Annotated in this window: 57 protein-coding genes, 2 tRNA genes and 1 pseudogene (2 of these 60 running past the window's edge); 35 read left to right on the forward strand and 25 right to left on the reverse strand. The window is 44.6% G+C overall.

Going from position 1 to position 56,637, the window contains the following annotated elements:
- From F8R13_RS01625 to F8R13_RS11790, 4 genes and pseudogenes are all read left to right on the forward strand, one after another.
- Positions 1-590, forward strand: partial view of an NAD+ synthase gene (locus F8R13_RS01625; protein ID WP_152831592.1) — the end only. Its footprint begins 1,042 nt before the window's first position; only the last 590 of its 1,632 coding nucleotides appear in the window; its start codon lies beyond the left edge, outside the window; it ends in the stop codon at positions 588-590.
- Between the two features lie 9 nt (positions 591-599).
- A complete protein-coding gene (locus tag F8R13_RS01630; RefSeq protein WP_152831593.1) occupies positions 600-938 on the forward strand; it encodes a hypothetical protein in 339 nt (112 codons plus the stop codon).
- Positions 939-946: 8 nt separating this feature from the next.
- Positions 947-1,111, forward strand: a pseudogene (locus F8R13_RS11785) (GAF domain-containing protein); the annotation flags it as partial.
- 84 nt (positions 1,112-1,195) lie between these two features.
- Positions 1,196-2,479: a putative bifunctional diguanylate cyclase/phosphodiesterase gene (locus tag F8R13_RS11790; RefSeq protein WP_371414897.1), complete on the forward strand. Its 1,284-nt coding sequence runs from the start codon at positions 1,196-1,198 to the stop codon at positions 2,477-2,479.
- Positions 2,480-2,488: 9 nt separating this feature from the next.
- Here the strand turns inward: F8R13_RS11790 and F8R13_RS01640 are convergent, their stop codons facing one another.
- Complete coding sequence (locus tag F8R13_RS01640; RefSeq protein WP_253806292.1) at positions 2,489-3,295, reverse strand: outer membrane protein assembly factor BamD; 807 nt, start codon at positions 3,293-3,295, stop codon at positions 2,489-2,491.
- A gap of 147 nt (positions 3,296-3,442) precedes the next feature.
- Between F8R13_RS01640 and rluD the strand changes: the two genes are divergently transcribed.
- Together rluD and pgeF are read left to right on the forward strand one after the other, a co-directional pair.
- On the forward strand, positions 3,443-4,492 hold the full coding sequence (rluD, locus tag F8R13_RS01645; protein WP_152831595.1) for a 23S rRNA pseudouridine(1911/1915/1917) synthase RluD: 1,050 nt from the start codon (positions 3,443-3,445) through the stop codon (positions 4,490-4,492).
- Positions 4,458-5,237: a peptidoglycan editing factor PgeF gene (gene pgeF, locus F8R13_RS01650; protein ID WP_216642575.1), complete on the forward strand. Its 780-nt coding sequence runs from the start codon at positions 4,458-4,460 to the stop codon at positions 5,235-5,237. The genes rluD and pgeF overlap by 35 nt, the downstream gene beginning before the upstream one ends.
- An 18-nt stretch (positions 5,238-5,255) precedes the next feature.
- On the opposite strand, the gene F8R13_RS01655 is transcribed toward pgeF, so the two are convergent.
- Positions 5,256-7,247, reverse strand: coding sequence for a monovalent cation:proton antiporter-2 (CPA2) family protein (locus F8R13_RS01655; protein ID WP_152831596.1), 1,992 nt, complete (start codon positions 7,245-7,247; stop codon positions 5,256-5,258).
- Positions 7,248-7,414: 167 nt separating this feature from the next.
- Positions 7,415-8,257, reverse strand: a complete 843-nt coding sequence (gene nadC / locus F8R13_RS01660) for a carboxylating nicotinate-nucleotide diphosphorylase (protein ID WP_152831597.1) — start codon at positions 8,255-8,257, stop codon at positions 7,415-7,417.
- Between the two features lie 229 nt (positions 8,258-8,486).
- On the opposite strand from nadC, the gene ampD reads away from it, so the two are divergent.
- The 12 genes from ampD (at position 8,487) to F8R13_RS01725 (ending at position 18,080) form a co-directional block, all read left to right on the forward strand.
- On the forward strand, positions 8,487-9,047 hold the full coding sequence (gene ampD / locus F8R13_RS01665; protein WP_172967666.1) for a 1,6-anhydro-N-acetylmuramyl-L-alanine amidase AmpD: 561 nt from the start codon (positions 8,487-8,489) through the stop codon (positions 9,045-9,047).
- Positions 9,048-9,473: 426 nt separating this feature from the next.
- A complete protein-coding gene (locus tag F8R13_RS01675; RefSeq protein ID WP_152831599.1) occupies positions 9,474-9,989 on the forward strand; it encodes a flavodoxin in 516 nt (171 codons plus the stop codon).
- Between the two features lie 265 nt (positions 9,990-10,254).
- Complete coding sequence (gene rpsF / locus F8R13_RS01680) at positions 10,255-10,608, forward strand: 30S ribosomal protein S6 (protein WP_152831600.1); 354 nt, start codon at positions 10,255-10,257, stop codon at positions 10,606-10,608.
- Positions 10,601-10,828: a 30S ribosomal protein S18 gene (rpsR, locus tag F8R13_RS01685; protein ID WP_152831601.1), complete on the forward strand. Its 228-nt coding sequence runs from the start codon at positions 10,601-10,603 to the stop codon at positions 10,826-10,828. Before rpsF ends, rpsR begins: the two co-directional genes overlap by 8 nt.
- Before the next feature lie 31 nt (positions 10,829-10,859).
- Entirely contained in the window at positions 10,860-11,747 is an 888-nt protein-coding gene (locus tag F8R13_RS01690; protein ID WP_152831602.1) for a DUF2232 domain-containing protein, read from the forward strand.
- Between the two features lie 21 nt (positions 11,748-11,768).
- A complete protein-coding gene (gene rplI, locus F8R13_RS01695) occupies positions 11,769-12,221 on the forward strand; it encodes a 50S ribosomal protein L9 (RefSeq protein ID WP_152831603.1) in 453 nt (150 codons plus the stop codon).
- 220 nt (positions 12,222-12,441) lie between these two features.
- Positions 12,442-13,866 (forward strand): replicative DNA helicase, encoded by a 1,425-nt coding sequence (gene dnaB, locus F8R13_RS01700; RefSeq protein WP_152831604.1) that lies wholly within the window; start codon positions 12,442-12,444, stop codon positions 13,864-13,866.
- Positions 13,867-14,076: 210 nt separating this feature from the next.
- On the forward strand, positions 14,077-15,162 hold the full coding sequence (gene alr, locus F8R13_RS01705) for an alanine racemase (protein ID WP_152831605.1): 1,086 nt from the start codon (positions 14,077-14,079) through the stop codon (positions 15,160-15,162).
- A gap of 37 nt (positions 15,163-15,199) precedes the next feature.
- Complete coding sequence (locus F8R13_RS01710; protein ID WP_152831606.1) at positions 15,200-15,814, forward strand: NUDIX domain-containing protein; 615 nt, start codon at positions 15,200-15,202, stop codon at positions 15,812-15,814.
- 24 nt (positions 15,815-15,838) lie between these two features.
- Positions 15,839-16,243, forward strand: coding sequence for a hypothetical protein (locus F8R13_RS01715; RefSeq protein WP_152831607.1), 405 nt, complete (start codon positions 15,839-15,841; stop codon positions 16,241-16,243).
- 17 nt (positions 16,244-16,260) lie between these two features.
- Positions 16,261-17,658, forward strand: coding sequence for an MATE family efflux transporter (locus tag F8R13_RS01720; protein WP_152831608.1), 1,398 nt, complete (start codon positions 16,261-16,263; stop codon positions 17,656-17,658).
- Positions 17,655-18,080, forward strand: coding sequence for a YchJ family protein (locus tag F8R13_RS01725; RefSeq protein ID WP_152831609.1), 426 nt, complete (start codon positions 17,655-17,657; stop codon positions 18,078-18,080). Before F8R13_RS01720 ends, F8R13_RS01725 begins: the two co-directional genes overlap by 4 nt.
- A gap of 32 nt (positions 18,081-18,112) precedes the next feature.
- Here F8R13_RS01725 and F8R13_RS11430 read toward each other — a convergent pair whose 3' ends face one another.
- Entirely contained in the window at positions 18,113-18,280 is a 168-nt protein-coding gene (locus tag F8R13_RS11430) for a hypothetical protein (RefSeq protein WP_172967652.1), read from the reverse strand.
- A gap of 174 nt (positions 18,281-18,454) precedes the next feature.
- Here F8R13_RS11430 and F8R13_RS01730 point away from each other — a divergent pair, with 174 nt between their 5' ends.
- From F8R13_RS01730 to F8R13_RS01740, 3 genes are all read left to right on the forward strand, one after another.
- Entirely contained in the window at positions 18,455-19,621 is a 1,167-nt protein-coding gene (locus F8R13_RS01730; protein ID WP_152831610.1) for an SPOR domain-containing protein, read from the forward strand.
- An 83-nt stretch (positions 19,622-19,704) separates the two neighbouring features.
- A tRNA-Leu gene (locus F8R13_RS01735) sits at positions 19,705-19,791 on the forward strand.
- A gap of 17 nt (positions 19,792-19,808) precedes the next feature.
- Positions 19,809-19,885, forward strand: a tRNA-Val gene (locus F8R13_RS01740).
- Between the two features lie 377 nt (positions 19,886-20,262).
- Here the strand turns inward: F8R13_RS01740 and F8R13_RS01745 are convergent.
- Positions 20,263-20,754, reverse strand: a complete 492-nt coding sequence (locus F8R13_RS01745; RefSeq protein WP_152831611.1) for a DUF4411 family protein — start codon at positions 20,752-20,754, stop codon at positions 20,263-20,265.
- Entirely contained in the window at positions 20,751-21,893 is a 1,143-nt protein-coding gene (locus F8R13_RS01750; protein WP_152831612.1) for an XRE family transcriptional regulator, read from the reverse strand. The genes F8R13_RS01745 and F8R13_RS01750 overlap by 4 nt, the downstream gene beginning before the upstream one ends.
- Positions 21,894-22,084: 191 nt before the next feature.
- Between F8R13_RS01750 and F8R13_RS01755 the strand changes: the two genes are divergently transcribed.
- From F8R13_RS01755 to F8R13_RS01765, 3 genes are all read left to right on the forward strand, one after another.
- Positions 22,085-23,155, forward strand: a complete 1,071-nt coding sequence (locus F8R13_RS01755; protein ID WP_152831613.1) for a hypothetical protein — start codon at positions 22,085-22,087, stop codon at positions 23,153-23,155.
- 27 nt (positions 23,156-23,182) lie between these two features.
- Positions 23,183-23,680 (forward strand): nucleoside deaminase, encoded by a 498-nt coding sequence (locus F8R13_RS01760; protein ID WP_216642576.1) that lies wholly within the window; start codon positions 23,183-23,185, stop codon positions 23,678-23,680.
- A 139-nt stretch (positions 23,681-23,819) separates the two neighbouring features.
- The gene (locus F8R13_RS01765) at positions 23,820-24,464 is read left to right on the forward strand and encodes a DedA family protein (protein WP_152831614.1); all 645 of its coding nucleotides are present in this window, start codon (positions 23,820-23,822) and stop codon (positions 24,462-24,464) included.
- A 6-nt stretch (positions 24,465-24,470) separates the two neighbouring features.
- On the opposite strand, the gene F8R13_RS01770 is transcribed toward F8R13_RS01765, so the two are convergent.
- The 3 genes from F8R13_RS01770 to F8R13_RS01780 form a co-directional block, all read right to left on the reverse strand.
- Positions 24,471-25,673: a GNAT family N-acetyltransferase gene (locus F8R13_RS01770; RefSeq protein ID WP_152831615.1), complete on the reverse strand. Its 1,203-nt coding sequence runs from the start codon at positions 25,671-25,673 to the stop codon at positions 24,471-24,473.
- Positions 25,654-26,943 carry a DUF3419 family protein gene (locus F8R13_RS01775; RefSeq protein ID WP_253806293.1) on the reverse strand — a complete coding sequence of 430 codons (1,290 nt, stop codon included), beginning with the start codon at positions 26,941-26,943 and terminating at the stop codon, positions 25,654-25,656. Before F8R13_RS01775 ends, F8R13_RS01770 begins: the two co-directional genes overlap by 20 nt.
- Positions 26,944-27,095: 152 nt before the next feature.
- The gene (locus F8R13_RS01780) at positions 27,096-28,124 is read right to left on the reverse strand and encodes a glycosyltransferase family 1 protein (protein ID WP_152831617.1); all 1,029 of its coding nucleotides are present in this window, start codon (positions 28,122-28,124) and stop codon (positions 27,096-27,098) included.
- A gap of 185 nt (positions 28,125-28,309) precedes the next feature.
- On the opposite strand from F8R13_RS01780, the gene F8R13_RS01785 reads away from it, so the two are divergent.
- Positions 28,310-29,230 (forward strand): UDP-2,3-diacylglucosamine diphosphatase, encoded by a 921-nt coding sequence (locus tag F8R13_RS01785; RefSeq protein WP_152831618.1) that lies wholly within the window; start codon positions 28,310-28,312, stop codon positions 29,228-29,230.
- A gap of 99 nt (positions 29,231-29,329) precedes the next feature.
- Positions 29,330-29,716: a hypothetical protein gene (locus F8R13_RS01790; protein WP_152831619.1), complete on the forward strand. Its 387-nt coding sequence runs from the start codon at positions 29,330-29,332 to the stop codon at positions 29,714-29,716.
- Between the two features lies 1 nt (position 29,717).
- Here F8R13_RS01790 and F8R13_RS01795 read toward each other — a convergent pair whose 3' ends face one another.
- Positions 29,718-30,467 carry a UDP-2,3-diacylglucosamine diphosphatase gene (locus tag F8R13_RS01795; protein WP_152831620.1) on the reverse strand — a complete coding sequence of 250 codons (750 nt, stop codon included), beginning with the start codon at positions 30,465-30,467 and terminating at the stop codon, positions 29,718-29,720.
- A gap of 267 nt (positions 30,468-30,734) precedes the next feature.
- Here F8R13_RS01795 and F8R13_RS01800 point away from each other — a divergent pair, with 267 nt between their 5' ends.
- The gene (locus F8R13_RS01800) at positions 30,735-31,076 is read left to right on the forward strand and encodes a hypothetical protein (protein WP_152831621.1); all 342 of its coding nucleotides are present in this window, start codon (positions 30,735-30,737) and stop codon (positions 31,074-31,076) included.
- A gap of 106 nt (positions 31,077-31,182) precedes the next feature.
- On the opposite strand, the gene F8R13_RS01805 is transcribed toward F8R13_RS01800, so the two are convergent.
- From F8R13_RS01805 to F8R13_RS01815, 3 genes are all read right to left on the reverse strand, one after another.
- Positions 31,183-31,581, reverse strand: a complete 399-nt coding sequence (locus F8R13_RS01805; protein ID WP_152831622.1) for a hypothetical protein — start codon at positions 31,579-31,581, stop codon at positions 31,183-31,185.
- Between the two features lie 292 nt (positions 31,582-31,873).
- Positions 31,874-32,380: a peptidylprolyl isomerase gene (locus tag F8R13_RS01810; protein WP_152831623.1), complete on the reverse strand. Its 507-nt coding sequence runs from the start codon at positions 32,378-32,380 to the stop codon at positions 31,874-31,876.
- A 108-nt stretch (positions 32,381-32,488) separates the two neighbouring features.
- The gene (locus tag F8R13_RS01815) at positions 32,489-33,145 is read right to left on the reverse strand and encodes a peptidylprolyl isomerase (RefSeq protein ID WP_371414874.1); all 657 of its coding nucleotides are present in this window, start codon (positions 33,143-33,145) and stop codon (positions 32,489-32,491) included.
- A gap of 413 nt (positions 33,146-33,558) precedes the next feature.
- Between F8R13_RS01815 and F8R13_RS01820 the strand changes: the two genes are divergently transcribed.
- Together F8R13_RS01820 and cysS are read left to right on the forward strand one after the other, a co-directional pair.
- Positions 33,559-35,232 (forward strand): glutamine--tRNA ligase/YqeY domain fusion protein, encoded by a 1,674-nt coding sequence (locus F8R13_RS01820; protein ID WP_152831624.1) that lies wholly within the window; start codon positions 33,559-33,561, stop codon positions 35,230-35,232.
- Between the two features lie 67 nt (positions 35,233-35,299).
- A complete protein-coding gene (gene cysS / locus F8R13_RS01825) occupies positions 35,300-36,676 on the forward strand; it encodes a cysteine--tRNA ligase (protein WP_152831625.1) in 1,377 nt (458 codons plus the stop codon).
- A 304-nt stretch (positions 36,677-36,980) separates the two neighbouring features.
- Here the strand turns inward: cysS and F8R13_RS01830 are convergent, their stop codons facing one another.
- From F8R13_RS01830 to gloB, 3 genes are all read right to left on the reverse strand, one after another.
- On the reverse strand, positions 36,981-39,014 hold the full coding sequence (locus F8R13_RS01830; RefSeq protein WP_371414875.1) for a transglycosylase SLT domain-containing protein: 2,034 nt from the start codon (positions 39,012-39,014) through the stop codon (positions 36,981-36,983).
- A 1-nt stretch (position 39,015) separates the two neighbouring features.
- A complete protein-coding gene (locus F8R13_RS01835; RefSeq protein ID WP_253806294.1) occupies positions 39,016-40,632 on the reverse strand; it encodes a LysM peptidoglycan-binding domain-containing protein in 1,617 nt (538 codons plus the stop codon).
- A 68-nt stretch (positions 40,633-40,700) separates the two neighbouring features.
- Positions 40,701-41,516, reverse strand: coding sequence for a hydroxyacylglutathione hydrolase (gene gloB, locus F8R13_RS01840; protein WP_152831626.1), 816 nt, complete (start codon positions 41,514-41,516; stop codon positions 40,701-40,703).
- 59 nt (positions 41,517-41,575) lie between these two features.
- Between gloB and F8R13_RS01845 the strand changes: the two genes are divergently transcribed.
- From F8R13_RS01845 to F8R13_RS01855, 3 genes are read left to right on the forward strand one after another with little or no spacing between them, the layout of a single operon-like run.
- Complete coding sequence (locus tag F8R13_RS01845; RefSeq protein WP_152831627.1) at positions 41,576-42,379, forward strand: class I SAM-dependent methyltransferase; 804 nt, start codon at positions 41,576-41,578, stop codon at positions 42,377-42,379.
- Positions 42,380-42,399: 20 nt separating this feature from the next.
- Positions 42,400-42,840: a ribonuclease HI gene (gene rnhA / locus F8R13_RS01850; protein ID WP_152831628.1), complete on the forward strand. Its 441-nt coding sequence runs from the start codon at positions 42,400-42,402 to the stop codon at positions 42,838-42,840.
- A gap of 19 nt (positions 42,841-42,859) precedes the next feature.
- Positions 42,860-43,747, forward strand: a complete 888-nt coding sequence (locus F8R13_RS01855) for a M23 family metallopeptidase (protein ID WP_172967667.1) — start codon at positions 42,860-42,862, stop codon at positions 43,745-43,747.
- A 76-nt stretch (positions 43,748-43,823) separates the two neighbouring features.
- On the opposite strand, the gene dnaQ is transcribed toward F8R13_RS01855, so the two are convergent.
- Positions 43,824-44,519: a DNA polymerase III subunit epsilon gene (gene dnaQ, locus F8R13_RS01860; RefSeq protein ID WP_152831630.1), complete on the reverse strand. Its 696-nt coding sequence runs from the start codon at positions 44,517-44,519 to the stop codon at positions 43,824-43,826.
- A gap of 133 nt (positions 44,520-44,652) precedes the next feature.
- Here dnaQ and F8R13_RS01865 point away from each other — a divergent pair, with 133 nt between their 5' ends.
- Positions 44,653-45,078 carry a peptidylprolyl isomerase gene (locus tag F8R13_RS01865; protein WP_152831631.1) on the forward strand — a complete coding sequence of 142 codons (426 nt, stop codon included), beginning with the start codon at positions 44,653-44,655 and terminating at the stop codon, positions 45,076-45,078.
- A gap of 109 nt (positions 45,079-45,187) precedes the next feature.
- On the opposite strand, the gene F8R13_RS01870 is transcribed toward F8R13_RS01865, so the two are convergent.
- Both F8R13_RS01870 and F8R13_RS01875 read right to left on the reverse strand, forming a co-directional pair.
- The gene (locus F8R13_RS01870) at positions 45,188-45,877 is read right to left on the reverse strand and encodes an MBL fold metallo-hydrolase (RefSeq protein WP_152831632.1); all 690 of its coding nucleotides are present in this window, start codon (positions 45,875-45,877) and stop codon (positions 45,188-45,190) included.
- A gap of 220 nt (positions 45,878-46,097) precedes the next feature.
- Positions 46,098-46,397: a peptidylprolyl isomerase gene (locus tag F8R13_RS01875; protein ID WP_152831633.1), complete on the reverse strand. Its 300-nt coding sequence runs from the start codon at positions 46,395-46,397 to the stop codon at positions 46,098-46,100.
- 220 nt (positions 46,398-46,617) lie between these two features.
- Here F8R13_RS01875 and hrpA point away from each other — a divergent pair, with 220 nt between their 5' ends.
- On the forward strand, positions 46,618-50,637 hold the full coding sequence (hrpA, locus tag F8R13_RS01880; RefSeq protein ID WP_253806295.1) for an ATP-dependent RNA helicase HrpA: 4,020 nt from the start codon (positions 46,618-46,620) through the stop codon (positions 50,635-50,637).
- A 116-nt stretch (positions 50,638-50,753) separates the two neighbouring features.
- On the opposite strand, the gene F8R13_RS01885 is transcribed toward hrpA, so the two are convergent.
- The 4 genes from F8R13_RS01885 to F8R13_RS01900 form a co-directional block, all read right to left on the reverse strand.
- On the reverse strand, positions 50,754-50,963 hold the full coding sequence (locus F8R13_RS01885) for a cold-shock protein (protein WP_152831634.1): 210 nt from the start codon (positions 50,961-50,963) through the stop codon (positions 50,754-50,756).
- 267 nt (positions 50,964-51,230) lie between these two features.
- Entirely contained in the window at positions 51,231-51,503 is a 273-nt protein-coding gene (locus F8R13_RS01890; protein WP_152831635.1) for a FeoC-like transcriptional regulator, read from the reverse strand.
- Between the two features lie 37 nt (positions 51,504-51,540).
- Positions 51,541-53,865, reverse strand: coding sequence for a Fe(2+) transporter permease subunit FeoB (gene feoB / locus F8R13_RS01895; protein WP_152831636.1), 2,325 nt, complete (start codon positions 53,863-53,865; stop codon positions 51,541-51,543).
- A complete protein-coding gene (locus F8R13_RS01900; RefSeq protein ID WP_029908588.1) occupies positions 53,862-54,101 on the reverse strand; it encodes a FeoA family protein in 240 nt (79 codons plus the stop codon). The genes feoB and F8R13_RS01900 overlap by 4 nt, the downstream gene beginning before the upstream one ends.
- Positions 54,102-54,475: 374 nt before the next feature.
- Between F8R13_RS01900 and F8R13_RS01905 the strand changes: the two genes are divergently transcribed.
- Positions 54,476-55,009 carry a c-type cytochrome gene (locus F8R13_RS01905; protein WP_253806296.1) on the forward strand — a complete coding sequence of 178 codons (534 nt, stop codon included), beginning with the start codon at positions 54,476-54,478 and terminating at the stop codon, positions 55,007-55,009.
- Positions 55,010-55,056: 47 nt separating this feature from the next.
- Here the strand turns inward: F8R13_RS01905 and F8R13_RS01910 are convergent, their stop codons facing one another.
- Both F8R13_RS01910 and F8R13_RS01915 read right to left on the reverse strand, forming a co-directional pair.
- Positions 55,057-55,902: an HDOD domain-containing protein gene (locus tag F8R13_RS01910; RefSeq protein WP_152831637.1), complete on the reverse strand. Its 846-nt coding sequence runs from the start codon at positions 55,900-55,902 to the stop codon at positions 55,057-55,059.
- A 149-nt stretch (positions 55,903-56,051) separates the two neighbouring features.
- A protein-coding gene (locus F8R13_RS01915; RefSeq protein WP_152831638.1) for a 1-aminocyclopropane-1-carboxylate deaminase/D-cysteine desulfhydrase crosses the window boundary here: on the reverse strand, positions 56,052-56,637 show its 3' portion. Its footprint extends 347 nt past the window's final position; the window shows 586 of its 933 coding nt (coding positions 348-933); the start codon falls outside the window, past its right edge — the gene reads right to left on this strand; it ends in the stop codon at positions 56,052-56,054.

Below are 56,637 nucleotides of genomic sequence, written 5' to 3' on the forward strand. Positions count from 1 at the left end.
TCGAAGACATGTACAACGCGTTTGAGTCGGCATTGGCGCCTCGCTTTGAAGGGTATGATGCGGATTTGACCGAAGAGAATCTTCAAGCGCGAATTCGTGGAACCGTGTTGATGTCGATTTCTAATAAAGTCGGTAAGTTGGTGCTGGCAACCAGCAACAAGTCTGAAGTAGCGGTGGGCTACTCTACTCTGTATGGCGATATGGTTGGCGGCTTCTCACCACTGAAAGATGTTCCAAAGACTCTGGTTTATCGTTTAGCGAAATATCGAAACACTTTATCTCAAGTGATCCCGGAAAGGGTCATTACTCGTCCACCTTCCGCAGAGCTTCGCCCAGACCAAAAAGATCAAGACTCGCTTCCAGACTATGATATTCTTGATTCAATCATTGAGAACTATGTAAAATACGATAAATCACCTACAAAAATTGTAGAAGAGTTTGGCTTTGATGCCAAACAAGTGGAGTCAGTCGTTAGAATGATTAATCGTAGCGAATATAAAAGGCGGCAAGCGGCGCCTGGCGTGAAGATTACCAAAAGAGCTTTTGGCAGAGACAGGCGTTATCCCATCACAAATCAATACCGGGAGTAAGATTTTGTTATGATCGACCAGATGGTTTCTAAGAGAACAATTCAGTATCTTAATGATCCACAGTGTCCGATCAATCCATCGGATTCGGTATCTCTAGAGCAAACAGAGCTGTTGTTACAGTTGCAACGTGATGTGCTCGAAGATATTGTCATAACCAGAAATGCTTACGAAGTAGTCGATAAAATCTGCAGGCTTGCAGAAGAAATCCTACCGAATTCGGTTGCTTCCGTAATGTTGTTAAAGCATGGCGAACTGTTTGTTTATTGTGCGCCTAGTGTTCCCCCAGAAGGTATTCGACGTCTGAATGGCTTGAAACCAGGACCAAATCGGGGTCTTGCGGAAACGTAGTCTATAGAGAAAAACCCGCCTTTGTAACCGATACCTTTACCGATGATCGCTGGAAAGATCTAATGCCTATTGCTCAAGATTTCGGCTTAAGAGCTTGCTGGTCAGTTCCTTTGAGAATTGAAAAAGATGAGTTGGTGGGAACCTTTGCACTAACCAGTTTCGAAACCCGTTCACCTTCGCTGTTTCATCGTCGCCTGCTCGATACCTGTAGTTTTTTAGTTAGTATTATTTTAAAACGCGAAAAGCTTGAAAAGCGCTTGGTTGATGCCGCCTATTTTGATTCTTTAACCAAATTATCCAACCGTGAAAAGTTGCAGGTGGATTTAAATACCTTCATGACACAAGGAAAAGAATTTGTTCTGGTTTTTGTTGGTTTGGATCGCTTCAAGTCGGTGAATGATACTTATGGTCATGAGACAGGGGACTATGTTTTATCACAAGTGGCCAAGCGTCTGTCCTCAAGTTGTAATATCGCGCTAGGTGTTTACCGCATTACAGGGGATGAGTTTGCCATTGCAATTGAAAGCCCTAGAAGCCTTCAGGCTTGTGAAGCCTTGGCTCAACAAATTGAAATCGTACTAAATCCTTCATTCAGTTTTAACGATGCAGAGTTTTTTATACGGGCATGTGCTGGGTTTGCTTATCCATTGGGCCCTGAAGATACGGTTTCCGAGTTGATGAGACGTGCCGATACGGCAATGTATGCAGCCAAAGAATGCAAAGATAAAAATTTTGCGGTATTTACGCCTGAAATGGCGGATAAGGTACAAGAGCAAGTTCAGCTTGAAAGGGATTTGCATAGAGCCATTAGAGATGATGAGTTTGAAGTGTTTTATCAACCTGTCATGGGCGGAGATGGTCAGTCTATCCATTCTATGGAAGCGTTGATTCGTTGGCACCATCCTCAGAAAGGATTGATTGCGCCAAACGTATTTATTCCCTTGGCAGAAGAAGCAGGTTTAATCCCTCAAATTTCTTGTTTAGTGGTTGAGCATGCGTTGAAGTTCATGAGCAACCTTAAGGCTAAAAACCTACCTTTACACCGTGTTTCAATTAACCTGTCAGGTCGAGAGTTTAATCATAAGCATATCAATGAATTGATGAGTTTGATCGAGGATCAAGGTTTGACGGGATACTTTGAATTCGAATTGTTGGAAAGTTATTTGATGGAAAATGCGGAGGAGGTTATCTCCTTGCTGGATTCTGTCAGAAAACGTGGCATCAGCATTGCGATTGACGATTTTGGAACAGGGTATTCATCCCTCAGTTACTTGAAGAAGTTTCCGGTAGATAAAATTAAAATTGATCAGTCTTTGGTGAAGGATATTGTATTTGACCATAACGACCTGGAAATCAGTAAGGCAGTTGTTGCCATGGCGCGAAGCTTGGGCTTAAGCGTGGTTGCAGAAGGGGTGGAGACTGAGGCACATAGCCTGTTATTGTCTGAGCTGGGGGTTGATTATCTTCAGGGCTACTTCTTTTCGAAGCCGGTTCCTGCTTCTGAAATGGAAGTCTTTCTTCACAATTCAAAAACCATCTAAGTACGGCGTTTAGCTGTCGTCTTGACCCGCGTTATCTTGCGCTGAATTTTTATCGCGCTGACGGTTAAAGTCGATGACTTTTTGGACGTCATCCATATTGGTTTTCATGCCCAGTTTTTGGTAACTGTCTCTCATGAGAACCAAAGAATCCATGTTAACCATTGATCTGGGGTAGTTGGAGATAACCAGCCTTGCGCGGTTCGCTGCAGCCAAGTAAGCCTTACGCTTGTAGTAATAAGTGGCTACCTGATATTCGTGGCGCGCTAAGCGGTTGCGTAGAATAATCAAACGTTTTCTGGAGGCAGCTGCGTATTTGCTGGTTGGAAAGCGGCTAATCAACTCCATGTAATCTTGATAAGCATCTTCAGTTGAAGCCATGTCTCGATAAGCCGGGTCGGTCAACCAGCTATCAAACCAACTTTTATTGATGGAATCTGCTGCTAGCGCTTTCAGGTAAAGTGCATAGGGAATAGCGCGATGTTTAGGGTATAGGCGAATGAATTCGCTTAATTCACGTTTAGCGGATTCTGGTTCATCATATTTATAGTAAGCATAGGCAAGCTCTAGGTAAGACTGCTCAGCATATTTTCCGTAAGGGAAGTAGGACTGCAATTTCTCATAATACTTGATTGCGGTTTCCCACTGCTCGCTGTTATAGGCTTCTTTTGCGTGGTCGTAGAACTCTTTAACCGTCCACTGGGATTCGTCTTTTTCAACTAATGAAGAGCAACCGTTTAGTGTAAAAACGGAAAGCAACAGAGAAAGAATGAGAAAATTTTTCAACGGTCTGCGGAAACGCATCGATAGTGAGTTCATTTAGTCTAGTTGGTTAGAATTCGGTTAGAATATGCAAAACACAAATTATAGCACAGGCTAAAAATAGTCATAGACTATTCGGTGCCTCTTAATAACTTTGTCATGATGTATCGAATAATAAGCTATTGGATGTAAGAAGGAACGACTTTGACGCAACAAGAATTGACAACCACCATTCCGTTAGACAAGATTTCATCCCGTTTGGATGCGGTGCTTGCGGAGCTGTATCCAGATTATTCTCGTAATAGAATTCAGGATTGGATCAAAGCAGGTAATGTAACTTTGGATGGCACTATTCAGAAGAAGCCGAATTTCAAAGTATTGGGTGGCGAAAAGGTCGTTTTGCAGGCAGAACTGGACGATGAAGTTGTTTATGAAGCTCAAGAAATGGAGCTGGATATTGTTTACGAAGATAACGATATCCTAGTCATCAACAAGCCAGTAGGCATGGTAGTTCATCCCGGCGCAGGCAATCCAGACGGTACTTTGTTGAATGGCTTGCTGTTTTACGCACCAGCGCTGCGAGAAGTGCCAAGGGCGGGGATTGTCCACCGCTTGGACAAAGATACATCCGGCCTGATGGTGGTGGCAAAAACAGTGCCTGCCCAGACGCACTTGGTTGAACAGCTTCAACGACATGCGGTGGAGCGCGTTTATGATGCCGTTGTGGTTGGAAAGGTTATTTCCGGTGGAAAAGTAACCAAAAACATTGGTAGACACCCAACTGATCGTAAGCGTATGGCTGCTTTGAATGTTGGGGGGAAAACAGCGGTCTCTCATTATCGCGTGTTGGAACGTTTTCGAGAGCATACCCATGTTCGCGTTCAATTAGAAACAGGTCGCACTCACCAGATTCGTGTTCATATGTCTTCCATCGGTTTCCCTTTGGTGGGTGATCCGGTTTATGGTGGGCGCCTTCGCATTCCAAAAAGCATGATGCCGGAGTTTGTCGATTATCTTCGTAATTTCAAACGTCAGGCATTGCATGCAGGAATGCTGAGTTTGACTCATCCGATTAGCGGTAAGCTGATGAAGTGGAAAGCGCAGATGCCTGACGATATGCTGGATCTGATCGATATGCTTCGGGATGATATGGATGACTTCCAAGCTCAGTTTCATGGTTATGACGAATATGATTACGACTATGATAACGGTGTAGAGGTTGAGTGGGTCACCGATGCCGATATTGCAGATTGAGCATTTAACGCTTGTCCAACCAAATTGGACAGTTTCCCATAAAGTAAAAGCTTTCTGCACCACTCGCTTGTCCGGGCGTAGCGAAGGCGTTTACGACTCTTTTAATCTCGCAACCCATGTCGATGACGATGTAGCCGCTGTGCAAGCGAATCGTCAAACACTAAAAGAAACACTCAATCTTCCTTCAAAGCCCTTTTGGCTAGATCAGCAACATACAACTGTAGCAGTCGCATTTTCAGAAGAACTAAGCGCACAGAAGCCAGTAGCCGACGCAGCTTGGACACAGAAAAAGGGGCAAGTGTTAACGGTGATGACAGCCGACTGTTTGCCAATTATCCTGGCAGATCATGATGCTTCAATTGTGGTTGCCATTCATGCCGGTTGGCGAGGCTTGGCAGAGGGTGTTATTGAGAAAACCCTAGCAAAACTCCCTGTTAAACCTGAAAGCTTGCAGGCATGGATAGGGCCTGCCATTTCACAGCGTTTTTTTGAGGTGGGTGGAGAAGTCTTGGATGCTTTCGTTGAAAAGCGAGTGGCTACATTGGACTTCTTCAAACAATCGGAATCAGATTCATCAAAGTACTTTGCAGATTTACCCAACCTGGCAGATTTTATCCTGCGTGAGTGTGGTGTCCGTGAAGTTTCTTTCAGTGGGTTGTGCAGCTATGATCAGCCGGAACTCTTTTACTCTTATCGCAGAGATGGTGAAACGGGTCGCATGGCGACCCTGATTTGGTTAGATTGATTACAGCTTGATTAAGCCTTATTTCAGGCCACTATTGATAAAGCTTTCACAACGTTCAATTTCTTCAGGAAGACCTTGAATAATTAAGGCATCGCCCACTCTGACCTTGGTTTTCGGATCAGGGTCGTCACCACGAACGTGTCCACGTTTGACGGATTTCAACATGACATTGAAGCTCTCACAATCCAATTCCTCAAGCGTCTTGCCGATCGCATAAGCAGATTCGTTGATATAAACCGACTGGATGATCTGTCCAGCTTGAGATTGATCAAAAGAGGGGATGTCTGTTTCACCCGGATAAAGCCCTTCTAATAGACCGTAGCGATTTTTGCGTGCTTCTCTGGTTTGTCTAATGACTTGGCTAGGTGGGTGACCTAGCATTAGCAGCAAGTGTGAGGCGAACATGATGCTGGACTCGAAGGTATCTGGAATAACCTCGGTGGCACCTGCGGCAATCAACTCCTGTAAATGCGTGTCATCCTGCGTTCTTACCAATACTGGCAGGTCTGGCGCGACATGCTTCAATGTCTTAAGCGTTTTGATGACTGCATGGTAGTCATGAAAACTGATGATCGCGACTTTAGCATTGTGAATGTTGGTGGCATGCAGCACGCTTTCTTTAGCGGAATCTCCGAAATAAACCGGCTCACCACTTTGCGCGGCTTCCTGCACTCGACGTATATCCATGTCCAGCGCAACGAAAGGCTGGTGAGACTTTTCCAAAAATTTAGCGGTGGTTTGTCCCACGCGTCCAAAGCCCAAAATCACGACGTGATCCTTAAGGAATTTGGAGTCTTCCTCGATGGTTTTTTCGATGTCCGCGAAGTTGGAGCTGTAACTTTCCTTACAAACGGTTTTGGCAATGGTACCGTTGAATTTGATGATGAAAGGCGAGGCGATCATGCTCAATACGGCAGAGGTCAGTACAATCTGACTGAGCTCCAAAGGAAGTAGGTTGTTGGATAGGGCTAGCGTAACCAACACCAAACCGAACTCGCCAACTTGTCCCAGTGAAAGCGCTGTTCTTAAAGCAACACCTTCAGGGTGTTTTGCATACTTCATGACAAAGAAGATCGCAGTCACTTTTAGCAGGATGATACCAAACGTGATTAGAACGACGGAAACAAAATGCTCCAATACCAGCTCTGGAGAAATAATCATCCCCACGGTAATGAAGAACAATCCAAGTAAAATGTCTTGGAACGGGCGAATGTCAGCCTCTATTTGGTGGCGATACTCGGTCTCGCCCAGCATCATCCCCGCCATGAATGCACCCAGGGTCATGGAGATACCCATCTCTTCGGTAAAAGCTGCGGCAGCCAGTACCATGGTCAAAACCGTTAGCGTGAACAGCTCTTGTGATTTTGACGACGCCACTTCATGAAAAATAGGGCGCAGGATATAGCGTCCCACTAATAGAATGACAACAACAACGATCAAGCCTTTTACTAGCGCAACACCCAGTTCCGCAGCCAAGCCATCACCCGTTGCTGACGCCAATGCTGGAATCAATATCAGTAAAGGAATGGCCATGATGTCTTGAAAGATCAAGATACCAACCGTTGCTCGACCATGACGTGTTTGAATTTCGGATTGCTCTGTGAGCTGCTTGATGACAATTGCGGTTGAAGATAGTGCGAAGGCACTGGCAATAACGAAGCTGGCCTCAAAATTCAGTCCAAAACCGAAGTGAGACACCAGATAAACCACGAGACCCGTCACGAAAACCTGCATCGCGCCCAACCCGAAAACGGCTTTTCGCATCGCGATCATCTGCGACAAAGAGAATTCCAATCCTATGGCGAACAACAGGAAAACCACCCCGAACTCGGCGAGAAACTTAACGTTCTCTTCGCTGTGGATAAACCCAAGTCCAAAAGGACCGACGACCACACCGACGGCAATATAGTTCAGAATTGCCGGGATATGGGCTCTGCGGGAAATAGAAATCAGCACGACCGTTAAAATCAGAATCGAGACGATTTTAACGAACATATGTTGATCGGCCATAAAGATGTTTTTCCTAGTTTAATGGTTTGCAAATGTAATTAAGCTGATTTTAACTTTATCACTTAATGTATTGATTACTAAAGATAATGTCAAAAATTACCGTCTTGGAACGGTTTATATTGTGCTAAGTTAGGTCTGTGCGTTAAGTATTTATCAGTAAGAATGAGTTACAAGAACTCGAATCGCATAGATAAATCCACGGCACGAATATTTTTTGTAATGGCACCGGTAGAAATAAAATCAACTTGCGTACTGGCAAGTGTAGACAGTTGTTCCAACTCGACATTGCCCGAAACTTCCAGTTTGGCTTGCCCGTGGTTTATTTGAACCGCCTCGTGAATCATCTCAACATTGAAGTTATCCAGCATGATGATATCCGCGCCTGCTTCCAAGGCTTGCTTGACCTCATCCAATGTCTCGGTTTCAACTTCGACTGTGGTGTTTGGGTATAACTGCTTGGCGGAGCGCACCGCGTTTTGAATGCCATGTGCTGCCATGATATGGTTTTCTTTCAATAAGATAGCATCATACAATCCAATTCTATGGTTTCTACCACCGCCACAGTGTACCGCATATTTTTGCGCCAATCGTAAGCCCGGTAGTGTTTTTCGTGTATCCAATAATTGTGTACGAGAGCCGTTTAGTTTTTCAACATAACGCGCAGTTTCCGTCGCCGTTGCTGAAAGTGTTTGCAAAAAGTTCAAAGCACTTCGTTCGCCGGATAGTAAGATTCTGGCATTGCCATTCAACTCGCACAATAGACTACCGGCCTTAACAGAGTCGCCTTCTTTACAATGCCAAACGATTTCGGTTGCCGGGTCCAGGTGCTTGAAAACGGCATCAAACCAAGGTCTTCCACAAATAACGGCATCTTCCTTGGTGATGATGCGTGCCTTGGCTTGTTGCAGTTCATCAATGAGAGAAGCACTTAAATCGCCGGTGGCAATGTCTTCTTTTAATGCTGTTTCAATATTTAGCTCAAGGTGTTGGAAGTAATCTAATTCTGACATGAAGTTATTGTGTGTAAGTTGTTTTGGATTATTGTACCTGAGAAGGACGATGAATACTGATTTTGAGCACGGGAAGCCGAAAATATTTTACATTTAAATGAATCCGTTTTTTTGCATGTAAAGTAAAAGTGTGAACCGCGTTGTGCAAGTGGTGAATCAGTGAAAGTTACCAAAGAAAACAACTCTGTGTAAAATGGATGTTTTAAATCCTGTATCTAAAAAGTTTGGAATGGTATTGAAAGTAGACTTGGAAACCGGCTTGTTAAATCAGGCCAATTTTGTTCCCAGCCCGAATTGCGATGAGCGTCCGGAAGGCACAGCTATTGAGCTGGTCGTGGTTCATGGAATCAGTCTGCCGCCTAGGCAATTTGGTGGGCAAGGTGTAGAGCAACTCTTTACCAATCAATTGAATCCAGAAGATGACCCTTATTACAAAACAATAGAGGGGTTGAAGGTTTCCGCTCATCTTTTCATTAATCGCAAAGGGGAGGTGACACAGTTTGTGCCTTTTCATCTGCGAGCATGGCATGCCGGGGTTTCTCGTTACCAAGCGCGAGATAAATGTAATGATTTTTCGATAGGCATTGAGCTGGAAGGGACGGATCACACCCCTTATACCGCATCGCAGTATTCTGCGCTGAAACAGGCGGTTCAGGCGATTATGGAAGCCTATCCCTCTATCCCTAAAGATGCAGTGACAGGGCATGAACATATCGCGCCCGGCAGAAAGACCGATCCGGGGCCTTATTTTATGTGGGCGGCAATACGGTCTTCAGGCGGAAAAGCTTAAAATATTAAGCGATCCAGCCGCCGTTGTTGTTTTTCTTTGATGGCGTGGAAGGCGGGTTGTCCTGCTTCGATTCAAACCGCATACAGGGTTCTCCCGAAGTTTCGTAGACCACGACGCTTGGCAATCTTTGGGTTTTAAACCCGAACGCACGACACCCCTTGGGTTTAGCAGTATCCCAAGTGACAAAAAAGTGTCGGCATTTAAAACAATCTACCGGCTCAAAGTTTGAATCTGGATTAACCTTACTCATTCTGTGGTATAAATTTTTTTAAGTCGCAATTAATAATTGTTATGCTAATATTCTGCAAAATTTGAAAGAAATGCTTTTAAATTAAATTCTAAAGCAAAGATTAAACACTGTGCATTGCTTATTGCATTTTATATTGTTTAAATTGAAATAATCTTAAATAAAAAAAGGGATTGATTATGGCTCAAGTCGGTCTTTTCTACGGTACTGATACTGGAAACACTGAACGTGTCGCGGATATGATTAAAGACAAAATCGGTGCAGACAAGGTTGATGTCTACGATATCGCTTCTGCAAGTGCTGCGGATTTTGCAAAATACGACAAAATTATTCTAGGTCAGCCGACTTGGTACTATGGTGAACTACAAAGTAGTTGGGATGACTTCTGGGAAGACTTCAAATCAGTCGATTTTACCAACAAGCAAGTGGCTTGTTTTGGTTTGGGTGACCAAGCCGACTACGCCGAATACTTCTTGGATGCGATGGGGCTGATGCATGATGTTGCATTAGAAAACGGCTCGATTCCAGCTGGTTATTGGTCAACTGACGGTTATCAGTTCGATGAATCAAAAGCGGTTACCGATGATGGTGAGTTCTTCGTTGGCTTGGCGATTGATGAAGATCAGCAGCCAGAAAAGACTGCTGAACGTGTTGACCAATGGGTTGATCAAATTAAGGAAGAAATGGCGCTTTAAGCGTTCATTCTTATGAAAATCTACCAGACCCCAACCTGGTAGATTTTTGCTTTTACCCATCGGTATCAAATTTCCCTTTCCTATAATCACTATCTTCTTGTTTTTTCTTAAAAAGCAGTGATTTTCGCTTGTTATTCCAATAAAAAGTCGTATAATTTCGCCCTTTCAGAGCATACTTATCTGAATTTCCTTGCTTCACTGGCCTGAATCCACATTGATTCGTGAGTTGGGAGGCTTTTTTATTAATCCATAAGGAGATCCATTAATGCGTCATTATGAAGTCGTGTTTTTAGTGCACCCTGATCAGAGTGAACAGGTGCCAGCAATGATCGAACGTTACCGTGCTCTAATCGAAGAAAAGGGTGGTGCTATCCACCGTTTGGAAGATTGGGGTCGTCGTCAACTAGCTTACCTTATCAACAAAGTCCACAAAGCGCATTACGTTCTAATGAACATCGAGTGTGATCAAGAGACTCTTAACGAGTTAGAAAACTTGTTCTACTACAACGATGCAGTTCTTCGTAATATGTTTATCAAGCGTAACGAAGCAGTTACAGAGCCTTCTGTAATGGCTAACTACAAAGAAGACAAGCGTAGAGGAGTTGAAAACAATGGCTAGAAATTTCGGAAGAAAAAAATTCTGTCGTTTTACTGCAGAAGGCGTTAAAGAAATCGACTACAAAGATTTAGATACTTTAAAAAGCTATATTACTGAAACAGGTAAAATCGTTCCAAGTCGTATCACTGGAACAAGCGCAAAATACCAACGTCAGCTTGCTACTGCTATCAAGCGTGCTCGTTACATTGCGTTGTTACCTTACACAGATCAGCATAAATAAGTTTGGCTGAAAGGAAACAATAGGAAGTCCTATGCTATTTATTGCTAACTATGTCATGAAGGGTCAACTTCCGGCCTACATAGCGACAGCAATTTTAGCGCTTTTGACCGTTTGGTTCGGTCCGGTGGGAATGTTACTTGGTGCGGTTATTGCACTGGTAACCTTGAGAGTCGGTTCTGGCGAAGGGTTAAAAGTTTTAACCGCAGCGGTAGCGATTAACTTGGTGGCAACACAAGCCTTTTTAGGCGCATCCTTGCCGGCGATAGTCTCTATTGCGGAGTATATGGTGCCGGTTTGGTTGATGGCGTGGGTGTTGAGAAGCACCAACTCATTGGCATCGGCACTGAGCTTAGGTATGTTAATGACCGGTGCAGTGGTCATCGCTTTCCATATGATGGTGGGTGATACAACTGCTTGGTGGTCGAACATGATGAATACGGCGTTATTGCCCTACGTGAAAGAAGCGGGGGTGGCTGCGCCGGCAGACTTGATTGCAACCATGTCAGAAGTGGCGACCATGTTGCTGGCCATGTTTATGGTCGTACTGTGGTTCTCTATCCTGCTATTGGGTAGATGGTGGCAAGGAAGGTTGTATCATCCTGGTCAATTTCAACAGGATTTTTATCAGGTTCGACTGCCTAAGAACTTGGCGTATTTGGCAGTGGTTTTGGCGATTGCTGGACTCGTGTTCAAGTCAGGAATGGTTCAGGACTTGTCCGGCGTGATGATGGCAGGGTTAATGTTCCCCGGCCTAGCGATTGCACACCATGCGGTAGCGGTTAAGAAAATGGGAAGTGGCTGGTTAGTTGGCCTTTACGTATTATTGTTTCTGTTTCCACAAACGATTTTGATTTTGGCGACAATAGGCTTGATAGATACTTGGTTAGATATCAGAAGCCGTTGGTCGCAAGATAGTTAAGATTAAATAGAGGTTTGAGCGATGAACGTTATTCTGCTTGAAAAAGTACAAAAACTAGGTGGCTTGGGTGACCAAGTGACTGTTAAATCTGGTTACGCGCGTAACTTCCTAATTCCACAAGGAAAAGCGAAGCCAGCAACTAAAGAAAACATTGCTGAGTTTGAAGCAATTCGTGCTGAGCTTGAAAAACAAGCTGCAGAAGCACTAGCTGCTGCACAAGCAATTTTCGAAAAAATGAACGGAACAGTTGTTTCTATCGAATCTGTTGCAGGTGACGAAGGGAAACTATTCGGTTCTGTTGGTACGGCTGACATTGCTGATGCATTGAAAGCAGCTGGTTTCGAAGTTGAGCGTAAAGCGGTACGTATGCCTGAGGGTTCACTACGTCACGTTGGTACTTTCGAAATCGATGTTGAGCTGCACTCTGATGTAGTTGCATCTATCACTGTTGAAGTTAAAGCTTCTGAAGCTTAATCTTTAATCAGTTGGTGATAAAGAAGCGAGGCATGTCCTCGCTTTTTTTATGTCTGAAATCCAGAGATCATTGCAAAAATCTGCCAGGTTGGGGGGCTGTCATGATGCAGTGCAAAATTCGGTAACAAGAGTCTCAAATTTTTTGTTACCGCGGTTATAATAGATTTTCTTTTTTATCCTCGAAATGGGATATATAAACCTATAGTAATTTTCAGAATCGATGGCAGAAGAATCCTTATTTAAAACCCCACCTCATTCCATAGAGTCAGAGCAGTCCGTTATCGGCGGCTTGATGCTTGATAATGAGAAGTATGAGGATGTTGCCGTCCAGTTGCATGAGCAGGATTTCTACACTCAGCAACACCAAATTATCTATGCGGCGATTACCCAGCTACATCAAGCCGGTAAGCCATTTGATTTGGTAACGGTTCTGGAAAAACTGCACTCCACTGGCAAGTTACAGGATGCGGGTGATAAGCAGTATTTGATGGACTTGGTGACGAATACGCCAGGTGCCGTTAATATTCATTTCTATGCGGATATTGTGCGTGAGAAAGCCATTCTCCGTTCATTGATTCACGCCTCCAATGAAATTTCCGAAGCCAGCTATTTTCCACAAGGTCGTGATGTTCGCGAGATATTGGATTTGTCCGAACGCAAAATCATGGGCATTGCCGAGCATGGTGCTGGTGAACAAAGAGAATACCAAACCCTTCCTTCCTTATTGAGTTCAGCGGTCAATACCATTGACCAGCGTTTCAATTCCGATGGTTCGATTACCGGTTTAGAAACCCATTTGGCTGAGTTTGACGGTGTGACGTCCGGTTTGCAAAATGGTGATTTGATTATCGTTGCCGGACGTCCTTCGATGGGTAAAACCACGTTTTCCATGAACCTCGCTGAAAATGCGGCGGTAAAAAGTGGCGCGCCAGTAGCGGTGTTCAGTATGGAGATGCCCGCTGAACAGTTGGTGCTGCGTATGATCAGCTCCATCGGGCATATCGATGCGGAAAGAATTCGTAAAGGGAATTTTGAGCCGGAAGATTTCACCAGCCTGAACCGCGCGGTGACGGTATTGTCGCAAGCCAAAATGTACATTGATGATACCCCTGCACTGATGATTACCGACCTAAGAGCGCGTGCCCGTCGCATTGATAAAGATATTCGTGACGAACAGTACAAACAGGCAGTAGCCGAAGGCAAAGAGAACCCGGAGAGTCATGTCACTGGGCTGGGTTTGGTGGTGATCGATTACTTGCAGCTGATGAGAGGTTCAACCAATACCGACAACCGAGTCAATGAGATTTCCGAAATTTCGCGTGGTTTAAAAGCCATTGCCAAAGAGCTGAATGTCCCTGTGATTGCCTTGTCCCAGTTGAGTCGTAACTTGGAGAACCGCCCGGACAAACGTCCAAAAATGGCGGATTTGAGGGAGTCGGGAGCCATCGAGCAGGATGCGGATTTGATCATCTTCATCTACCGTGATGAAGTCTATAATCCTGATACCCAAGACAAAGGTACCGCAGAAATTATCCTGGGCAAACACCGTAATGGTGCTTTGGCAAACGTGCGCTTGGCATTCCTTGGTAAGTACACCAAGTTCGAGAATTTCGCGCATATGGATTTGGATGATGACCCTTACTAAGAGAGCTTTGCACGAGATGGGTTCACAAATAAAAATGGTTAAAATTCACCTAGTTTTTGTTGCAAAACTTGCTAATAGCCAGCTATCAGCTGCGTTTTGCGTCTCAACCAGGCAAATTTTTCCTCATTTTTCTTTCGCGCCCCACTCGTGCAAAGCTCTCATTAAGTTAGCGATTCTTAAGTCAAACGCTTCAAAAACTTGGATAGTGATATGACGCTTTATCGTCCTGCGCAAGCCATCATCAATTTAGCCGCCTTGAAACATAATTTGCAGCAGGTGAGAAAGCTGGCGCCTAGCTCCAAGGTAATGGCAGTCATCAAAGCCAATGGTTACGGTCATGGTATCCAACGTGCGGCAAATGCACTTTCTGCCTGTGATGCCTATGGGGTCGCCTCTATTGATGAAGCGATTACGTTGCGTCAAGCCGGTTTCTTGCATCGCATTGTGTTACTGGAAGGGCTATTTTCCGAAGCGGAAGTCGTGCAAGCCATTAACCACCGACTGGACATTGCGGTACACGCATTTCATCAGTTGGACTGGTTGAAAACGTTGGATGCATCGCAACACATTTCCATTTGGTTGAAGTTTGATACCGGCATGCATCGCCTTGGATTTTATCCCGAAGACAGTGATGCGATTGCCGAGCGTTTATCTCAGTTGAAGTGTTCAAAGCAAATCCACTTGATGTCGCATTTCTCAAGTGCGGACACAGACGAAGCTTTTACCTTGAAGCAGTTTAATCGCCTGTTAGAAATTGATAAGCGTTTTCAAGCGCCCAAAAGCATTGCCAACTCTGCCGGCATACAACGCTTTCCTCAAACGCACATGGACTGGGTTCGCCCGGGCATTATGCTGTATGGCGGCAGCGCGGGTCTTGAAGGTTCAGATGAAACGGTAAATTTGAAACCGGCGATGGTACTTAAATCAAAAGTAATGAACCTGAAGTGGGTGGATGCTGGAGAAACCGTCGGTTACGGCAATACCTGGCAGGCAGAACAAAAAACACTTTTGGCGGTGGTCGCCGTTGGCTATGGCGACGGTTATCCAAGACATGCGCCGGCCGGAACACCAGTGTGGATTTGCGGCCGCAAAGTTCCGTTAGCCGGTAGGGTGTCGATGGATATGATTACCGTTGATGTCACCGAGATTGCCGACCAGATTCGCATGGGGGATGAAGCCATTCTTTGGGGTGAGGGCGTCACCGTTGATGAAGTGGCTGAAAAATGCGGCACCATCGGTTATGAGTTGTTATGTCAGGTAACGCCTCGTGTACCGCGCATAGAAATTGAAGCTTAAAAAAATTGAAGTTTAAAAAATAATAAAAGAGCACAGCATGACAAAACAGCTTGAGTTGATTTCCGAAAGTCGTCATTTCGATGGCTTTTTCAAAATAGATGAAATCACTTTTCGCCACACGCTTTACCGTGGTGGTTGGTCACCTGTGTTGAAAAGAGAGTTGTTTGGTCGTGGCGAAGCGGTCATTGTGCTGCTTTATGATTCCAAAGCGGAAAAGGTCGTGTTGATTGAGCAATGCCGAGCCGGTGCGTTGGGGAGAGCCGGGCTAGGACGCGAGGCCGAGAAATCCCATACAGCCTGGTTGATTGAACCGGTTGCGGGCATGATTGACGAAGGCGAAAAGGCTTTGGATGCCTGCCAACGCGAAGCGCAAGAAGAAGCGGGGGTTGAGTCGGCAGAGTTCGAGTTTGTTTGCCGTTTTTATCCAAGTCCGGGTGGCAGTGATGAGATTCTGCACCTTTATGCCGCCGACATTGATTCAACCAAATTGCCAGAGTACGCCGGTTTGGAACACGAAGGTGAAGATATCCGCATCGTCCAGTATTCTTTTGAAGAAGCGAAGCAAAAACTCAAGAAAGCCGAGTTCAATGTTGCCAGTACCATTATTGCCCTGCAATGGTTGTTTTTTCAGAAACTGAATCCCTTATTTTGATTTTTAGCGATTGGTAAAGAAGCCATGTTTTGTTTATTTCGTAACTCCAAAATCCTCTACCCTCTGAACCTTTGGGTATGGCTGGCAAGTATGGCACCGGTTGTTTATTGGCTCTATTTCGCATTCGTTGAAAAATCCTTCCTGCAAAACTTCTTAAGCGGTCAATCGTTGTTTATTGACTTGTTGTTGGGGTTGCCGATTGTCTTGATATTCGGCATTGTCATTTACGCCATGATTTATTGGTTGCTTAAGTTCATTGTGATTATGTTCTGGCCGCAAATGATTGAAAAGCTCGACAATACTTCAGAAGAAGATCAAATGCCGGATCCTAGTCTAGGTGAAAATTACTGGATGGAAGCGCATGACGAAGAGCCTCATTCCGATAAGCACGATTCTCGCAAGCACGACTCTGACAAACCACATTCTTAATCCTTCTTGAGGTTTACATGAAAGGGATACTGCCTTTTTCCTTTGATGCCTTTTTGAAGGAAACCCGAAAACTCATCACGATTTTCGTTCCTATCCTGATTGCGCAACTCGCTGTGACGGGGTTGGGCGTTGTCGATACCATTATGTCCGGGCGTGTTGGTACCAACGACCTTGCCGCAATAGGGTTGGGTAGTAGTGTCTTATTCCCGGTGATGATGATTGCCATCGGCACCTTGATGTCGTTGACTTCTTTGGTTGCCAAGCAGGAAGCCCAAGGCGATTTTCAATCTCTGGGAGAGTACCTTTCGCAAGGCATCTGGTTGGCAATCCCTATAGGGCTGCTGATGTGGGGCGTGCTGACCTATGCAGACCTGTTCTTAAAGTTTCTGCCGTTATCACAACCTGTGTTTCACCTAACCGATGATTATCTCGATTACATTGCATGGGGGCTTCCGGGATTAGGCTTTTATTTTGCCTATCGTTTCTTTTGGGAAGGGCTCAGCCTAACTGTGCCGACAATGGTGATTAGTCTGGGCGCATTGGTGTTGAACATTCCGCTGAACGCCATTTTCATCTATGGCTGGGGGCCGATAAAAGCTTACGGTGCGGCAGGGTGCGGTATTGCCTCTTCAATCGTCATGTGGAGTATGTTGCTCGCAGCGTTATGGTTTGTTTACCGACGTTTGGCGCGCAGTCCAGAACGACAGGAGATGGATTTAAGTAAATTTCACCCGCCCAAGTGGCAAGCCCGTATTCAGCCCATGCTGGCGATGGGGATACCAAACTCTTTAGCGCTATTGTTTGAAGCCAGTTTGTTCAGCTTAATCGCCATTTTGATAGTCAAACTCGGCACCTTGGCGATTGCCGCACACCAAGTCGCCCTGAGTTATTCCTCTTTGGCGTTTATGTTGCCCATCAGTATCTCATTGGCCGCGACGATTAGAAGTGGACAGGCATATGGCAAAGGCAGTCGGCTGGAAGTGGAGACTAGAGTCTATTCTGCGGTGATTTTCGCCATACTCGTTGCGATTGCGACAGCCCTATTCACTTACTTCTTAAGGCAACCCATTGTTGAACTCTACACAGAAAATACTCAGGTACTCCAGTTAGCCATGAGTTTGTTGGTCATTGCTGCTTTGTATCAAGTGTTTGATGCCATTCAGGTGACCACTGCCGGCGCGCTGAGAGGGCTGCACTCAACGCATACCACCATGTGGGTGACCTTGTTTGGCTACTGGGTTGTTGGGCTTGGTGGTGGTTATCTGTTAACGTTTGGTTCTCCCTATAACCCACCGATGGGCGTTGCTGGGTTCTGGATAGGCATTTTGCTCGGGTTCGTCTTCTCGGCCGTTGCCTTGCAAATCAAAATGGCGCACTTGATTCGTCACCTGAATAGAAAAGGAGAGCTGGTATGAGCAAGTTGGATGATTTAATCGGCAAGGCATGCCTTTGTGGTTCCGGGCAACTTTATGAAAACTGCTGTCAGCCTTATCATTTATCTCAAAGCTGGCCGGCAACCGCAGAGCAGTTGATGCGTTCCCGTTACGTTGCTTATGCCTTAGGACTGACGGACTATCTGCAAAACACTTGGGCAAAATCTACCAGGTTGGGGTCACTGGATTTAGAGTCAAATCTCGTTTGGACAGGACTTGAAATCGTCGCGACACAACAGGGCATGCCATTTGATGCCACTGGAAAGGTACATTTCAAAGCACATTATCAAGTGAAAGATCACTCTGGAAAGGTGTTGGAGTCGGGTGTGATGGAAGAAGTGAGTGACTTTGTGCGTGATGATGCGCATCACTGGGTGTATCTGGATGGTGCAGTGAAAGGGTGATGGGGTTAAAGCGATCAAAGACCGCTTTAGTCTTAATCTTCTTTAGTCTTATCGGCCATCTCTTCTTCGATGTCGTCTTTGTTCTTAAAGACGCGGTATAGCCACCAAACTGACCCGCCAACAATAATAATTGATGCGATCAATAGGCCAAACATAATGCCCAATGCGGAAGTGACTTCTTCCATTCCTATACTGTGCACAAAAACACCTCTATTCTTATGACTAAACGGCGCGAAGGTTTCTGCCGAAATCTTTTAATGGCTTGAAATACGAAGAAATCGTAAAGAAAGTTTTTCTTCTATTTCCATTGATTAAAATCTTTGGTACATTCTACAATAGTTGCAGTTAATTCAATATAGAAGTTTTGAACATCAATGGCCCAAACCATCTCTGAGCTCGAAAAAGAACGAGCCGAATTGCTCAAAGCAATCGAAACCCAAGCGCAGACCATGTCATCAACACGTGGTGGCGGTGAAGACTCCCCAGAACATACATTACAAGATTGGCTAAACGCCGCAGAGGAAGTTATGCCGAATAATCCAAGAACCCGTACCTCACAATCCCAGCAATCTGCTCCGGCTTCAGGAAAAGACAATAAAGCCAACCAAACCAAAAACAATCGCGCATCGTTTTTCGGCGTGATTATCATGTTGGCGTTGTTATTGACGATTCTCGGCGTGCTATATATCGCCTACACCAGCATCCATAACGAGCTAAAAACCGTTATGGCAAATAAAGTCGATGCGGTGAAAGAGATCAAAGAACTCAAGACTTCTGTTGAGAAACTACAGACAGACGTAGCCGCAAGCGGCAAAGGTCAAATGTTTGAAGACTTGCAGAAACGTGTAGCACTATTGGAAAAAGAGCTTAAGTCCCTTCAAGAGAAGATGTCAAAGCAAAGCGTTGCGCTGGTCGGCACGGCTCAGTTGCCGAACAATGTCGTCACCACTGATGTGCTCGATGCCAAGCTGAAAGAGTACACCAAAGGTATTGATGCCAAACTGGAGAAAATCCTCAAGCACCTGAACCTGACAATGAACGATGATGCAACACCTGCGAAAGCCAAAGATGCGGAAACCCAGTCAAAAGTCACTGTTAGTAAAGAAGAAGCGGATGAACAGGTTGCTGAACCTAAAGCGCCAAGCGTCAAACCAATGGATCAACCAGTGGTTCGCTTAGTGCAAAAAGCACCTGAGCCAAAACAGCCATCAGCACCTGAGAAGCCAAAAGCCGCCGCAGCCCCACTGAAAAACTACACGCAAGACGTCAAATGGTTGATGTCACAACCTGCATTTAACTTTACCCTTCAGTTAGCCAGTATGGGGGATCGTGCTTCGATTCAAAAGGTTGTTGAGAACAAAGGGTTGCAGGGCACCAAAATCATTCCTCAGGAACGAAATGGTGAGCAAAACTATGTCTTGGTGAGTGGCAGCTATGCCACGCGTCAGCAAGCAGAAAATGCCGCGAGTACCTATAAATCGAAATTTAGTATTTCGCCATGGATTCGCAAAATCAAAGACTTAAGTTCAAGAGTCAAATAAATTCCCGAAAATGGCGAGGAGAGTGCGAATAATCGTTTGACTTCATGTCTTAGACTCTCTATAATTCGCTCCATTCTTTACATGCCAGTGTGATGAAATTGGTAGACATGACGGATTCAAAATCCGTTGGTGGTGACACCGTGGCGGTTCGAGTCCGCCCACTGGTACCATTTATTTTTCCCTCTATACGACCGTAGCTCAGTTGGTTAGAGCACCACCTTGACATGGTGGGGGTCGGTGGTTCGAGTCCACTCGGTCGTACCAATTTACCCTTTAAAATCAATGCTTTATAGCATTTTTCTTATGCTTATTTTTCCTTGCATTTTGCGAGGTGTCATATAGGTGTCAAAGAATGCTTTATCTACACAAGTTTACTAGGTATTTTAATTTTTAACTTATTGATTTTACTTTCTTTTTTATATCTAAGTTTTAAATCTATTTCTACTTTAGAAAGTAACATTGGTCGTTTTATAAAAAAATATATTTAAAATCATATGCTTAATTTATTTCTTAACACTACCTTTTGTGATCTAAGTATAGTGGGGGGCAGTGAATAGATTTAGCAGTTAAATATGGTGCTTATAAACTACTATTAGCTTGTGATAGTGTTGTTGGGTGGAGTATAAATTTAGTGCTTTGTATTAAGAGCCAAGTACGAATTTAGCATTGAGCGCTCTTAGTAATTCATGTGTACTAATACAAGGTACAGCAAATTCTTGGCATATATTTGGAACTTTAACCTTTTTGGTGTTAGGTTCTAAACGGGATTCGTGACTGACTACAGTCGCACCGATTGATTTTGCTTTAGCAATGATCCAAGGGTCAGCTTTTGCAAGAAAATGGTCTCTATTACCACTGTTATAGTTTCCAGCCATAACAAAAGCAGCAATTTGAGTAAAAATTTGTTGTGTGGGGTTATCATCGTTTGTTATGAAATGATCTGGACGGTCTTTTGCCCATTCTGCTAATTCATCATCTCCCGCTTTTAGTTCTTCTCCGATCATATTAATGCTGCCAAGCTCTCCGTATGCAAATTGCTGATCCAGCCATTCCCAATAAGCTGGACATATATCCATTCCGTAATATTGGTTTTTTGCTTGTATATATGTGTTGGAGTCTAGTAAATACTTCAAATTTGCAACTCCTTAGCAAATTTGGAGATGTTGCTAGGTTTCATCCCTAATAACTGACCCGCTTCTCGCAAAAGAACTTGGCCATTTAATGCTTGGCTAACAACAGCTCTAGAAAAGTTTTGGCTGATTTGTGCTTTTTTCGTTCTGTAATAATTTGGGCCTCCGTTTCCAGAACGTTCTCGGTTTTTATATGCTTCTTTTTCATCATTAATATAAGAGACATAGTCTTGATGAGAAATAAAATGACACGTTAGTGCGCGTCTAGCTAAAGCCCATTTGCTTACATGGAAATGGGATTCTAAAACGGGCAAGTTTTCACGCCAATTATCCAAGTCTGCTTGCCAGAGTTGAATAAATTCAGCTTCGGGAACTAAAAACTCAGCTGCGACGGCATTGCATAAAATCTCTTCATTTCTGTGTGTTTGTGGGTCACCATTAGATATGCCTGATTGGCCGATCCAAATATGGCAAAGTTCGTGGATCAGGGTAAATAAGCGAGCCCCTGGAGCATCAGCATGGTTAATAAAAATCATAGGTGCGTATTCATCAGCAATGGCAAACCCTCTGAACTCGCTAACTTGTAGAGGGCGGGTAAAATGTCCTAAGTCCGCTTGCCGCATAACCAATATGCCAATGGATTCAATTTTAGCTACTAGTTCTCGATAATAATTTTCCCAATCACCTCGAACAGGGTGGATAGCGACTTGTAGTTTTTCTCGCATATCAGAAACAATTTCTGAAACATCATGTCGATTAGAAAAGCTATTAACAATTTGATTAGGTTCGGCAAATTGCTGCTTTAAATAATCTTTATACCAATCTTGTCGTTGCAACATTAGCTTGATTAAATCAAAAAGCTCTGCGCTTGGACGACTTACTCCTTGCCCATCGAGTGTTCTGAGATCAGGAATAGGAAGCTCTTCCATAGGAGGAGCTTCTAAGAAAAGATATCCGAAAGGGATGTGTGCTCTATGAGCAAAAGTAATAGCTTGTTTAAATGTTAAAGCCCGTTGACCTGTTTCCCACTGTGTTAGGCGATCTTCAGGTTTTTGCAGCGTCCTAGCAAATTCAGATACAGAAAAACCTAAGCGCTCACGCGCCCAAATCAGAATTTCAGGATTGATATTTGCTGTAGACATTTCCTTAACTCATTAAAAAAATATTAAAAATTTTATCAGTTATAGTGCCTTATAGGTTATTTTTTGAAAAGCTTTATTTTTGATTGTAAGTTTAATGTTATATGATTTTTTGTTCAGTAATGTTTAAAGGTCAATTGAGTTTTTGGCGCACATTGTTGAGTGCTCGCTATCAAAACGGAAATAGCAGGTTTATGTCCAAAACTAAGCTCTTAGTATTCGCTTTTCTTGTCAGTCTGATTGCTGCCTTTTTCTTTGATAACCGTGTCACTGCAGATAAGGTAGAGCAAGCGCATATTGACGGGTTATTAAAGCAAACCGTCTCCGCCGATTACATTGAAGAACAGGTTCAAAATGCCTTGAAAACCGATGACTTGGACTCCGCAAAATCCTATTTGTCTCTAGCGGAATCAATGAACCTATCCGTCTCTCCAAACCTAATACAACAAGTTGAAGAGCAAGATACGCTTTTGGCAACTGGCTACCGCACTACAGCGGACTTTCTGACGGGTGCTTTTACCGGAGATGGCGATTCGACTTCATCATTGGCGGGGAGTGTCTTTGCGGATTTTACGGTGATCGGTGATATTAGAGATTTAAGCATTGAGGCAAAGCATTACGCCACCGACGAGCCTGTAGATGAGTTGGTGGCAGGGTTGTCCGCTGTTGGGCTGGCATTGTCGGCAGGAACGGTTATCTCATGGGGGACGGCTTCTATGGTGACCTTACCCGCTAAGTTTTCTGTGTCTATTGTTAAGTATGCTGCCAAGACATCCCGTTTGACTAAACAGTTCAGAGCTTATTTATCTAAAACCTTGTCGAAATCTGTTTCGCTTGATCCCATCTATAAAAAAGTTTCTGACTTGAGGACAGCAGACAAGTGGAGCCTACAAGGCTTAAAAGAGCTGGAGAAAGTCGCTAAAGACAATGTGCATTTGGATGAAATAGAAAAGCTGAGTCTGTCGGTTTCAAATATTCGTACGGCAACAGGCGGAACCAAAGGTACATTGGATTTACTGGGACATGTAAAGTCGGAAAAAGATTTACAGAACCTAGAGAAGTTTTCAGCTATTTATGGCACACGTTCGATGGTGATATTGAAGGTATTGGGTAAAAAAGCGTTGAGAGTAACCAAGTTTTCCGTCAAACAATTTGCGAAAATGTTTTTAATGATTTTGTCTGGGCTTTATTCGCTTTTAGGGTTGTGGTTTTCTCGCGTCTTTTTCGGGAAAATAGTCTCTTGGATGAAAGGTCGTCAGAATTAGTCATAAAGGAATTGGGAAAGAGAATATATGTGTAAATGTGAGCATGAGTTTAGTGCCTCCGAACAGTCATTGATGCGAAAGGCGATTCAGCTATCCGCAGAAAAGATGGAAGCAGGGTTTGGCGGACCTTTTGGTGCGGTTGTGGTAAAAGATGGTGAAGTCATTGCAGAAGGCTTTAACCAAGTGACGTCAAGCAATGACCCGACGGCGCACGCCGAGGTGGATGCCATTCGCAAGGCTTGCCAGAAACTGGAAACATTCGATTTGTCCGGTTGTGAAATCTACACCAGTTGTGAACCTTGCCCGATGTGCTTGAGTGCGATTTACTGGGCGAGGTTGGATAAGATTTACTACGCCAATTCCCGTGAGGATGCTGCGGATATCGGCTTTGACGATGAAATGCTTTACCGAGAGATTACCAAACCGGTTGAAGAAAGAGCCATTCCAACATTAAGACTGTTGGCGGATGAGGCCATCAAGCCTTTTGAAGAGTGGAAGCAAAAATCCGATAAGACTCCTTACTAAAAGGCGTTTAAATCGGGTAAATTCAATTTCTGGTCATCATCTTGTCGTAATTTTGCGGTAGACTGTGCCAAATGCTACAACGCCGTAGTGCTTGCTCAACCTACATTTAACCTTCATATAAAGAATTTCATTCATAACTATGTCTTTAACGTCTCTTATTTCGGAATATGGCTATTGGGCCATTCTCGTGGGTACTTTTCTGGAAGGTGAAACCATTCTTGTATTAGGTGGTTTGGCTGCCCATAGTGGTTATCTGGATCTGACAACCGTCATCGCGGTGGCATTTGTCGGCTCTTTGAGTGGTGACCAGCTTTACTTTTATATCGGCCGGGCAAAGGGCATGGATTTTATCGAGAAACGCCCACGCTGGCACAAACCAACTCAAAAGGTCTTTGATTTATTACACCGTCATCAGGTGCCATTGATTTTAGGCTTCCGTTTTTTGTATGGGTTGAGAAGTGTGACGCCTTTTGCGATAGGTGCCAGCGGCATCTCGCCAGTACGTTTTTTGATTTTGAATGCCATCGGTGCTTTGATTTGGGCGATTACCGTTGGTACTTTGGGCTACTTGTTCGGTCAGGTCGTTGAAAGTGTGATGGGCGAAATCAAGAAGTACGAAATGTGGCTGTTGGGCGGCATTGCGATTTTGGCAGTTTTGGCCTGGTTAGCACGCTATGTCTGGACGGGCAAACAAGCCAAGAAAGAAGCGGTTGTGGATGAAGTTGACGCTGATGCTGATGCGGCGCAAGCGCCCAATTCCACTCAGCAAAACTCAGTTAAATAATCTGTTTTAAATCTGGTGCTGCTCGAACATTTTCGGCGCGTAACGGTTTACCAGCCAAGAAAAGCTTGCATGAATGGCTTTACGATGCCAAGGCAAGTGGCGGCAATAAAAAGCGGTGTATTCCAGTGTTGGTTCACCGCCTCGTGCTCTTTTGAAGCCACCCGCGCCAGAACTCAAATTCATCGGTTGCTTGCGCTCATGCGTTAAGCGCAATAAAACCGCTATCAGCAATCTGTAAAGTCCTAACTCCTGCGGTAAATCCGTGTCGTAGCCAACAATCGGTGTGGTGATGATGTTCTGTTGAGTAAACAATCCGATGGAAGCAACAATGCGTCCGGTTTCATCGGTAAAGCTGTGGAATTCAACCATTTCATTGTCGTGCAAGGCTTTTAAGAAATCCGCGCTAAACTGCGGGTTATAGCGCGAGTGTTTTTCGATAAACAGTTGATGAAAACACTGTGAGATTTCTGCAAAGTGTTGCGGTTTCAAACGCTCTGGCTTTAGCCAGCTTAAAGACGTTTTGCCCGCTTCAACTTTGCGCAGTAAGGATTGATCTTTCTTGGTGTGATTACGTTTCCACCAAGTTTGATGCGTTTCAAACAAATAGACCTGACGAGCGGGAATCAACAGCCAACCTTGGTCGGACAATGTTTGCATCAGCTCTGTGTTATGAGTGGCGTTCAAGGAACGGATACTCAGCGAATGGGTAGGGAAATCTTTAACGAGACGTTGCGTGGTTTTGTTCAACTCATAAGGGTTGAGTTTGGGTAATAGGTTGGTCGATACCAGCCAATTATTCAGTGACAGGGTGCGGTTGAGCTTTGCGAGTTTCAGAAAACTGCCGGCTATAGTCATGCCTGCGCCAATTAGGCTTTGCAATACGCGGTTATTGAGAAGTCCCAGCTCGTCTTTCGCATAGCTGATATAAGCGGTGTAAGGCGAGCAGACATAGCTGTTTTCATACTCGGTGTCATTGATGCTCATTGGCAAGATGGTATTGCCCACCGTCACCAGTTTATAGTTGGTTTGAATATTGTCTATTGGTGCTTGGCGAAAGAGGTCGACATACCTTTCAGCCTGAACGCTCGATAGGAACTCAAGGGCTGAGGTATTTAACTCAGGTTTATGATCTGCGCTGCCTTGGTGAGAAGTCAGCGCGGCATCATGTTTGTCGTTCAGAAGAGGGTGCTTACTGGTGATAATAGACATGGACACCACCGTAGATTGCTGAACGATCTTTTAATGTCCAAGCACGGTTTTGTTCAATGTCAGTTTGCCATGGCGCAAGAATGTGCTCTGGGAGTTTATCTTCTAATGGAGAGACTTCGCCCGCAGTTCTAAAGACCACACGTGCACCTGGCTTGGCAGTACGATTTACTTCTTGCCAAAGTTCGGTCAATTGGTTTTCGTCCATCCAGTCTTGCGCGTCCAAGAACAAGTAAGCGTTCAGGCTGTTATCTGGCATGGCTTTGAGCCTGTCTGTCATCGACTGATGAAAGACTTCAACATGGTCTTGATTCTGTTTTAGCGTCCCAAAGTGTTCTGCCATTAAATATCTTGGAACTGCAAGGCGACGTTTTACGTCATAGCTTCTATTGAAAGCCTGCCATGCGAAATAGTTGGTTTCTAGAGGAAAGTCACATGCTAGACGGCGAGCCCGCTCTTTCATCAACTCATGCATCCCCAGTTTCATTTGCTTGGATTCCTTGTCCATCTCATCAAATTGAGCGGGCGGAATCCCCAAGCTGTACATGACAATCGAACGGCTACACAGGAATTTCAATAGACGTGTTTCAAATACTGGTGCGACGTGTTCGTTGAATAGCGCTTGCTGTTCTTCAGCAGTGTGTGCCAGCATCACTTTGCTGATGTCATAACCATAGAGTTTGCACACCCAGTGAATCAAACCGATAAAACGCCCCAACAAGCCGTGGCGGTAAAAGCCGTCAGTAAAATAGTGAATGCGCGGTTTTGACCAGAAGTTTTCCTTGGTTTCCCAATATTGGCGAGTCTTTTCATCCAAATGTTGGGAAAGTTTGCCGTAGTAGGTATCTAGGTTTTTGGTAAGGTCGGCTTTACCGAAGAAGTCAAAAAATGCTTCCTGTTCCAAATGTTGGATTGCAGCCAGCTTTAGTTTGATTAACGCGATATGTGCTTCGTTCAGGTCAACCACTGTAATGGATTCTGGTTTTACCGTCAGGTAGTTCAATGCATTACAACCACCGGAAGAAATGGTGAAAACGTGAGAGTGTTCGTCTAGCCCGAGTGCTTGAATATCGACTTCAGGGTCTTCCCAGATTTGAGGGTAAACCAAACGATCGAACCATTTGGTAAACAGTCTGTCCAACAAGCCTTTGCGGCTGAAAATGGAGGTGTTGTTGACAGCGGACTTGAGTAATTCTTTGGTCGCTTTGGTTGGTTGTTCATTTTCAGGGTTGGTTTCTAAGCCGGTTTCAACGGTTGGGCTGGATAAGCTCATGGTTCTCACTTTCATCTAAATTGCATTAGACAATAACTTAACCGTCAAATATGAAGAAACCATGACCAAAACAAAGAAGTTATGTGACGAATTTGTGATGGGATTATGACAGTAAAACCGAAGAAACATCTTCGGCTTGCACTAATAAAAACTCAGTCTTCGTTCCAATCAATATAGCTCAGGTTACCGAGGAACTGGTCTGCCGCTTCATCCCAAGTTAAACCACCGATAGAGTCCGCAACCAGGCTACGATCCAACGTTAAACATTGCTCAACGGCGACTTTGAGGTCGTCGTCCATCCAGCCGTTCAGTCCTTGGGTGATGATGTCTTTTGGGCCAGTCACAGGGAAGGCGGCAACCGGTAAACCACAGGCAATGGCTTCAATGTTTACCACCCCATAAGTGTCGGTTAGGGAAGGGAAGACAAAGACATCTGCACTGGCGTAGTAGGTCGCCAATTCTTCTCCGAATTTAGCGCCGACAAAAACCGCATCAGGATAGCGTTCTTGCAGTTCTTCCAGTAGTGGTCCACGACCAACAACCACCTTGGTGCCGGGTAAGTCTAAGTCTAAAAAGGTTTCCAGATTTTTTTCCGGTGCAACGCGTCCAACCGATAGATAGATGGGTTTCGGAAAGTCCATTTCAATACGGCGGTTTGGGTTAAAGGTGTCGGTATCGACGCCACGGGTGACAACCGTCAAAGACTTGAAGCCATGTTCTTTCAGCTCTTTAAGCGTCGACTCCGAAGGCACATAAGTCATCTGCCCTTTGTTGTGGAAGCGTCTTAATAAGGAGTAAATCCAACTCGCAGGCACGGGAAAACGCTGATGAATGTACTCAGGATATTTGGTGTGGTAACCCGTGGTGAACGGCAGTTTGTGTTTCAAGCAAATGTTGCGAGCACGCCATCCCAAACCACCTTCAGTAGCGATATGAATGGCATCAGGAAGAAAATCCAATAGGCGTCTTTCAAGGTTCTCTGCTGACCAGACGACTGGGATTTCAGGGTAGGTCGGCATGGGGAAGAATTTGTAATCGTTGGGTTGAAACACCTCGACGGTAATGTCCTTTTGCTCCAGTTCTCTGACCATCTGAGTCAGGGTGGTCACAACGCCGTTTACTTGCGGTGTCCAGGCATCAGTGATTAAAGCAAATTTACGAATAGGGGATTCAACATGCATCTTATTATTCTTTTCTCGAGTTCGCGTTAGGTGGGTAAGGTAATCGAAAAAATGTGCCAAGAAATGAAAGATTTATGAAACCGATTTAGCCAAAGTTGTTGTTGTCATCTAACCGACATTTAACTGTGATGAAAATGCAACTTTTGATGGTTAGACTGACGCAAATAATTGAGGAAGTGTGGATAATGCAAGACCGACAAAAACTCGATAATATGCCAGACTGGATGGCTTCCATTGCTAAAGATGATTTGATTGTTGCGGAAAACACGCATCATCATCAGCATTATAAAACCATATTTATTTCGGATGTCCATCTGGGTTCCAAAGGGGCGAAAGCCGAGTTTTTGGCCGATTTCCTCAAGTATAACCATTGCGAGACACTCTACCTTGTTGGTGACATCATCGACGGTTGGCGTTTGAAAAAACGCATCTTCTGGCCTCAAGAACACACCAACGTAATCCGACGTATATTGACGAAAGCCAAGCGTGGCACAAAAGTGATTTTCGTCACAGGAAACCATGATGAGTTTTTGCGCCGTTATTCCGGAATCGACTTCGGAAATATTCTACTGACCGATCAGGCAGAACACCGTTGTGTGAACGGTGATCGTCTGCTGGTGGTGCACGGCGATAAATACGACAGTGTGGTGCAAACCCGTAAATGGTTGGCGGCGCTGGGGGATTGGGGCTATGAAACCTTGGTGCGCTTCAATACCCACTTTAACAAGATTCGTCAGTTGTTCGGTATGCGCTATTGGTCTTTGTCTTCTTATGTGAAGCAAAAGGTAAAATCTGCAGTAGCGTTCATCACCGCTTATGAAGAAGCTGTCGTGAAAGATTGTCAGTTGCACGGCTACCAAGGGGTGGTTTGTGGTCATATCCACCATCCCGAGATTCGTGATATCGAGGGTATTGATTACTACAACTGTGGTGATTGGGTGGAAAGCTGCACGGCGATTGTCGAAACCACCGAAGGCAAGATGAAACTGCTGCGCTGGGTGGATATCGACCACAATACCAAGGCGGCGTTTTCAAACGAGCCGACAAGCGAGTCTCAAGAAGGTGTAAACACCAAAGCGGACGATAAAGAGAGCGTTGCGGTTTAACCACAGGCATTTCCAAGCATTGCTTTTCAATAAGCTTTTCCTGTAATTAGGCGTTATTTTCAGTATCATGCACTCAGTATTATTAGTGAGTGCATTTCTATGAAACTTCATTGCATGCAATTGGTCAGTGAGACGGATGTCTTGTCGACTTCATATGAACAAGCCGAGTACATTGCGTCATTAGTCGCAAGGTTGAAGGTGTGTATTGCCAAACAATTAGCGGATATGGAGCAAAGCAAACTCGAAGCAGAAATGGTTCAGGATATGTCACATATTAGCCAAGCAGCGGTCTATGCCGGCAATCTGACAGTAGATGACGTGGTTTATGTGAAAGACAATCTTTTTCGTTGTGACTATTCCTACGACTGGCAAATCGGCTGGACGTGCTCCGGCACGCAGGAAGAAGGGCGGGTGAAAGAAAAAGTACGTTTTTCACTAGAGCCTGATGGGGCTTTGACGTTCAAGTTTTTGAAGCTGGAGCTTTAGCTTAATTTCCGTTTAGAAATAGCCACTCGATATCTGGCGACTGTCCCGGGCGTTCCGTGATCTTAAGCAACTGGGTTTCCGGGCGCCAGTCTCCCAGTGTCCATCGGTGTTTTTCTGCACCTTCAACCATAAAAGTTTGTTCGCCAGGGCGGTGCGTGTGACCGTGAATCAAATGATTACATTCCGGGTAGCGAGCCATGAGGCTTTCTACCGCGCCCTGATTCACATCCATAATGTTTTCCGCTTTATTCTGATTGTACTGCTGAGATTTCTTGCGCATATTTTCGCCGATTGCCAAACGCTTGGCTTTCGGCAATCGCAAAAACAACCATTGAATGATCGGGTTACGGAACCAGCGGCGCATCTTTTGATATTCCTTATCATCAATGCACAAGCTATCGCCATGGCTCAGCAGGATTTTTTCACCATAAAAATCTACCAGGTTGGGGTCGCTGAGCGATTGAATGCCAGTGGCTTTCCAGAAGGCGGATTTCATCAAAAAATCCCGGTTGCCGAATATCAAATAAACCCGAGTACCTTTTTTCACCAAGTCAGAAAGCTGTTGAATCGCTTTGGGAAAGGTTTCCAAGCCAACATCGTCACCCACCCACATTTCAAAAATATCACCAATCAGATACAAGGCTTCCGCTTGCGGCGCATCTTCTTGCAAAAAACGATAAAACGTCTTGTTAATCGGGTGGGTTTCATCCGGTTGTAAATGAATATCGGCGGTAATTAGAGAAAAGGGCATGGAGTGAAATTGTCTTTAGCTGGAATTCTAAGCATTCTAGCCGAGAAGCGTGAAAAGTTAAGGAATAAAGTGTAGGCTGTATGATTTTTTAGTATAGCACAATTGCCTATTCAGTAAGTTGAAGATGAACACAAAACCATATTTATCTGATAAGTGACTAAGAATTTTTTTACCAGAGTTGAAATTCTTGTACTAATCTTTATATTTTAAATGGAGTTCTGCAAAAAAGTTCTCATTAATTTTAATTAAAAAAAGGATATTCTTAATATGTCAAAAGCAAAAGATAGTATTGCTCACGGGATTGCTGATAGTTTGAGTGACTTGATTGAAAAAGTTTCAAGCCCGGCTTCAAGATCAGGGTCAGTTGTTGAACGTGTTGGAAGAATGGTTGAGGAAGATGTTGATTTAGACGTTATAGCACTTCAAATGACAAAAAATAGTCCCAATTCTCAAAAATACACAAGGAATGATGTTGAAGCCTATTCACGTCTCTACAAAGATTCAAAAACAAAAGTGACTATTACAGCAAAGCAATCACGAGCCTTGATTAACGATCAGCTTAAAACTAACTCTGTCAACAATGATGTAAGCTTTCAGTTACTAGTTTAAAGGCTAATTTAAGCGCATCTACTTAAGAGTGGTGGTTATGTATGTCTAACGACCAAGATAAGCGTACCGCAATTTAGTGTGGTACGCCTGCTTGAATAGTTTGTTATTATTTAACTCCGAACCCCAATCCTTTCATGACCCATTTGGTCGTTCGGCGATCAAGTGGACTAGAGCGTCCTTTAAACCCCCGCATATCTCCAAAGGGATAAAAGCCGGCATCACTTTTTACTCCATTATTCAATAATTGAGAATATTCCAGCACATCAACGATAGCTTCGCGAATTTCTGAATCGGATACATTTTTACCATGAATCACTTTATCTCTAATTTTTTCAGCGGTCTTAATCCGCTCTAGAATTTCGGTGTCTAGGGGTTTGCCAAAGATATTTTTATATAGAATTAAAAAACCATCTCTAGTTACATGATGTTTATTAACTATTCTTTGTGCGATTTCCCTGCTGCCCCTATGAATTTTAACTACGCCTCCATATAAAATTCTATTCATTGCTTGCTCAACTTTTTAAAAGCAATACGCAATACATATTTGATATGAATAGTTGTCATTTAAAAGGTCGGGTAGGTCTGAATAATATTTTTGAATTCTTGCATCGCTTTCATCAAATACTTTATTGATAGCAATATAACTAGGTACTTTTTTAGGTTGCGCCAATGTGTTTCCTTATAAAAAATAATGGCCTAAGCGCGCTGCGCGAAAGCCTAGTCCGTCGGACGCTAATTAAAGTAGAAAGGCGAAAGATGATTTCGTCTTTTGACCTGTAAAGCGAGTCGTTAATAGATCAATCGTCTTCTTTAACGATGGTTTTTTCCACAATAATATCTTCTACAGGCACGTCCTGATGACCACGGCGGTTAGTTGTTTCAACTTTTGCCATTGCATCTAGCACATCCATCCCTTCAACGATTTTACCGAATACGGCATAACCCCAACCATGAACATCTTTTGATGTGTGGTCTAGGAAAGCGTTATCAACCAAGTTCATGAAGAACTGCGTGGTTGCTGAATGAGGTTCCATGGTACGTGCATAAGAGACAGAGCCGCGTACGTTTTTCAAACCATTGTCTGCTTCGTTTTCAATAGGGTCACCAGAAGACTTTTCTTCCATGCCAGGAAGCATGCCGCCACCTTGCACCATGAAGTTAGGAATGATTCGGTGGAAAATGGTGCCGTTATAGAATCCTTCCATTGCATAGTGAACAAAGTTTTCTGCACCGACGGGTGCATTTTCGTGATCCACTTCGATAGTGATGTCGCCCATATTGGTTTTGAAGGTGACTTGAGTCATTCTGTTTCCTTTCTTTTTTTCTAAGTTGTCTTTTTAAAGTTGTCGAATAGTTAGTAGTGGCAGATTTTCATTTTTCAATAAAATCTGCCAGGTTGGGGGTGTCAGCTATTATTGAATTTGTGTTGCTTTGATAATAACCACTGGGTTATTCGGTACATCCCCCATACCGTTTTTGAAGCCGGTTTTGACCATGCGAATATGGTTGACGACTTTCATGCCTTTGATCACGCGACCAAACACGGCATAGCCCCAAGCGCGGTCAGTTTTTTCACGGAAATCCAAAAAGGTGTTTTGTGCCACATTGATGAAGAACTGTGCTGTTGCCGAGTTAGGGTCATTGGTTCTTGCCATGGCAAGGGTGCCGATACGGTTGCGCAAGCCATTGTCCGCTTCGTTTGGAATCGGTTCATGGGTTGGTTTTTTCTGTAGGTCAGTTGTAAACCCGCCACCTTGAATCATGAAATTGGGAATGACACGGTGAAAAATGGTGCCATCATAAAAATGTTCGTTCACGTAACGCAGGAAGTTGGCGACCGTTTTAGGTGCTTTTTTTGGAAACAGCTCAACGGTGATGTCACCCATATTGGTTTGAATCAGCACACGAGGATTGGTTTTGACGTTGTCGTAAGCGCTACCATCGGCATTGGCCTTTGAAAAGGGCGAGAACATCAAGCCAAGTGTTGCTAAAGCAAAGAATGTCGAGAAGAGTCCGGTAAACAGTACGCGTCTGTTTAGCAAAGAGTGTTGTTTCACTGGTTGTGTCATAAGCGTTCCTCGTAGCGGTCGCATTCGGTTTGAGTGCCGAAATTCGTTGAGAAAATTGTCATGCGAGAATCGACGAGTTGAGAAGTCTTATGGAAGTTTTCTGGAAGACTTCGCTCTGCCGTCGAGGCATAAAATTGGTGTGATTCTAACATGAATTACCCGCTTTGCCGCGGCTGATAATGCTATAATTTTTCGATTATTAATTAAGGTGAGTGTTTTGCATGAGGTGGCTGCACGGATAAAAATGATTAAAATTTTCCATATTTTCGTTGAACAACTTGCCAATAACTCGTTATTGGCTACGTTTTCCGTCTTAATCTGAAAAATTTTTCTGCATTTTTCTCTCGAGCCCCACTCATGCAAAGCTCTCTGCATCGACATTCAAAAGGATTGGAGTAAAGGGTTTTTGCATAATGAGTCAAAACGAAGCAATCGATAAACCGACCAATTTCATCCGTCATATCATTGACGAAGACTTAGCCTCACACAAGCACGATCACATTCATACGCGCTTTCCCCCTGAACCGAACGGTTACTTACACATCGGCCACGCAAAGTCGATTTGTTTGAACTTCGGCTTGGCGGAAGACTATAACGGCGCTTGTAACTTGCGCTTTGATGACACCAACCCTGCAAAAGAAGATATCGAATATGTCGAGTCCATCATGCATGATGTCGCTTGGCTAGGATTCAAGTGGGAAGGAAAACCTCGCTATTCCTCGAATTATTTTCAGCAGTTCCATGATTATGCCGTCGAGTTGATTAAAAAAGGGTTGGCGTATGTCGACTTCTCTTCTCCGGAAGAGATGCGTGAAGCGCGTGGTACTTTGAAAGAGCCAGGTAAGAACAGCCCTTATCGTGATACCTCTGTGGACGAGAACCTAGCGTTGTTCGCGAAGATGCGCCAAGGTGAGTTCAAAGAAGGCGAGTGTGTGTTGCGTGCCAAAATCGATATGGCTTCCAGCTTTATGTGTATGCGTGATCCGACACTTTATCGTATCCGTTTTGCAACGCACCACCAAACAGGCGATGAATGGTGTATTTACCCTATGTATGACTTTGCGCATTCGGTTTCGGATGCGATTGAAGGCATTACTCACTCGCTTTGTACTTTGGAGTTCCAAGACAACCGTCGTTTGTATGATTGGGTTCAGGAGAATTTGGATGACTTCAACAAACCGGATCGTCCGCACCAATATGAGTTCTCAAGACTGAACTTGGCTTATACCGTGATGTCTAAGCGTAAGCTGCATCAGTTGGTGGAAGACAAGTTGGTTTCCGGTTGGGATGACCCTCGCATGCCGACTATTTCAGGTATGCGTCGTCGTGGTTATACGCCGGCGGCTTTGCGTGACTTTGCAGAGCGTATCGGTATTTCAAAAGTCGACAGCATGACTGAGATGAGCATTCTTGAAGCGTCTATTCGTGATGATTTGAACGTGGTCGCACCAAGAACAATGGGGGTAATCGACCCAATCAAAGTGATTATCGAAAACTATCCTGAAGGTCAGGTTGAGTCGATTCAAGCGCCAGTTCATCCGCAGAATGAAGAGATGGGCAAACGTGAGATTTTCTTTAGCCGTGAGCTTTACATCGACAGAGCGGATTTCATTGAAGAAGCGCCGAATAAGAAATGGCAACGTTTGGCGATAGACAAAGAAGTACGTCTGCGTAACGCTTATATCGTTAAAGCCGAAAGATTTGAGACAGATGCCGACGGTAACTTTACGACAATTTATTGTTCTTATGACCCGGAAACCCTAGGTAAGAATCCGGCAGATGGACGTAAGGTGAAAGGGGTTATTCACTTTGTGGAAGCGACTAAAGCGGTTGCGGCAGAGTTCCGTCTGTATGATCGTTTATTTACCGTTGAAAACCCAGGCAAAGCAGAAGACTTTGAGTCGGTACTGAACCCGAACTCTTTGAAAATCATGCAAGGGTTTGTTGAACCCAACCTGGCAGATTCTGTACCGGAAGTCGCTTACCAGTTTGAACGCGAAGGCTACTTCTGCCGTGACAACAAGTCTGAAGGGTTGGTCTTCAATAAAACGGTTGGTTTGCGCGATACTTGGACGCAAGCTCAATAAGTCTATGATTCACTTGAAGGCGTGTTTTCTGCACGCCTGACAACTTTTCTGAAATACAGGAAACAGCATGTCCTTACAGATTTACAACACGGAAACCCGTCAAAAAGAAACCTTTAAACCGATACACGACAATGAAGTAGGTATCTATGTTTGCGGAGTGACGGTTTATGATTATTGTCACATCGGCCACGCACGTGTCATGGTGGTGTTTGATACGGTTGTGCGTCATTTGAGAGCCTTGGGCTATAACGTGACCTATGTGCGAAATATTACCGATATCGACGATAAGATCATCAAACGCGCATTGGAGAATGGTGAAAGTATTCAATCTTTGACGGGCCGTTTTATTGATGCCATGCACGAAGACGAAGCGGCGATGAATGTTTTGCGCCCGGATATTGAGCCACTTGCTACCGAGCACATGCAGGATATTGAGAGCATGATTTCGACCTTGATTGAAAAAGGGCATGCTTATCCGGCGGAAAATGGTGATGTTTATTTCAATGTGAAGTCCGATAAAGATTATGGTCGTTTGTCGGGCAAAAACATCGATGACTTAGAGTCGGGTGCTCGCGTTGAAGTAAATGAAGTTAAAAAAGATCCTTTGGACTTTGTGTTGTGGAAGGCTTCAAAAGAAAATGAACCGGCTTGGTCTTCACCGTGGGGAGAAGGGCGTCCGGGTTGGCATATCGAATGTTCGGCCATGTCTACCAAATGTCTAGGCAACCACTTCGACATTCATGGTGGTGGTATGGACTTGAGTTTTCCGCATCATGAAAACGAAATCGCTCAGTCGGAATGTGCAACTGGTGAGCATTATGTGAATACCTGGATGCATTGTGGTTTCGTGCGCGTGGACGACGAGAAGATGTCTAAGTCTTTGGGCAACTTCTTTACCATTCGTGAAGTGTTGAAGTTGTATCACCCGGAAGTGATTCGTTATTTCCTATTGGCGAGTCATTACCGCAGCCCGGTGAATTACTCGGAAGACAATCTGGAAGTTGCAAAATCCAGCGTGTCGCGTTTGTACTCGGCATTGGAAAGCTTTACACCAGACCAGTTGAGCGCCGCAGAAGCAGGTACAAACTACGAAGTTGAATTCAACGATGCGATGAACGATGACTTTAATACCCCTCAGGCGATGGCAGTGTTGTTTGAGTTGGCGAAAGAAGTGAACAAGACCAAGTCTGAAACCTTGGGCGGCTTGTTGAAAAAACTGGCAAATCAAATCGGTTTGTTGGAGCAGGATGCGAATGTATTCTTCAAATCTCAGCCTTCGCAATCAGATTTGACGGATGATGCGATTCAGTCTTTGATTGATGAGCGCGCGGAAGTGAGAAAGAATAAAGACTTTGCTCGTTCGGATCAAATTCGTGACGAACTGTTGGCGCAAGGAATTGAGTTGTTGGATTCTCCTCAAGGCACTACTTGGAGAAAAGTGTAGTTAAATTTTTTTGAAAGAAGTCATAAAAATTTAACAATTGTCCGGCTTTCTAAGCCGCTCTGCATAAGCATTTTATAGTAAAAACCTTTTTAAAAATATGGTTTTATATTAAGTAAGTTTATAATTTTTAATAACTTTTTTACATATTAATGTTTGACAATATAAGGGAAAACTCATATACTTTAGCTATTCATGTTTCTTCATGAGTATCCTCCTCTGATTATTTCTTAAATAATTCAAGAAATAATTTTATTTAAACCCTAGTTTGTCCCTAGGGTTTTTTTTTATCTAAAACTTCCTGCCCTCAATTTTTATCGTTGGTTGCGACCAATTTATTATTGGCGTTGTTATTGTCGGAACCAATAGGTTTCATAAAATTTTGCAGTCGATCATAGTGTTTACTTAACACTGATTTGAAAATAGTGGTGTATTCCATAACGGCTTTGACGTAATCTCGTGTTTCGCTGAACGGAATGGTATCAATCCATTGATCCGCCGAAATTTGCATATCTTTTGGAATCCAGCTATCTACTCTATCAGGTCCTGCGTTGTAGGCCGCCGTCGCTAAAATGCGATTACCATCATACTTATCTTCCAGATAGCTCAAGTAAGCACTGCCAAGCTGGATGTTTGACTCTGCATTGGTCAGGTGCGTGTATTGTTTACGTTTAAATCCGATTTTCTTACCAATATAGCGAGCGGTGTTAGGCAAAAGTTGCATGAGGCCTGTAGCACCGGCGTGCGAGCTAATAGTGGGGGAGAAGGCACTTTCTCGTCGCATAACGCCATATACCCAAGCAGGATCGACGGTGTGCTTTTTAGCGGCATTTAAAACGGGCTGTTTATAAGGGGTTGGGAAGCGTAACGCCAGGTCGTCCCACATTTTTGCTTTGGCAATGGTCTGGATGGCGAGGTGATGTTGTTGTGAGTCTGACATATAGTTTGCGACGGCTTCGATATCGTTCGGCTCGACATGCTGTAACAAGTGATACCACTCGCGTCTCAAACTGTGCGTCCAATGAATGGCAATCAGCTCTTTAATGGCCTTGAGTTGAGGGTATTTTTGAGTCAGCTTGCCCATATCAAACGACTTCTCAGGCGCAGGATTGAAACGGTACGGTTGGTTGAGTTTGTCGGCAGACATAAAGCCATAGAAATTACGTTCTTTCGCTAGGCTTTGAAATATCGGTTTAGCCTGTCTGAATTCGTTAAGGGATTCATAAGCGCGTGCTCTCCAATAACGCCAGCGATTTTGTTGCTGCATATCATCCGGCAGCAAATCGTATAGATCAAGGTAGTTAATCCAGTTGGAATGACGGATGGCAAGTTGCAATCGCCAGTTCATGACTTTTTCGCTTTGAACGGCTTGGTCCAAATCCTTCAGGTAGCCCTGGGCCTCTGGCATATATTGGTAAGCAAAGCGCAAGGAAATCTGACGGGAAAGCTTTTGTTCTTCCAGACGGCTAAGACCGTATTGTTCCGAACGCTGTTTGAGCATGCGCATAGCCAGTTTCGGGTTGGAATAGGATAAACGCGTAACGCCCTGTTTGAAGATGGGTTTGCGGATGACCGCAGGCACATAGTCTGGCATGTTTTCAGTGACTTTTTTCGGAGAGCGATAAACGGCTATCCAGTACTTGAGCGTTTTTTTACCTTGTGGGGAAAGGTGTCTTGCCAATCTTGTGGATTGGATTAAGTGACCCTTTTGCATATTGAGTTGGATGCGTTCCCACACCATAGAGCCGGTAATACGATTGGCTTTGTGAAGTGCCTTCTCAAGTAGATGACAGGTGTGGGGGAGTTTTTCTTGGTTACGCCAGAAGCGTGCGCCAGGCTCCAAAATATCATCGGTCTGATTCAGCCGAATGCGGGCATCAAAGTAATAGCATTGTAGCTTGGTGGCACTTTGCGGTCTCAGTTTGTAATATTTAAGGTAGCGTTCGGAGTAATGGTTTTTTCCGAGGTATTCAAGGTAGTGCTTAATCAAGAAAGGGGTGAGAGTGCTGTTTGGGTAGCGCTCTAGAAAATGGTCGATCTGCGATTCCGGTGTGGATTTGAAGTGATATTTAATATCCAAGTAAGACAAGTAGGGGTAGAGCACATAGTCTTGTAGTTCTTTTTTGTAGAAAGCAATCAGAGGGCGATCATTTGCTTTGATGGCTTCGTAGCCATTCAGGAAGTCTCTTTGATCTTTGGTGAGTTTGCTTCTATCTAGGTTACCGGTAGAGCTGAAGGTGTTTGTCGAGAAAAAGGCGGAAAAAAAGGCAATCGTTAGCAGTAGGGAGAGTGAAGCAGCATTTCTTTTGAGAGTACTTTCGATAATCTGCTTAACAATCACGCTAACTTTTAACCCAGACGTCTAGCTTCGTTCCAGGTTGAACAACCTGTGACTTCCGGAGTCCGTTCCAGTTGCATAATTCAGTTGTGGTGACAGAGTATTTCTGCGCGACGATCCACAAACTCTCACCCTTTTTCAGAGTATAAGTAAACTTTTTACCATATTTGCTGGAACGGATTTCGAGCTTCTGTCCCTTACGAAGTGGTGTGCGGATACTAATGCGATTCCATTCGCACAGTGTTCTTGTTGAAACATTGTAGTAACGGGCAATCGTCCATAAGCTTTCACCAGGGCGGACGGTATGGTAATACTTGTTGCCTCTATAGGGCTTTTTCTTGTTTTCGGCTAGACGAACGGCATTAATTTGATTTTTAGGAATCGGAATCAATAAGGTGTGACCCGCTCGAATCAAGTTGTTGTGCAAACCGTTCAGCTTTTTGATCTCACTCGCTGAGGTGTGGTATTTGTGTGCAATGACCAGCAAACTCTCGCCTGGCTTGATGATATGTCGTGCCCAGTTGACTTTGAATTTTTCAGGATTGTCTTCGTATTGCTTTCTGAAATCATTGGCGATGTCAGCCGGCAATAGCAAACGGTGCTTGGCATTCGGTGGCGTTGCCACTCGAAGGAAACCAGGGTTTAGAACTTTGAGTAGTTGTAAATCCGTTTGCGTTGCTTTGGCAACGTTTCTTAGGTTGATTTGCTGCGTTAGCTTCAAGTCATCGAAGTAAGGGGCGTTCTCAATTGGTACCAAGTGAATGTTGTATTCGGATTGGTGATCAATTAGGTAGGCAATGGCCAGTAGTTGAGGAACGTAGCGTTTGGTTTCTTGCGGTAAATAACGGCGAATGTTCCAGAAGTTAGGGGTGCCGTTAGGGTGTCTTTTCAAATATTTTCTTTGAGCTTTCAGTACATTGCCCAATCCGGCATTGTACGAGGCAAGGGCTAAAAGCCAATCATAGTCGTTCATCACGTAAAGCTGTTGCAGGTAATCCAAGGCAGCCTGTGTGCTCTTATAGATGTCCTGACGACCGTCATACCACCAGTTATGCTGTAGACCGTAAAGATGACCGGTAGAGGGCATAAACTGCCAAAGACCAGAGGCACTTACGTAAGAACGGGCAAATGGATAGTAGCCACTTTCGATAACTGGCAATAACGCGATTTCATACGGCATTTTGCGTTTTTTGATTTCTTGCAAAATGTAGTAGAGATAGGGTTTGGCACGAATCGAAACGCGTTTTAGGTATTTGCGACGTTTTAGATAGTATTCGATATAGGATTTATATTCTTCGGCATGCGCGGGTGCTAAGAAGAAGTTATGGCTAAGCACTTCCCAAAGGTTATCGTTTTCTTCAGTGTTTGGGGCGTGTACGAAATTCTTTAGACGCTGCGTGTCAGTTTCGGCAAGGTCGTATTTTTCCAGCGTGGCTTTTTGAATGGTTTGCTCGAAGCTGAGGCTTTCGGCATCATCCATTTCAGAGGGCATGGCGATAGGCAGTTTTGGGTCGGTGTCGTCGTCATTTTCGGCAGTCGTCGCGTCACCATCACCAGAGTTAGATGACTGCTCGCTGGTGTTTTGTTCTGATTTTAGCGGTGTTAAAGCACATCCATTCATAACGAATGGTAGAACCATACAACCTAACAGAAAAAGATATTTTTGAACAAAGCTCATAGTTTTAAAAATCAGTCCAATCCAGACTCTAAAATGCCGGTCTTATCGAGCGAATCCTTCCACGAACGCAGAGTTGCATAAAGATTAGCATTCGAATCCAACTTGAAATTATAAAAGGATTGGTGTCGTTTGATAAGGGTTTCTTTCAAATTTTCTGTATCAAAGCGTAAAAACGGATTGGTCTGTTTCTCTACGCCCAATCTTTCAGGTACACAGGGGATACCGACTTTGGTTTTTTGCCTGACTTCTTGCTGGCGTTTTTGAACCGCTTCATTGTCTGGTTCGGCGATGGCTGCAAAGTTGATGTTGGCAAAGGTGTACTCATGCCCGCAGTAAATCAAACAGTCATCGTTCAGGTCTCTTAAACGCAGTAAAGACTCAGCCATTGGTTTTGGTGACTGTGTCCAGGTTTTGCCGCAACCAGCAGTAAAGAGAACGTCACCGCAGAACAAAGCTTCCGGGTGGTAAAACGCGACATGCTCATGAGTGTGGCCGGGGATTTCCAAGACTTCAAATGTTTTGCCGAGCACTTGAACCTTGTCACCTTCCAAAACCGGGTAGGTCACATGTTTGTACGGCCCTCTCGGGTTGCTGACCACAGGCGCATCGCCAAGAGCCTTCAAAACATCTTGGATGCCATCAGTATGGTCGTAATGGTGGTGGGTCAACAGAATGCCGGCAAGCGAAAGCTGATTTTCTTGAAAGTAGGGAATGACACGGTGGCTTTCGCCTGGGTCGACAATCCAAGCCTCTCGAATATTGGCGTCGTCTGAGCGAATCACCCAGATGTAATTGTCGTAATCAGTAGGCAAGCCAATGATGTTCATTCCAGACCTTTATAGCTGTTATAATCAGTGAATTCTAACAAATCTGATGACAGTTGTTCATGCAGAATCTAACGTTCCAGACATTTTTGTCACGTTTTTATAAGACTCCGAAGGGACTTTCTCTTCTAAATGACGAGAAGCTGTTGCTTGAGCGTAGTTTAGAAAAGGTATTCGGTTACTATCTATTGCAGCTGGGTATCAGTTGTGAGGATGATCTTGTACAAAACAGTCGTGTGAGTCGCAAGGTATTTGCCGATGCGATTCGGCCGGCGCATCTATCGTCAGAGAAAATCCAGGCATTTGTACTTACGGATTTAAATTATCTGCCGTTCAAGGACGATTCGATTGACGCTGTGCTGTTACCGCATACGTTGGAATCCGTTTCCGACCCCTACCACCTGCTAAGACAAGTGGATAAAATGCTTGTTCCCGAAGGCCATGTTTTGATTACCGGGTTTAATCCGTTTGGTTGTCATGTCATTCGTCAAAAGTTTGGAGAAAACAGCCAAATATTCAAACGAGCTAACCTGGTAAAAGAAAGCCGGGTTGTCGATTGGCTCAATGTACTTGGCTATGAAATTCAGAAAATTTCCTATAGCTCATTGAGCTGCGTCACCAAAGATATCGAAAGCTACCAGCCGAGTGGCTTTTTGTTGATGCTGGAGCACTGGATGGATAAGGTTGGCTTGGATTTGGGAAATGTTTACTGTATTGTCGCCAAGAAAAAAGTTGGCTCGCCGACGCCGGTAGGGTTGAACTGGCGCTTTGCACCTTGGCAAACGGTGAAGAAAGGGCGGGTCATCGCCAATTCTGAGGCGCATCAACGTTCCGCCGGTTTGAATGATAAGAAAACAAGTCAATAATCAAAGTTAAGAGATAGAAAATGCAACAAGTCGAAATTTTTACCGATGGCGGATGTCGAGGTAATCCCGGAATTGGTGGCTGGGGAGCGCTGCTGAGAATGGGCGGACACGAAAAAGAATTGAAAGGCGCGGCAGAGGACACCACCAATAACCGCATGGAGCTGACGGCAGCGATTGAAGCTTTGAAGGCATTGAAACGCCCATGCAAAGTCTTACTGACAACCGACTCCCAATATGTTAAAAATGGCATTACACAATGGCTTCCAAATTGGAAAAAGAACCAATGGCGGACTGCGGCGAAAAAGCCTGTAAAAAATCAGGATTTATGGCAACAACTTGATGAAGTCATTCAACAGCATCAAGTCGAATGGGCATGGGTGAAAGGACATGCTGGGCATGCCGAAAATGAGCGCGTGGATGAGTTGGCCAATCTAGCAATGGATGAATTAGCAAATGCATAACAACGGATTTTTGTCTTATATGAAGAAAACGATTTTTGTCGCGGGATTGATGTTGTCTCAAGCGGTTTTTGCGAAAACACCCAGCGTTGAGGTTGAAAAAGGAACCTTGGAACAGGGCGGATTTGTCATTCTTAAAGTCTCTCCGGGCTATGAAGTGAGTTACAAGCATCACTTGCTGAAGCCGGATGCAGAAGGTCGCGTACTGATCGGGTTTTCGCGAAACGATGGGGTTAAGCAAACACTGACGTTGATTGAGTCGGATGGCAAAAAGCAACAACAAACACTGAAAATTGCCAAGCGCAGTTATACCGTTCAGCGCATCAATGGCTTGCCGAAAAACAAGGTGTCGCCTGATAAAGCGACTTTGAAGTTAATTTATCGAGACATTGCCGAGGCAAAAGCGGCGAGAAAAATCAATCTACCAACCCCTTATTTTGACAGCGGGTTTGACTGGCCGACGAAAGGGATTATCAGCGGAATTTACGGCAGCCAACGTATTTTGAACGGCAAGCCTCGCGCACCTCACATGGGGGTCGATATTGCTGCTCCACAAGGGACGCCGCTGCATGCGCCAGCAGATGGAAAAATCACTTTGAGTGCAGATATGGTGTTGAGTGGTCATACGGTGATGATCGATCACGGGTATGGATTACGCTCGACAGTGATGCATTTACACAAAGTGTTCGTCAAACAAGGCGACTTTGTGAAAAAAGGGCAGGTCATTGGTGAAGTGGGGCAAACAGGTCGAGCAACCGGACCGCATGTTCATTGGGGAATGAGCTGGTTTAATGTCAGACTGGATCCGTCATTGGTGATGACTTCAGACTTGAAACCGGGGGATAAGGTATCACCTTCTGCCTTGGTACTGAAAGAAAAAGAGCCTGCAATGCAGGCGAGTTCTAAATAGTTACCAATTAACCTCTAGCGGCATGGCAACTTAGGTTGTCAGCCACTCATGACGAGTCATTTCCTACCTGTCATTTCTACCAGCTAATCGTTTCACCAAATTTTTTACTGATCGCTTCCAGCTTTTGTTGGTGACGCATCAGTTCATCATCTGTTGCTTTCAGCACTTTCAACTTAGGCCGATTGACATCCAGTTGAACAACGTTACCGGATGCATTCCCTTCATATTCTTCGTGGAGCGATAGGGCGGTTTGTCCCCCCGTCATCGCCAAGTAGACGTCAGCTAGGATTTCGGAGTCGAGTAAAGCGCCATGGAGCGTTCGGTTGGAGTTGTCGATACCGAAGCGTTTACACAAGGCATCCAGCGTGTTGCGCTGCCCGGGGAAGGACTTTCGCGCCATTTTCAAACTGTCAGTGATGGTACAGTGATCTTCGATTTTGCCCCAACGGTTGTTCTTCAGTAGCGACAGCTCATGGTTGATAAACCCGACGTCGAAGGGGGCATTGTGGATAATCAATTCAGCACCGGCGACAAACGCCATGAAGTCATCAACGACATCGGAAAAAATCGGTTTATCTTCGAGGAATTCGTTGGTGATACCGTGGACGGCAATCGCATCTTCCGGGACATCACGTTCAGGTTGGATATATTGATGATAATTTTTGTGGGTCAGCTTTCTTTCGATGAGTTCCACGGCACCGATTTCGATGATTTTGTCACCGCTTTTTGGGTCAAGACCCGTGGTCTCTGTATCCATTATGATTTGACGCATTTCTAATAGACTCACAGTCACTTTCGGTTAGAATATGCGCTATTGTAACCCAACATCCTTTTGATGAAGGAAATATAAAGAAGACGTTCATCTGACATTTCGGATATGACGTTGGAGAATAAAGGACAGATTCATGAGAATTAAAAACGGTAGTGAAGTTACTTTTCATTATGAGCTACGCAATGAGTCAGGTGAACTGCTGGATTCGACTTTTGGTGGTGAACCAGTTCATTATGTACATGGCGAAGGTGAGATTATCGAAGGGTTGGAAGAGTTGTTAGAAGGTGAAGAACCTGGATTTGAAGCCAAGGTCACCATTCCGCCTGAGAAAGGGTATGGCGTAACGCGTCAGGACTTGATCGTTTATGCTTCTCCTGAAAACTTTGATGACAATGTTGAGATTAAAGTGGGTGAAGTGGTTGAAACGGAAGACCCAGATGGTGAAATTATCGCTTTCCGTATTGTAGAAATCGACGAAGACAAAGTTTTCCTAGATGGTAATCACCCATTGGCGAACCAAACATTGAACTACAAAGTAGAAGTTTTGGAAGTGGCATAAGCATTTCAAAACATAGCGACAAAAAAGCCCCGCAGTGCGGGGCTTTTTTTATGATGCTTTTGTAAGCAAAATCTGCCAGGTTGGGTACCTGGACCTGAGTTGTTGCGAGTTAAGCGACATTACCGCACTGCATGTTACCAGGCACTGAGATGTCGATTTTTCTTGGGTTGGGTAGGTTCAGGTTATCCATAATCACAGCGAAGTCCTCATAAGACGTACCTTTGCCCACTCTTGTGTTGTACTCAATTTCTTCACCGATAGTGGACTGAGAAAACCCTTTGTAATCGTGAGCAGGGAAAACCAAAGTGTCAGGAGACAGTTTGAAAAGCTTTTCTGTCAAAGATTCATACATGGCTTCATTGCTACCCAACTGGAAGTCGGTACGACCACAGTCTCTTACCAACAGAGTGTCACCCGTGAAGACGGCACCGTCGATTTGGTAAGTGATGTCATTATCTGTGTGGCCAGGCGTGTGCAATACACGGATAGACTGCTGTCCCAACATGAAGCTGTCGCCTTCTTCGGCAAGAATGTCAGCACACTCTGAACCAGAGTTTTTATGTACAACGATTTTTGCACCTGTGTGCTTGCGAATAGGGCCAGCGCCGGTAATGTGATCGGCATGGATATGGGTTTCAAGCAAATACTTAACGTTTAATCCCAATTCTTCGATGTGTTGGATATCACGCTCGACCTGTTCAGCAACCGAGTCAATGACGGCAGCTTCTTTTGTGTCTTCGTCCCACAGTAAGTAGGTGTAAGTCCAGGTTTCGTAATCAAACAGTTGACGAATTTTCATCTTGTCCTCCATTGGCACGAGAGTCAATTTTTCCTATAAAGATTCTTATTATTGCATTAATTGCATGTATAAGTAAACGCTAATAAGGTGCCAAAGAGTAAATGTCTAATAAAAACAATCGCTTTTCTGCTTTTTAAGGAAGGGAATGTATAGCAATGTCAAAGAAAATCGTTGCGGAATGTTATGAAATGTTGTCTTTGGTCAACACTTTGCAACAATATTATTTTCGGTTTGTTATCCAAATAAGATGATAGCCAAATTGGGTTTTAATAGGGCCTTGTACTTCGTTTAATGGCGCCGAAAATACCACTTCGTCAAACTCGGGAACCATTACGCCTCTGCCGAATATTCCCAAGTCACCGCCAACTTTTGCAGAAGGGCAAGTGGAGCTTTCTCTTGCTAACCGATCAAAATCTTCGAAATGGTTGATTTGTGCTTTCAGCTCGTTACACAGGGTTTCATCCGCCACAAGAATATGGCGTGCTTTGACTTTACTGAAGGTTGGCGAAGTGTCGTTCATATAGTCTTCCATAGGTCTTCCAGAATCTTGCTTAATGGCTGAATTCTACCGAAATTTGGTCGAGAAGGGGGTGTTTAGGAATTGCTCTGGCAGAATCACGGTGCAAAATTGGTCTTCGTGGCCTATCTAGCGTAAAATGCGCGCTAAGATTATTCGCTATGCCATTTGTTTTCTGGCTTTGTTTTTCTGGGTTTAACGTCACTTTACCACCGCCATATTTATGTCTGATAGTTCAGCGCTTCTTAAAATGTCGAATCATGATTTTATCGATTCCTTAACTGAGGTATTGTCGAGGGATCGCTTTGCTCTGCAAAAACAGTGGGAAAGACTCAAGCTCAACACCCTGGACGACGCGCAAAAAGAAACGCTGCAGGCGACCCCAACCTGGCAGAAATTTGTCAGTAAATGGCAGCGTTCCCGTGAGTTGGTGGCGGCCAATCGTCAGGCTGTGCCCAAGATTGAATTTGATGAAAACCTGCCCGTTGCCAAACGTCGCGAAGCGCTGAGAAAATTGATTGAGCAACATCAGGTCGTGGTGATTGCAGGGGAAACAGGTTCCGGTAAAACCACGCAAATTCCAAAAATCTGTTTGGAAGCGGGAAGAGGCATTCTCGGGCGCATCGGTTGTACGCAACCGAGACGTTTGGCGGCGCGCAGTGTTGCTGAGCGTATTGCAGAAGAGTTGGGGTCATCCATTGGGCAGTTGGTCGGGTATCAGGTTCGATTTCATGATCAGGTGCATCAACAAAGCCTGATTAAAGTGATGACGGACGGGATTCTATTGGCGGAAGTCCAAAACGATCCCTTTCTTAACCAGTATGACACCATCATTATTGATGAGGCACATGAGCGCTCGATTAATATCGATTTCCTACTGGGGATATTGAAGAAACTCCTGCCGAAACGTCCTGATTTGAAAGTGGTGATTACTTCTGCAACCATTGATACCCAGCGTTTTGCGGATTATTTCAAAGGCGCGCCGGTTGTCGAGGTTAGCGGGCGAACTTACCCTGTGGAAATTCGTTATCGTCCTTTAATCAAGCTTGAAGACGATGATGGCAATGAGTATGAACAGGACATTCCATTGGCGATTTCTCATGCGCTGGATGAGTTGGCGTTGGAAGACCCGTTTGGTGATGTGTTGGTGTTTCAAGTCGGTGAGCGGGACATCAAAGAAACCGCTGAAGTCCTGCGCAAGCAAAACCTGAAAAATACTGAAATCATTCCGCTTTATGCCCGCCTATCGATGGCGGAGCAGAACAAGGTGTTTCAAACCTCGCAAAAACGCCGAGTGATTTTATCGACCAACGTTGCGGAAACCTCTTTAACCGTGCCGGGCATCAAGTTTGTCATTGACCCGGGGCAAGTGCGTATCAGTCGTTACAGCGTGCGCTCAAAAGTACAACGTTTGCCGATTGAAAAGATTTCCCAAGCGTCCGCTAACCAAAGAGCGGGGCGTTGTGGTCGTGTATCTTCCGGTGTTTGTATTCGTTTGTATGATGAGGAAGACTTTCAGGCAAGACCGGCCTTCACGCCGCCGGAAATTCACCGTACGTCTTTGGCATCGGTCATTTTGCAGATGGAGACATTGCGTTTGGGTGCGGTCAAACATTTTCCGTTTATCGAACCACCGGAAGACAAAGCGGTCAATGATGGTTTCCGTCAGTTGCAGGAAATCGGTGCGTTGGATGAGCAAAGGCAACTGACCGAGTCCGGTAAGCAGTTGGCGACCTTACCGCTTGATCCTCGCATGGCGAAAATGGTGCTGGAAGGTCAGAAAAACAATGTATTGGCGGAGGTGCTGATTATTGCGTCGGCACTCAGTATTCAAGACCCGCGGGATATGAACGAGTCCAACCGTCAAGCAGCGAATCAAGCGCATAAACGCTTTGAAGATGAACGTTCGGACTTTTTGTTTTACCTCAATCTTTGGCGCTTTTATGAAGAGCAACGCCGCCACCTGAGCCAAAACAAACTACGAAAGTTATGTAAAACCAACTATCTGTCCTATCTGCGAATGAAAGAATGGCATGATTTGTTTTACCAGTTAGAAGTCAGCTTGAAACGCATCGGCACCAAGGTTGGTGACTTGCATTTGTATGAAGAAGTATCGCAGCACGGCAAAGTCGTTGGTGAGCGTTTATCTGACTTGCATTCTATTGCCGTACATCGTGCGCTAATGACCGGTTTGCTCGGTAATATCGCCATGCGGGATGATGAAAACACTTATCTCGGTGCGCGTAATACCAAGCTGTTTATCCATCCGAGTTCGGTGTTATTTAAACGTAAGCCCAAATGGATGCTGTCTGGCGAACTGGTGGAAACCACCAAGCTTTACGCCAGAAATAACGCAACCATTGATATTCGCTGGGTGGAAAGTCTTGCCAAGCACTTGATTAAGCACAGCTATGCCGATCCGCATTGGCAGAAAAAAGCGGGGCAGGTGGGCGCTTATGAATCCATTACGCTTTATGGTCTACCGATAGTGAATCGTCGTCCATGCAACTACGGGCCTATCAATCCAAAAGAAGCTCACAAGATTTTTCTGCGCCACGGTTTGGTGGAAGGAGACATGCATTGTCGTGTGGATTTCTTTGTCCATAACCAAAAGCTCATTGCCGAAATTCAGCAGATAGAGTCCAAGCTTCGACGCCTGGATTTCCTAGTAGATGACAATGTACTGTACGATTTTTATGCAGACAAAATCCCTGAGCACATTTACAGCCAACCCGCATTTGAAAAATGGGCGAAAACTACCAAACAAAAACAGCCGGAATTGATTGAATCGTTATTTTTAACGCGGGAGTTTTTGCTGAAGCAATCCATCGACAGTAGTTTGAATGTGGAATTTCCTGACCAGATTGGCTTGCAGAACAACATTCAGTTGGATGTCGATTACCGCTTTGAACCCGGCAAAACGCAAGACGGTATGGTGGTGCATATTCCACTATCAAACTTGAATCTGGTTCAATCGGAAGATTTTGAATGGTTAACGCCGGGTTTAATCAAAGAGAAGATCGCGTGCTACATCAAAGCCCTGCCGAAAGGGCTACGTAAACAGTTTATCCCCGCGCCGAACTATGCTGAGCTGGCGTTAAAGGAAATGTCGCCCGATAAGCGCCATAAGGGTAGTGTTGCTGCGGAACCTTTCTTGACTCAACTGGTGTGGGTGCTCAATCGCCGCGCTACGGATAAAGTCTCAGTGAACGATTTTCAAGCCGTTGAGTTGCCGGATTATTTGAAGCCCTACTATCTATTGGAAGATGAGAAAGGCAAGCTACTGGCGGAAGGTTCTGATCTGGAAAAAATCAAAGCCGAATACCTACACTTGGTCGACAAGTTGATTGAAAAACATCAGGGCAAGGTGGGTAAAACCGCTCACACCGAAAATCAAAAAGTCGAAACTTGGGATTTTGGCGATCTGGCAGAAACGCAAACCTTGGCAACCGGGAAATCGGGCGCGGAAATGGTGGTTTATCCTGCATTGCAAATGACGATGGACGGTTTTGAAATCGCATTGATTGGCGATGAGTCCACAGCGCAACAAACACATGGTGACGCCGTGCTGGCTTTGGTCAAGCAACTGTTGGCGGATAAACAAAAATACCTGTTCAAACAGTTGCCGCTTCAAAAAGCCTGTTTGTGCTATGCGCCTTATGGCACCTGTCAGGATTTGACGCAGCAGATTATTGACCGTGCTTTAGAGCAGCTGGTGCCAGAGCCACAAGCCATACGTAAGCAAGCAGAGTTTGAGCAGACGCTGGAACGGGTGCGTAGCCAATGGGTGGAGAAAGGGCAAAAAGTCGCCAAACAAGTCAGTGAAATTTTGACAGCTCACCAGAAAATCGCCAAGCAGGTCAAAGGTAAGGTCAATCCACGTTGGTTGGCATCTATCGCTGACATTCAACATCAGTTGGATGGTCTGATTTCGAAAGACTTTGTCAGAACCACGCCCGAAACTTGGCTGGCACAACTGCCGAGATATTTGCAAGGTTTGGAAAAGCGCTTGGAAAAACTCGATTTAGACCCGGCGAAGGATCAGGTGGCGATTCGCCAGATACAACCTTTGTTGGATGCCTATGAAGAGCTGGCTCAGGAACCTGCTTATGCCAATGCCCCCAACCTGGTAGATTTTCGTTGGATGCTGGAAGAGTTGCGACTTTCATTATTCGCGCAGCCGATGAAAACCCTAAAGCCGGTTTCTATTCAGCGCTTGGAAAAACAACTCAAAGAATTCTAATGGAAACGTGACAAAATCTGCCAGGTTGGGGGTGGAAGTGTTTTTAGTAGATACAAAAAAGCGAGCACTTGGAAACCAAGGCTCGCTTTTTTTATAAGCTAAAACGTCGGGCTAGATTATAGCGCTACGATGTTTTCTGCTTGAGGACCTTTTTGGCCTTGACCAACAGTGAACTCAACTTTTTGACCTTCAGCCAAAGTTTTAAATCCTGAACCAGAGATTGCGCTGAAATGAGCGAAAAGGTCTGGACCATTTTCTTGTTGAATGAAGCCAAAGCCTTTAGATTCGTTGAACCACTTAACGGTTCCAGTTTGTGTATTAGACATAATGCTTTTCCTAATGAAAAATAAATATTGTTGAACTTGCCCTGAGATTTTCTAAGGACATAAGGAAAAAATTTTTTTGGTACTGATTTTCTATTTCGGGACGGAGAATTATGACTAAAACAACGAAAACGAGTGGTAGAACTAGGTAAACAAAGGCAATTTCTTCCTGTGAGTTGACAGTATAAGTCTTAATCTTTGAAAGTCAATTTAAATCAATCGTTTATTCAATAATATTTCAATTAGCCCACCAGAACGCTGAAATCAGGCCTATCCTTGCACCTGTACGGCAATGTTGAGGGATTTTAGACGTTTGGATGTCCAATAAACCATTTCTTTGGCAGAAGAACTACAGCCGCTGTTACAGTTACCTGTTGAGCAGCTTCCACCGTCGGAAGACACCATTTGAACATGACCTTGCTCAATCAATGGCGTAAGCAAGCCTTGTAACGCATTATCATCCAGGTCGAACCGATTTTTTAAGTCATCGGTACTGACCTGTTGATTTTCGCGAATGTAACGCTTCATTTCTAAAAGAATCATAGTTACACTCCTTTGGTTTGATGGCAGCGCGAGCGAGTTAGTGCGGCACCACTTTGTTTATGGGCGCGGTTTTTTGCATCCCTATGCGCTTCAATGTTAAGTATAAAACAATGAACGCCAGCGCGATAGCGGACAGCCAGGCAAGAGAGTATTCCGGGTGCTGAGAGAATGTCATGATTTGATAGAAACTCACCGCTACGGTATAGCCAAGGAACAAACTCCAGCTTCCGCTCATAATCGCCCATTTCCAACCTAGCTCTTTCTTGATGGCACCTACGGTCGCCACGCAAGGGAAGTAAAGCAGAATTAACAGCAAGTAGGCATAGGCCGCAACCTCTCCACCAAAATGCTGGTGCATTTTCTGTAGTGTGCTGACATTGACATCCAGTTCTTGAGCTGCTTCTTGCGTGTTTCCTACGTGCTTGAGAGCTTCCAGACCAAGCGGGTCGTCAAGGTTGGTGAAGATGCCGGTGATATTGGCGGGGATCGTCGCAACAGCGCCTTTCATCGCCCCAATAAAGTCATAGCTGTCTTCCGAAGCAGTGTTTTCTTCTTTACTCTGGTAAAGCGCATCCAAAGATCCGACTACTACTTCTTTTGCCAAGATACCGGTAATCAATCCGACCGTTGCCGGCCAGTTGTCTTCCGTGACCCCAAGTGGTTCGAACACCGGGGTGGTGACTTTTGCAACTTCACTCAAAACGGAGTTGTTTTGGTTTTGATGGCCGAAAGTACCATCGGTTCCCAAGCTGTTGAAAAAGTTAATCAAAAGGACAACGATGACAATGACTTTACCGGCATCGGTAATGAAGCCTCTGAGCTTGTTTCGAGAATTCAGCAACACGTTGATGAACGCAGGTTTGTGGTAAATAGGAAGCTCCATCAATAGGCTAGGCGCTTCACCGGGTAGCAAGGTTTTTTTCAAGACCAGTGCGGTTAGCACCGCTGCGACAATTCCAACCAAATAGAGTGAGAAAACCAATAGGGTTGCATGGTTTGAGAAAAAGGCAGTCGCAAAGAGCACATAAACCGTCAAACGGGCGCTACAGGACATAAATGGTGTCATCATGACGGTCATGATGCGGTCACGTTCATCAGGTAGGACGCGGCTTGCCATGACGCCCGGAATGTTACAGCCAAAGCCGATGACCAGCGGGATAAAAGCCTGACCGGATAACCCAACTCGGCGCATGGAACGATCCATAATCAATGCCGCACGTTGCATATAACCTGTCTCTTCTAGAATCGATAGTAATAGGAACAAGGCACCAATAACCGGAATGAATGTAGCAACCACTTGAATACCGCCGCCAATACCGGTTGCCAGTAGGGTAATTAGCCATTCAGGCGCGGAGATGGCTTGCAATAAGTGCGAGGGACCATCGACAAAAATCGCTTGAGCGCCTTGGTCGAAAAAGTCCAAAAACGCATTGCCAAGCGTGATGGATAGCGCGAACACCAAGTACATGATGGTGAGGAAAATAGGCATTCCCCAAACTGGGTGTAGGGCCCATTTGTCTAAAATATCCGTGGTGTTACGGGTAAATTGATCGGTGTGGGTTAAGCTCGCATGGGTAGCATCATGTGCAAATTGGAAGTACAGATCAGTTGCGACTATCGCCAAATCTTCTTCGTAATGTTCTTCCAGCTTCTTTTTCGACGCGATGGCGTAGCTGCGTAACGCTAAAGGCGCTTTCTCTGGCTTTAATAGCGTTTGCAAGGTTTTCCAGCAGGATTCCTTGGTTTGCGACTGCAAGTTACGGATTTCATGCACGCATTCATGCAGCATGTCCGGTAGGTCGAAATGCAAGTTGGAGCGTTTGTTTAGTAGTTCTGGAATTTGTTCTTTAAGTTCATCAATGCCTTGATTGAAATAAGCGGAAATGGGAATGACCGGGCAACCCAATTTTTCCGAAAGGGTGTCGATGTCAATAGACAAATGACGTTCGTGCAGCATGTCCATACGGTTGAGTACGACCACGACCGGCAAGCCCATGTGCAGTAATTGTGCTGTTAAAAATAGCTGACGCTCGATACTGGTGGCATCGACAATATTCAAAATCAATTCCGCCGGTTGACACTGAAGAAAATCGCGTGCGATTTTTTCATCCAAACCAGAACGGGAAGAATTTTCCAGACTATACACGCCCGGCAAGTCGATAAGCTTGTATTTTTCTGAGCCCAGTACAAACTGCCCGGTTTTTTGCTCAACGGTGACGCCAGGCCAGTTCCCCGTGGTTTGTTGTGAGCCTGTCAAACGGTTGAATAGGGTGGTTTTACCGCAGTTCGGGTTCCCAATCAGGGCGATTTGGTGTTGATAAGGCTTTGCAATATTGGCAGTAGGTAAATCAGTAACGGTCATGACAGAGGGTGAACCTTAATAAAATGAGCGATTTTCTTATCGACGGCGAAGCGGCTACCATCCACAGTCAAAATGTAGCTGTCTCCACGCACCAATAAAACCTTTATATGGCTGTTGGTATGAAACCCAAGGTTGACCAAGTGAAGTTTTGTCTCCAAGTCGCCAGTGAGGGCAACGATAGTACAAGTCTGGTCTTGGTGACATTCGTCTAGCCGAATGGCGTTTTTGTCTGGCATAAAAGTACTATTCCAAACCGGACATCAAGTCGGTGTTAAATAAGGTTAAGGTAAATAAAAATAATTATTATTTATAGTAGCACAAAAGTGAATTTTGTCAATTGACTCCCCGGAATAAAATGGGGTAAATCCGGCCAAAAGGTGGTTGGAGAAGTTCAAAGTAAAGCCGGTGATTAATCGCTTGCAAATTCAATGGCTTCGTGACTTAATGTAGGCAAAATTCGGCTGAATGTTGAATGAATCCAAGTCTTGAAACACCATGAAAGGTCTCATTGCTTGCGTTCTATGTCAATGGAAGTTCCGGTATTTTGTGTAATTTATTCCAGAAGATACGGAATTGATTCAATATCGGGTTAAAAAACAAGGAAATTCAAATGAAGTTAAAAGCACTTTTTCTTACTTCCTTACTGTGTGGTTCAAGTGTGGCATTGGTTGGTTGCGGGCATTCTGATAACCAAACGGCATCCTCTCAGAATGCGGCTAAGCAAGCTGAGCCTTTAACATCTTCAACGGCAGATAAGAACTTGATGCCGCCAAATGGTGAACAAACCTCCACGATGGATGTTAAAACCCAGAATCTGACGAAGGGTGAACCCGAAACCACTGCGCCTGCCGAAGATCTTGAGAAAGCGGAGCCTGAGAAAACCGCTATTGATAACGAACCGCATCCACCCGTGAAAACCGGAGAAGAGATTTTTGCGACCTGTTCAGCTTGTCATGGCGATCACGGTCAAGGCGGGGTAGGTCCTAAACTGCAAGGACTGAAAAAAGCCGATATTATCGCCAAACTTCAAGCTTATAAAGCAGGTAAGTCATTCGGACCAATGAGCTCGATGATGATTCCCAATGCTCAGCAATTAAGTGAAGCAGATATTAAGTCTGTCGCGGCCTATATAGCCAAGTTCTAAAAGACTTGGGGGCGATTTGCATCACCATTATCAGATGATGGCGGTGGTTAAAAACTACCAGGTTGGGGGAAGAGGTAATCAAAGGCTTCGCTGATGTCTTCTTCCTCGATCATTAATTCCTGATTGGCATTTTGGCGCATCAAAGCCACCTCTTCGGTGAAATAGTTCGGCATTTCATGTTCGATAATACAGGCTTCGCTGAGTTGAACCAGTGCGACTAGGGTGCGGATGCTGTCGTTTTCTATTTCCGATAAATTTATCTTGTGAGCTTGGTAGATGATGTGTCCCATTGATTTGCCCAACTGCCATTTCTTTGCCAAAAGCAATCCGGCGACATTTCGGCTTGAAGTATAACGTTCGTGCTCAATGAGTTTGGTGTGATAGGGTGCGGACAGGCACTCCATGAAGACTTCATCATAGTCTTTAAACTTAGTCGCCATCATAATGCAGCCGGAGTTGTAGAACAAACCGCCAAGGTAAGCTTGGTCTGACTTTATATGCATCACTCGTTCACTTAAAAGACCGCAAAGCGATGCGGTATTCAAACTGAGTTGGTTGATTTCGGCTCGAGCGCGACCGAGGTATTCCATGCTGTAGTAAATCCCCATCACCAAGTTTTTCAGGCTTTTAACACCGATAACGTCAACCGCATCGCGGATGCTGGTAACGTCAGTAGCTCTGTGTTTCGAAAATAGGGGATAGTTGGCAGTTTTGATGACTTCAGCCGTTAAGTTCATGTTCTGAGAAATCAGTTTGATGACTTCATTGGTTTCGGGCAGTTGCAGTCCAGACAGGATCTCGTTTAATTTGAGTATTTCCTTAGGAAGAGCGGGAATCTTATCAATCTCAAAAAGCCTTTTTGCATATTCTATTTGTTCTTTTATGGTGAGCATGTGCGTCCTGCGATACCTAAAACTGTGACCAAATAAGTTTGATGAAACTTCCTATGTGTAAGCATTCTATTCGGTTTTAATTAGAAATGTCTTATATTTTTATGGTCGAAATATAACCTTTATTTCAATCAAATTCAAAATAGAAGGTTTTATAGGATTGTGGACTGAGCAATGTCTTGTTTTTTTCTGCCTTGCAGTCCACCGGAATGATACAAGATAATTTTTGATCCCGAAGGAATGTGATTGTTCTCCAACTCGGTAAGAAAGGCAAAAACCAGCTTTTGGGTATAAACCGGATCAAGCGGGATACCAAAGCTTTCTTCAAACCAAACTTGGGTATCTTCCATTTCTTGAGAGGACTTGGCATAGCCATTGCCATGATAATTTTGTAAAAGTCTCCATGAATTCGTCTGGTGATTGGAAGCCTTCGTAACCCAATTTGAAATATCTTCAATCAGATAGTCGGAATCCTTCAATGTCGATACGCCAAGTAATTGCCGCTTAGGTTGATAGCGAGCGTTGGCAATAAAGCCTGCTAGGGTTCCACCTGTGCCGACAGCGGTATAGAGGTGTGTCCAATCGGGGCATTGATTTTCCAAGTCTTCGCAAACTTCTTTGAATCCAAGAATGGCATATTCGTTGGTACCGCCTTCCGGCAGGATGTAGGCATTCGGGTGAAGCCTATTGAGGGTCGACAAAAACTCAAAAGATTGTTTTAACCGGTAATCGCTACGG

The sequence above is a fragment of the Hydrogenovibrio sp. JE_KL2 genome, assembly GCF_009296185.1.
Taxonomy (GTDB): Bacteria; Pseudomonadota; Gammaproteobacteria; order Thiomicrospirales; family Thiomicrospiraceae; genus Hydrogenovibrio.

Coding starts and splice junctions, on each gene's coding strand:
- F8R13_RS01630 (WP_152831593.1), top strand. CDS start 600: ATGATCGACCAGATGGTTTCTAAGAGAACAATTCAGTATCTTAATGAT.
- F8R13_RS01640 (WP_253806292.1), bottom strand. CDS start 3,295: ATGAACTCACTATCGATGCGTTTCCGCAGACCGTTGAAAAATTTTCTC.
- F8R13_RS01655 (WP_152831596.1), bottom strand. CDS start 7,247: ATGGCCGATCAACATATGTTCGTTAAAATCGTCTCGATTCTGATTTTA.
- nadC (WP_152831597.1), bottom strand. CDS start 8,257: ATGTCAGAATTAGATTACTTCCAACACCTTGAGCTAAATATTGAAACA.
- ampD (WP_172967666.1), top strand. CDS start 8,487: ATGGTATTGAAAGTAGACTTGGAAACCGGCTTGTTAAATCAGGCCAAT.
- F8R13_RS01675 (WP_152831599.1), top strand. CDS start 9,474: ATGGCTCAAGTCGGTCTTTTCTACGGTACTGATACTGGAAACACTGAA.
- rpsF (WP_152831600.1), top strand. CDS start 10,255: ATGCGTCATTATGAAGTCGTGTTTTTAGTGCACCCTGATCAGAGTGAA.
- rpsR (WP_152831601.1), top strand. CDS start 10,601: ATGGCTAGAAATTTCGGAAGAAAAAAATTCTGTCGTTTTACTGCAGAA.
- F8R13_RS01690 (WP_152831602.1), top strand. CDS start 10,860: ATGCTATTTATTGCTAACTATGTCATGAAGGGTCAACTTCCGGCCTAC.
- rplI (WP_152831603.1), top strand. CDS start 11,769: ATGAACGTTATTCTGCTTGAAAAAGTACAAAAACTAGGTGGCTTGGGT.
- dnaB (WP_152831604.1), top strand. CDS start 12,442: ATGGCAGAAGAATCCTTATTTAAAACCCCACCTCATTCCATAGAGTCA.
- alr (WP_152831605.1), top strand. CDS start 14,077: ATGACGCTTTATCGTCCTGCGCAAGCCATCATCAATTTAGCCGCCTTG.
- F8R13_RS01710 (WP_152831606.1), top strand. CDS start 15,200: ATGACAAAACAGCTTGAGTTGATTTCCGAAAGTCGTCATTTCGATGGC.
- F8R13_RS01715 (WP_152831607.1), top strand. CDS start 15,839: ATGTTTTGTTTATTTCGTAACTCCAAAATCCTCTACCCTCTGAACCTT.
- F8R13_RS01720 (WP_152831608.1), top strand. CDS start 16,261: ATGAAAGGGATACTGCCTTTTTCCTTTGATGCCTTTTTGAAGGAAACC.
- F8R13_RS01725 (WP_152831609.1), top strand. CDS start 17,655: ATGAGCAAGTTGGATGATTTAATCGGCAAGGCATGCCTTTGTGGTTCC.
- F8R13_RS01730 (WP_152831610.1), top strand. CDS start 18,455: ATGGCCCAAACCATCTCTGAGCTCGAAAAAGAACGAGCCGAATTGCTC.
- F8R13_RS01750 (WP_152831612.1), bottom strand. CDS start 21,893: ATGTCTACAGCAAATATCAATCCTGAAATTCTGATTTGGGCGCGTGAG.
- F8R13_RS01755 (WP_152831613.1), top strand. CDS start 22,085: ATGTCCAAAACTAAGCTCTTAGTATTCGCTTTTCTTGTCAGTCTGATT.
- F8R13_RS01760 (WP_216642576.1), top strand. CDS start 23,183: ATGTGTAAATGTGAGCATGAGTTTAGTGCCTCCGAACAGTCATTGATG.
- F8R13_RS01765 (WP_152831614.1), top strand. CDS start 23,820: ATGTCTTTAACGTCTCTTATTTCGGAATATGGCTATTGGGCCATTCTC.
- F8R13_RS01770 (WP_152831615.1), bottom strand. CDS start 25,673: ATGTCTATTATCACCAGTAAGCACCCTCTTCTGAACGACAAACATGAT.
- F8R13_RS01775 (WP_253806293.1), bottom strand. CDS start 26,943: ATGAGCTTATCCAGCCCAACCGTTGAAACCGGCTTAGAAACCAACCCT.
- F8R13_RS01780 (WP_152831617.1), bottom strand. CDS start 28,124: ATGCATGTTGAATCCCCTATTCGTAAATTTGCTTTAATCACTGATGCC.
- F8R13_RS01785 (WP_152831618.1), top strand. CDS start 28,310: ATGCAAGACCGACAAAAACTCGATAATATGCCAGACTGGATGGCTTCC.
- F8R13_RS01790 (WP_152831619.1), top strand. CDS start 29,330: ATGAAACTTCATTGCATGCAATTGGTCAGTGAGACGGATGTCTTGTCG.
- F8R13_RS01795 (WP_152831620.1), bottom strand. CDS start 30,467: ATGCCCTTTTCTCTAATTACCGCCGATATTCATTTACAACCGGATGAA.
- F8R13_RS01800 (WP_152831621.1), top strand. CDS start 30,735: ATGTCAAAAGCAAAAGATAGTATTGCTCACGGGATTGCTGATAGTTTG.
- F8R13_RS01805 (WP_152831622.1), bottom strand. CDS start 31,581: ATGAATAGAATTTTATATGGAGGCGTAGTTAAAATTCATAGGGGCAGC.
- F8R13_RS01810 (WP_152831623.1), bottom strand. CDS start 32,380: ATGACTCAAGTCACCTTCAAAACCAATATGGGCGACATCACTATCGAA.
- F8R13_RS01815 (WP_371414874.1), bottom strand. CDS start 33,145: ATGACACAACCAGTGAAACAACACTCTTTGCTAAACAGACGCGTACTG.
- F8R13_RS01820 (WP_152831624.1), top strand. CDS start 33,559: ATGAGTCAAAACGAAGCAATCGATAAACCGACCAATTTCATCCGTCAT.
- cysS (WP_152831625.1), top strand. CDS start 35,300: ATGTCCTTACAGATTTACAACACGGAAACCCGTCAAAAAGAAACCTTT.
- F8R13_RS01835 (WP_253806294.1), bottom strand. CDS start 40,632: ATGAATGGATGTGCTTTAACACCGCTAAAATCAGAACAAAACACCAGC.
- gloB (WP_152831626.1), bottom strand. CDS start 41,516: ATGAACATCATTGGCTTGCCTACTGATTACGACAATTACATCTGGGTG.
- F8R13_RS01845 (WP_152831627.1), top strand. CDS start 41,576: ATGCAGAATCTAACGTTCCAGACATTTTTGTCACGTTTTTATAAGACT.
- rnhA (WP_152831628.1), top strand. CDS start 42,400: ATGCAACAAGTCGAAATTTTTACCGATGGCGGATGTCGAGGTAATCCC.
- F8R13_RS01855 (WP_172967667.1), top strand. CDS start 42,860: ATGAAGAAAACGATTTTTGTCGCGGGATTGATGTTGTCTCAAGCGGTT.
- dnaQ (WP_152831630.1), bottom strand. CDS start 44,519: ATGCGTCAAATCATAATGGATACAGAGACCACGGGTCTTGACCCAAAA.
- F8R13_RS01865 (WP_152831631.1), top strand. CDS start 44,653: ATGAGAATTAAAAACGGTAGTGAAGTTACTTTTCATTATGAGCTACGC.
- F8R13_RS01870 (WP_152831632.1), bottom strand. CDS start 45,877: ATGAAAATTCGTCAACTGTTTGATTACGAAACCTGGACTTACACCTAC.
- F8R13_RS01875 (WP_152831633.1), bottom strand. CDS start 46,397: ATGAACGACACTTCGCCAACCTTCAGTAAAGTCAAAGCACGCCATATT.
- hrpA (WP_253806295.1), top strand. CDS start 46,618: ATGTCTGATAGTTCAGCGCTTCTTAAAATGTCGAATCATGATTTTATC.
- F8R13_RS01885 (WP_152831634.1), bottom strand. CDS start 50,963: ATGTCTAATACACAAACTGGAACCGTTAAGTGGTTCAACGAATCTAAA.
- F8R13_RS01890 (WP_152831635.1), bottom strand. CDS start 51,503: ATGATTCTTTTAGAAATGAAGCGTTACATTCGCGAAAATCAACAGGTC.
- feoB (WP_152831636.1), bottom strand. CDS start 53,865: ATGACCGTTACTGATTTACCTACTGCCAATATTGCAAAGCCTTATCAA.
- F8R13_RS01900 (WP_029908588.1), bottom strand. CDS start 54,101: ATGCCAGACAAAAACGCCATTCGGCTAGACGAATGTCACCAAGACCAG.
- F8R13_RS01905 (WP_253806296.1), top strand. CDS start 54,476: ATGAAGTTAAAAGCACTTTTTCTTACTTCCTTACTGTGTGGTTCAAGT.
- F8R13_RS01910 (WP_152831637.1), bottom strand. CDS start 55,902: ATGCTCACCATAAAAGAACAAATAGAATATGCAAAAAGGCTTTTTGAG.